The sequence below is a fragment of the Bradyrhizobium sp. I1.14.4 genome (assembly GCF_050435825.1).
Classification (GTDB): Bacteria; Pseudomonadota; Alphaproteobacteria; order Rhizobiales; family Xanthobacteraceae; genus Bradyrhizobium.
The window spans coordinates 1-56126 of record NZ_JBNDLA010000011.1; the positions used below are offsets into that span (position 1 = coordinate 1).

At 64.2% G+C, this 56126-nt stretch carries 53 protein-coding genes and 2 tRNA genes (1 of these 55 running past the window's edge); 21 read left to right on the forward strand and 34 right to left on the reverse strand.

What is annotated here, in order from left to right:
• Positions 1-1146, forward strand: a 1146-nt coding sequence (locus ABIB78_RS22095) for a recombinase family protein (RefSeq protein WP_429028551.1), incomplete at its 5' end; no start/stop codon positions are given.
• Here the strand turns inward: ABIB78_RS22095 and ABIB78_RS22100 are convergent.
• The 3 genes from ABIB78_RS22100 to ABIB78_RS22110 form a co-directional block, all read right to left on the reverse strand.
• Complete coding sequence (locus tag ABIB78_RS22100) at positions 1132-1992, reverse strand: SDR family NAD(P)-dependent oxidoreductase (RefSeq protein WP_429028554.1); 861 nt, start codon at positions 1990-1992, stop codon at positions 1132-1134. The two genes, ABIB78_RS22095 and ABIB78_RS22100, sit on opposite strands and share 15 nt — an antisense overlap.
• Positions 1993-2206: 214 nt before the next feature.
• Complete coding sequence (locus tag ABIB78_RS22105; RefSeq protein WP_429028557.1) at positions 2207-2950, reverse strand: SDR family NAD(P)-dependent oxidoreductase; 744 nt, start codon at positions 2948-2950, stop codon at positions 2207-2209.
• A gap of 43 nt (positions 2951-2993) precedes the next feature.
• Positions 2994-3383 carry a DoxX family protein gene (locus tag ABIB78_RS22110; RefSeq protein ID WP_429028560.1) on the reverse strand — a complete coding sequence of 130 codons (390 nt, stop codon included), beginning with the start codon at positions 3381-3383 and terminating at the stop codon, positions 2994-2996.
• Positions 3384-3534: 151 nt separating this feature from the next.
• Between ABIB78_RS22110 and ABIB78_RS22115 the strand changes: the two genes are divergently transcribed.
• Positions 3535-3915 carry a winged helix-turn-helix transcriptional regulator gene (locus tag ABIB78_RS22115; RefSeq protein ID WP_429028562.1) on the forward strand — a complete coding sequence of 127 codons (381 nt, stop codon included), beginning with the start codon at positions 3535-3537 and terminating at the stop codon, positions 3913-3915.
• A 79-nt stretch (positions 3916-3994) separates the two neighbouring features.
• Positions 3995-4768, forward strand: a complete 774-nt coding sequence (locus ABIB78_RS22120) for an SDR family NAD(P)-dependent oxidoreductase (protein ID WP_429028564.1) — start codon at positions 3995-3997, stop codon at positions 4766-4768.
• A gap of 145 nt (positions 4769-4913) precedes the next feature.
• On the opposite strand, the gene ABIB78_RS22125 is transcribed toward ABIB78_RS22120, so the two are convergent.
• From ABIB78_RS22125 to ABIB78_RS22180, 12 genes are all read right to left on the reverse strand, one after another.
• Positions 4914-4989, reverse strand: a tRNA-Phe gene (locus ABIB78_RS22125).
• 140 nt (positions 4990-5129) lie between these two features.
• A complete protein-coding gene (gene yacG, locus ABIB78_RS22130) occupies positions 5130-5312 on the reverse strand; it encodes a DNA gyrase inhibitor YacG (protein WP_429028566.1) in 183 nt (60 codons plus the stop codon).
• 114 nt (positions 5313-5426) lie between these two features.
• Complete coding sequence (locus ABIB78_RS22135) at positions 5427-6056, reverse strand: Maf-like protein (protein WP_429028569.1); 630 nt, start codon at positions 6054-6056, stop codon at positions 5427-5429.
• 200 nt (positions 6057-6256) lie between these two features.
• A complete protein-coding gene (locus ABIB78_RS22140) occupies positions 6257-6721 on the reverse strand; it encodes a low molecular weight phosphatase family protein (protein WP_429028572.1) in 465 nt (154 codons plus the stop codon).
• A 144-nt stretch (positions 6722-6865) separates the two neighbouring features.
• Entirely contained in the window at positions 6866-7369 is a 504-nt protein-coding gene (locus ABIB78_RS22145; protein WP_429028574.1) for a UPF0262 family protein, read from the reverse strand.
• Positions 7366-8661: a histidinol dehydrogenase gene (gene hisD, locus ABIB78_RS22150; protein ID WP_429028577.1), complete on the reverse strand. Its 1296-nt coding sequence runs from the start codon at positions 8659-8661 to the stop codon at positions 7366-7368. Before hisD ends, ABIB78_RS22145 begins: the two co-directional genes overlap by 4 nt.
• A 101-nt stretch (positions 8662-8762) precedes the next feature.
• Complete coding sequence (locus ABIB78_RS22155; protein WP_429028580.1) at positions 8763-9191, reverse strand: DUF2948 family protein; 429 nt, start codon at positions 9189-9191, stop codon at positions 8763-8765.
• Between the two features lie 152 nt (positions 9192-9343).
• Positions 9344-10168 (reverse strand): alpha/beta fold hydrolase, encoded by an 825-nt coding sequence (locus ABIB78_RS22160; RefSeq protein WP_429028582.1) that lies wholly within the window; start codon positions 10166-10168, stop codon positions 9344-9346.
• 143 nt (positions 10169-10311) lie between these two features.
• The gene (locus ABIB78_RS22165) at positions 10312-10812 is read right to left on the reverse strand and encodes a hypothetical protein (protein WP_429028583.1); all 501 of its coding nucleotides are present in this window, start codon (positions 10810-10812) and stop codon (positions 10312-10314) included.
• A gap of 176 nt (positions 10813-10988) precedes the next feature.
• The gene (locus ABIB78_RS22170) at positions 10989-11297 is read right to left on the reverse strand and encodes a UBP-type zinc finger domain-containing protein (protein WP_429028585.1); all 309 of its coding nucleotides are present in this window, start codon (positions 11295-11297) and stop codon (positions 10989-10991) included.
• 8 nt (positions 11298-11305) lie between these two features.
• Positions 11306-13003, reverse strand: coding sequence for an FAD-dependent oxidoreductase (locus ABIB78_RS22175; RefSeq protein ID WP_429028588.1), 1698 nt, complete (start codon positions 13001-13003; stop codon positions 11306-11308).
• Positions 13004-13044: 41 nt separating this feature from the next.
• Entirely contained in the window at positions 13045-13257 is a 213-nt protein-coding gene (locus ABIB78_RS22180; protein ID WP_429028590.1) for a hypothetical protein, read from the reverse strand.
• 312 nt (positions 13258-13569) lie between these two features.
• On the opposite strand from ABIB78_RS22180, the gene ABIB78_RS22185 reads away from it, so the two are divergent.
• Positions 13570-13644, forward strand: a tRNA-Thr gene (locus ABIB78_RS22185).
• Between the two features lie 54 nt (positions 13645-13698).
• Here ABIB78_RS22185 and ABIB78_RS22190 read toward each other — a convergent pair.
• Positions 13699-13824, reverse strand: a complete 126-nt coding sequence (locus ABIB78_RS22190) for a hypothetical protein (RefSeq protein ID WP_429028593.1) — start codon at positions 13822-13824, stop codon at positions 13699-13701.
• Between the two features lie 100 nt (positions 13825-13924).
• Here ABIB78_RS22190 and ABIB78_RS22195 point away from each other — a divergent pair, with 100 nt between their 5' ends.
• The 8 genes from ABIB78_RS22195 (at position 13925) to ABIB78_RS22230 (ending at position 27428) form a co-directional block, all read left to right on the forward strand.
• Positions 13925-14245 (forward strand): hypothetical protein, encoded by a 321-nt coding sequence (locus tag ABIB78_RS22195; RefSeq protein WP_429028594.1) that lies wholly within the window; start codon positions 13925-13927, stop codon positions 14243-14245.
• Positions 14246-14470: 225 nt separating this feature from the next.
• Positions 14471-15217 carry an outer membrane protein gene (locus tag ABIB78_RS22200; protein ID WP_429028596.1) on the forward strand — a complete coding sequence of 249 codons (747 nt, stop codon included), beginning with the start codon at positions 14471-14473 and terminating at the stop codon, positions 15215-15217.
• 709 nt (positions 15218-15926) lie between these two features.
• Positions 15927-16913: a formylglycine-generating enzyme family protein gene (locus tag ABIB78_RS22205; protein WP_429028598.1), complete on the forward strand. Its 987-nt coding sequence runs from the start codon at positions 15927-15929 to the stop codon at positions 16911-16913.
• The gene (locus ABIB78_RS22210; protein ID WP_429028601.1) at positions 16900-18606 is read left to right on the forward strand and encodes an arylsulfatase; all 1707 of its coding nucleotides are present in this window, start codon (positions 16900-16902) and stop codon (positions 18604-18606) included. The genes ABIB78_RS22205 and ABIB78_RS22210 overlap by 14 nt, the downstream gene beginning before the upstream one ends.
• Positions 18607-19045: 439 nt before the next feature.
• Positions 19046-21190 (forward strand): methyl-accepting chemotaxis protein, encoded by a 2145-nt coding sequence (locus ABIB78_RS22215; protein ID WP_429028603.1) that lies wholly within the window; start codon positions 19046-19048, stop codon positions 21188-21190.
• A gap of 132 nt (positions 21191-21322) precedes the next feature.
• Positions 21323-22387, forward strand: a complete 1065-nt coding sequence (locus ABIB78_RS22220) for an MBL fold metallo-hydrolase (protein WP_429028604.1) — start codon at positions 21323-21325, stop codon at positions 22385-22387.
• A gap of 187 nt (positions 22388-22574) precedes the next feature.
• Positions 22575-23804: a 5-aminolevulinate synthase gene (gene hemA, locus ABIB78_RS22225; RefSeq protein WP_429028606.1), complete on the forward strand. Its 1230-nt coding sequence runs from the start codon at positions 22575-22577 to the stop codon at positions 23802-23804.
• A 114-nt stretch (positions 23805-23918) separates the two neighbouring features.
• On the forward strand, positions 23919-27428 hold the full coding sequence (locus ABIB78_RS22230; RefSeq protein WP_429028608.1) for a PAS domain-containing hybrid sensor histidine kinase/response regulator: 3510 nt from the start codon (positions 23919-23921) through the stop codon (positions 27426-27428).
• A 160-nt stretch (positions 27429-27588) separates the two neighbouring features.
• Here the strand turns inward: ABIB78_RS22230 and ABIB78_RS22235 are convergent, their stop codons facing one another.
• Positions 27589-28767 (reverse strand): lactonase family protein, encoded by a 1179-nt coding sequence (locus ABIB78_RS22235; protein WP_429028610.1) that lies wholly within the window; start codon positions 28765-28767, stop codon positions 27589-27591.
• A 194-nt stretch (positions 28768-28961) separates the two neighbouring features.
• On the reverse strand, positions 28962-29636 hold the full coding sequence (locus tag ABIB78_RS22240) for a response regulator (protein WP_429028612.1): 675 nt from the start codon (positions 29634-29636) through the stop codon (positions 28962-28964).
• 320 nt (positions 29637-29956) lie between these two features.
• Here ABIB78_RS22240 and ABIB78_RS22245 point away from each other — a divergent pair, with 320 nt between their 5' ends.
• A complete protein-coding gene (locus tag ABIB78_RS22245; RefSeq protein WP_429028615.1) occupies positions 29957-31585 on the forward strand; it encodes an MFS transporter in 1629 nt (542 codons plus the stop codon).
• 54 nt (positions 31586-31639) lie between these two features.
• Here the strand turns inward: ABIB78_RS22245 and ABIB78_RS22250 are convergent, their stop codons facing one another.
• From ABIB78_RS22250 to ABIB78_RS22260, 3 genes are all read right to left on the reverse strand, one after another.
• Positions 31640-32113, reverse strand: a complete 474-nt coding sequence (locus tag ABIB78_RS22250; RefSeq protein WP_429028618.1) for a secondary thiamine-phosphate synthase enzyme YjbQ — start codon at positions 32111-32113, stop codon at positions 31640-31642.
• Positions 32114-32181: 68 nt separating this feature from the next.
• Entirely contained in the window at positions 32182-32706 is a 525-nt protein-coding gene (locus ABIB78_RS22255) for a hypothetical protein (protein ID WP_429028621.1), read from the reverse strand.
• A 30-nt stretch (positions 32707-32736) separates the two neighbouring features.
• Positions 32737-33360 (reverse strand): 2-hydroxychromene-2-carboxylate isomerase, encoded by a 624-nt coding sequence (locus tag ABIB78_RS22260; RefSeq protein ID WP_429028623.1) that lies wholly within the window; start codon positions 33358-33360, stop codon positions 32737-32739.
• Between the two features lie 275 nt (positions 33361-33635).
• Between ABIB78_RS22260 and ABIB78_RS22265 the strand changes: the two genes are divergently transcribed.
• The 5 genes from ABIB78_RS22265 to ABIB78_RS22285 all read left to right on the forward strand — a co-directional run bounded on the left by ABIB78_RS22265 (position 33636) and on the right by ABIB78_RS22285 (position 36262).
• Positions 33636-34007, forward strand: coding sequence for an AtpZ/AtpI family protein (locus ABIB78_RS22265; protein ID WP_429028625.1), 372 nt, complete (start codon positions 33636-33638; stop codon positions 34005-34007).
• Positions 34008-34079: 72 nt separating this feature from the next.
• Positions 34080-34829, forward strand: a complete 750-nt coding sequence (locus ABIB78_RS22270) for a F0F1 ATP synthase subunit A (protein WP_429028626.1) — start codon at positions 34080-34082, stop codon at positions 34827-34829.
• Positions 34830-34884: 55 nt separating this feature from the next.
• A complete protein-coding gene (locus ABIB78_RS22275; protein WP_016847054.1) occupies positions 34885-35115 on the forward strand; it encodes a F0F1 ATP synthase subunit C in 231 nt (76 codons plus the stop codon).
• Between the two features lie 91 nt (positions 35116-35206).
• Positions 35207-35773, forward strand: coding sequence for a F0F1 ATP synthase subunit B (locus ABIB78_RS22280; RefSeq protein ID WP_429028629.1), 567 nt, complete (start codon positions 35207-35209; stop codon positions 35771-35773).
• 3 nt (positions 35774-35776) lie between these two features.
• The gene (locus tag ABIB78_RS22285; protein ID WP_429028631.1) at positions 35777-36262 is read left to right on the forward strand and encodes an ATP F0F1 synthase subunit B; all 486 of its coding nucleotides are present in this window, start codon (positions 35777-35779) and stop codon (positions 36260-36262) included.
• 106 nt (positions 36263-36368) lie between these two features.
• Here ABIB78_RS22285 and ABIB78_RS22290 read toward each other — a convergent pair whose 3' ends face one another.
• The 4 genes from ABIB78_RS22290 to thrC form a co-directional block, all read right to left on the reverse strand.
• Positions 36369-37019, reverse strand: a complete 651-nt coding sequence (locus ABIB78_RS22290; protein WP_429028634.1) for a hypothetical protein — start codon at positions 37017-37019, stop codon at positions 36369-36371.
• A 127-nt stretch (positions 37020-37146) separates the two neighbouring features.
• On the reverse strand, positions 37147-37734 hold the full coding sequence (locus tag ABIB78_RS22295) for a GNAT family N-acetyltransferase (RefSeq protein ID WP_429028636.1): 588 nt from the start codon (positions 37732-37734) through the stop codon (positions 37147-37149).
• A gap of 167 nt (positions 37735-37901) precedes the next feature.
• Positions 37902-39191 carry a M16 family metallopeptidase gene (locus tag ABIB78_RS22300; RefSeq protein WP_429028637.1) on the reverse strand — a complete coding sequence of 430 codons (1290 nt, stop codon included), beginning with the start codon at positions 39189-39191 and terminating at the stop codon, positions 37902-37904.
• Positions 39191-40606, reverse strand: coding sequence for a threonine synthase (thrC, locus tag ABIB78_RS22305; protein WP_429028639.1), 1416 nt, complete (start codon positions 40604-40606; stop codon positions 39191-39193). The genes ABIB78_RS22300 and thrC overlap by 1 nt, the downstream gene beginning before the upstream one ends.
• 1017 nt (positions 40607-41623) lie before the next feature.
• On the opposite strand from thrC, the gene ABIB78_RS22310 reads away from it, so the two are divergent.
• Positions 41624-43957 carry a hypothetical protein gene (locus ABIB78_RS22310; RefSeq protein ID WP_429028641.1) on the forward strand — a complete coding sequence of 778 codons (2334 nt, stop codon included), beginning with the start codon at positions 41624-41626 and terminating at the stop codon, positions 43955-43957.
• A gap of 252 nt (positions 43958-44209) precedes the next feature.
• On the opposite strand, the gene ABIB78_RS22315 is transcribed toward ABIB78_RS22310, so the two are convergent.
• Both ABIB78_RS22315 and ABIB78_RS22320 read right to left on the reverse strand, forming a co-directional pair.
• Positions 44210-44836 (reverse strand): glutathione S-transferase family protein, encoded by a 627-nt coding sequence (locus ABIB78_RS22315; RefSeq protein ID WP_429028643.1) that lies wholly within the window; start codon positions 44834-44836, stop codon positions 44210-44212.
• A gap of 186 nt (positions 44837-45022) precedes the next feature.
• Positions 45023-45616, reverse strand: coding sequence for a GNAT family N-acetyltransferase (locus ABIB78_RS22320; RefSeq protein ID WP_429028646.1), 594 nt, complete (start codon positions 45614-45616; stop codon positions 45023-45025).
• A 149-nt stretch (positions 45617-45765) separates the two neighbouring features.
• On the opposite strand from ABIB78_RS22320, the gene ABIB78_RS22325 reads away from it, so the two are divergent.
• The gene (locus tag ABIB78_RS22325) at positions 45766-46047 is read left to right on the forward strand and encodes a hypothetical protein (RefSeq protein WP_429028649.1); all 282 of its coding nucleotides are present in this window, start codon (positions 45766-45768) and stop codon (positions 46045-46047) included.
• A gap of 195 nt (positions 46048-46242) precedes the next feature.
• On the opposite strand, the gene ABIB78_RS22330 is transcribed toward ABIB78_RS22325, so the two are convergent.
• The 5 genes from ABIB78_RS22330 to ABIB78_RS22350 form a co-directional block, all read right to left on the reverse strand.
• A complete protein-coding gene (locus tag ABIB78_RS22330) occupies positions 46243-48687 on the reverse strand; it encodes a penicillin acylase family protein (protein WP_429028650.1) in 2445 nt (814 codons plus the stop codon).
• A gap of 63 nt (positions 48688-48750) precedes the next feature.
• Positions 48751-50253 (reverse strand): glycerol kinase GlpK, encoded by a 1503-nt coding sequence (glpK, locus tag ABIB78_RS22335; protein WP_429028652.1) that lies wholly within the window; start codon positions 50251-50253, stop codon positions 48751-48753.
• Between the two features lie 111 nt (positions 50254-50364).
• Entirely contained in the window at positions 50365-51399 is a 1035-nt protein-coding gene (locus ABIB78_RS22340) for an SGNH/GDSL hydrolase family protein (RefSeq protein ID WP_429028654.1), read from the reverse strand.
• 14 nt (positions 51400-51413) lie between these two features.
• Positions 51414-52178: an SGNH/GDSL hydrolase family protein gene (locus tag ABIB78_RS22345; RefSeq protein WP_429028911.1), complete on the reverse strand. Its 765-nt coding sequence runs from the start codon at positions 52176-52178 to the stop codon at positions 51414-51416.
• A 14-nt stretch (positions 52179-52192) separates the two neighbouring features.
• A complete protein-coding gene (locus tag ABIB78_RS22350; protein ID WP_429028656.1) occupies positions 52193-53470 on the reverse strand; it encodes an OpgC domain-containing protein in 1278 nt (425 codons plus the stop codon).
• 272 nt (positions 53471-53742) lie between these two features.
• Here ABIB78_RS22350 and apaG point away from each other — a divergent pair, with 272 nt between their 5' ends.
• Positions 53743-54141 (forward strand): Co2+/Mg2+ efflux protein ApaG, encoded by a 399-nt coding sequence (apaG, locus tag ABIB78_RS22355; protein ID WP_092123063.1) that lies wholly within the window; start codon positions 53743-53745, stop codon positions 54139-54141.
• A gap of 128 nt (positions 54142-54269) precedes the next feature.
• Here apaG and ABIB78_RS22360 read toward each other — a convergent pair whose 3' ends face one another.
• Both ABIB78_RS22360 and argF read right to left on the reverse strand, forming a co-directional pair.
• Positions 54270-55271, reverse strand: a complete 1002-nt coding sequence (locus tag ABIB78_RS22360; protein ID WP_429028658.1) for an Hsp33 family molecular chaperone — start codon at positions 55269-55271, stop codon at positions 54270-54272.
• 219 nt (positions 55272-55490) lie between these two features.
• Positions 55491-56126, reverse strand: partial view of an ornithine carbamoyltransferase gene (gene argF / locus ABIB78_RS22365; protein ID WP_429028660.1) — the 3' portion only. Its footprint extends 291 nt past the window's final position; only the last 636 of its 927 coding nucleotides appear in the window; its start codon lies off the right edge, out of view; it ends in the stop codon at positions 55491-55493.

Consider the following 56126-nt stretch of genomic DNA (forward strand, 5'->3'; position numbering starts at 1 on the left):
AAAGAAACAGGCCGCTGGGAGCGCTCGACGGTCTGGGCGATGCTGCGCAATCCCGCGTATAAAGGAACGGCCTGCTTTGGCAAGACGCGGATCGCGCCGCGCATGCGTGTGACGCGGCCGTTGCGATTGCGCGGCGGCGTCGCGCCTCGCAACAGCGCCAATCATGAGCTTCCTCGCACAGAGTGGATCGAAATCCCTGTGCCGACCATCATCAGCGAAGAGACCTTTGCATTGGCGAACGAGCTTTTGGAAGCCAACAAGAAGCATGCCCCGCGACGCACGATCACCCCGAGCGCCCTGCAAGGATTGTTGAGCTGCGCCAAATGCGGCTATGGGCTCTATCGCACCTCCACCAGGTCGAGCGCTCGAACCATCCATTACTACCGCTGCTTGGGCTCGGATGGCTGGCGCCGGCTCGGCGGGCCGGTCTGCGACAGTCGCCCGATGCGCCAGGATTTGCTGGACGAGGTGGTATGGAAAGAGATCACGCGTTTACTTGAAGACCGACGCCTCATCGAAGACGAACTTGAGCGCCGGCTCAAGGCGGCGCGCAACGCCGATCCCACACAGCGCCGGGAGGAAACGCTTCGCCGCGATCTTGCGCGCTCCCGGAAAAGCATCGAGCGCCTCCTCACGGCCTATCAGGAGAGCCTTCTCTCACTTGAAGAGCTGCGCAGTCGCATGCCCGATTTGCGCAGCCGCGAACAGGCTTGCCTGTTGGAGCTGCAAGCGATCGAAGACCAATCGAAGGAGCAGGAAGTTTGTCTACGTCTCGCCGAATCCGTGACGAGCTTCCTCGACCGGCTGCGCTCGTCCGTCGGCGCGCTCGATATAATCGAACGCCGACGCGTGCTGCGCCTTCTCGTGAAGGAAGTCCTCGTTGGCGACGACAAGATCGTCATCCGCCACTCCATCCCCCTCCCACCCACCCCTCCGGGTGGAAAGGCGTCCGGCGCCACCGATAGTTCCGTGGCCGCTCCTCCACCGCAAAGTTATCTTTTGCGTTCAGGGAGCCGTGCCGCCGCCTCTGCGTGTCACGAGCCGGACATTCTCGCCGCGTTCAGCGAGCAGGGACGCGACAGCGCTTCCGACAGCACTGGCCCCTACGATGACATTCGTTTTCATGGCCCGCTATTCCAACGATAAGCCGTGTTTGGCCGCAATGTCGCCCGTCAGGGCCCATAGCTTCCTGGCGGCATCAGAGTTCATTGCAAGTGGCTCCGGCTCGAAACGCTTGGGGTTACGCAGGACGACTCCATCCAGGTCGGCCGGCGAAGCCTGGGTCAAAATGCGGACTGCGTTGACTGCGGAAACCTCGGGCGTTGTACCGAACAGCCCCAGCAATTTCATGCTCAAGGGCATGAGCGGATCGGCCATAACCTTGGTCTTGGTGGAACCGACACAGGCCGCCGCGATAGTCACAGGACGGTCGCGCCACAACCGCGCAGCTTCCTGGACATGCAGATGACCAAGGAGGTGGGTACCCAGGATCGACTTGTAGAAGCTCCACTTGCGGCGCTCGAGTTGCAGGTCATCGAGATCGGGCATGAAAGACAACGGGACATTGCCCGAGATGCTAATGATGCGTCCATCGCCCGAGGCGGCGAGCGGTTCGACCAGCGTGCGATTGAGCGCCGCGCGCGCCATGTATTGCAGGGCGAAGGCGAACTCCAGACCGTCAGCCGTCAAGGTCTTGCCCTTGAACGCGGCCATGGCGGTGTGCATCACGCCGTGCAGGACCGGTCGCCAGGCGATGACCCCCTCGGCCGCCGCTTTGACGCCCCTGAGGGTCGATAGGTCGGCACTCAGGAATGCGGCCTCGCCGCCCGCCGCGCGAACGGCCTCGACCGCGACCTCGCCGGCCGTTCGTCCCCTACCGACGATCAGCACGTTCGCGCCCCGGCGCCCCAGCTCCACGGCCGCAGCATGACCAATGCCGGTGGAACCGCCGAAAAACACATAATTGCCACCAGACACCCGTCGCTCATTCATGAGTGATCCTCTTTCGGTAGGAACAAGTTGTTAGATTCCTCAGCCCTTCTCCGCCTGCGGCTTCAAGGTCCCGTTCATCATTTTCGGCGGATACGGCGTCGTGCGGTTCTCGCATTTTTGGGCGAACTCGCTGACGTTGCGAACTTTGCAGAATGCTCCGTCGTACGTTTTGAAGATTACAGGCGCGCCTTGTCATGCTTCCCCCGCTCACCAGTCAGCGCGCGCTGTCGATGATCGAGCCTCCATCCGGAGTGAGGCTGTAGCCCGTAAGAAATTGAGCGTCCTTGCTCGCGAGAAACAGGACCACTGGTGCGATGTCCTCTTCCGGCGATCCAAAGCGAGCGAGCGGGTTGGTCGGCGCGGGCACGTTCACCTCCTTGCCCCATGTTTCCGCTACCGGCAGAACGTTGTTCACGGTGATCTTATCGACGCCCCATTCCCGCGCGGCAGTCCGGGTCAGGGCGCGCACCGCTTCCTTCGCCATGTTGTAAGGACCGTAGCCCGCCAGGCCGATCACTCCGGCCATAGAGCCGAAGTTGATGATCCGGCCCTCTCCGCTGGCTTTGAGGTAGGGGTAGCAGGCCTGCATCGTCCGCAGATAGGCGATCGGGCCCATTTCGAAATTGCGCTGCAACTGCTCCACCGGGAGATCGATGATGGACGAGAACGGCGCGGACGGATCGAACGCATTGTTCACGAGGATGTCGATTCCGCCGAAGGCCGCGACGGTCTTCTCCGTTGCGGCCTTGATCTGATCCGCATTGCTGATGTCTGCGACGAAGCCGATCGCGGTCCCGCCGGCAGCCTCGATGTCTGTGACAACTGTATCCACGTTTGCGGGAGTAAATGACACGACAGCCACCTTCGCGCCTTCAGCCGCGAACAGCTTCGCGGTGGCGCGACCGATGCCGCGACCGGCGCCCGTGACGATGGCGACCTTACCGTTAAGGCGACCCATATTCATCTCCAGTCGTTGGTGAGTTGATTGGTTGCGCAGCGCGTCAGAGCATCGCCGCTTGCACGTAGGGTGACGGGACTTCACGAGCGACGTTCTGCGTTGCGAAGGAAACGGCCAGCAAGACCAGGCCAATGGCCGCCGGCACAGCGCCCTTGAGGCTGCGCGCACCGATGTGCGCCATTCCCGACAGCAGGAGGTGATAGAAGACGCCGGCATAGGCGAGATCGCTGAGCGCCACGTTGAAACGCGACACGATGGCGACTGGGCCGACGATCTTCACCACGATCATGAACGGCACGAGGTAGGCCGGGTAACCGAGGTCGGCGAGTGCCTTCCGGACCCAGTCCCATTTTGTCGCGTACATGTAGGCCGAGGTCAGATACAGCAGGCACAAAAGCGTGGTGCTGACCCAATATATGTAGACCGATGCCATGATCCCTTCCTGAGCGCCGTTGCGGCAGCAACAGCTCATTCGACTTCGCGACTGCTCGGAATGCGTGATTGCGTCTGTGCATCCGCAGTGCACGTCGAAAATGTCGGCTAAGATCTATATTCGCAAGTAGGATGAATAACCTGTTGCTAGTATGGAAAAGCAGACTATGGCCGATAAACAGATCAACATGCATGAAGAGATGCGGCGCGCGTTCGCGCTGCTCTCAGGCAAATGGAAGCTGGAGATCATGTGGCTGCTCAATCAGCGGGTCTACCGCTTCGGGGAGCTGCGAAAGGCGATCCCGGGCGTCACCCAGCACATGCTGACGGCACAGCTCCGCGAGCTCGAAGCGGACGGTCTGGTGTCACGCACCGTGTTCGCGGAGGTGCCGCCCCGCGTCGAATATGAGATCACGTCCAAAGCGCGGGGGCTCGGTCCCACGATGCAGGCACTGACCGCTTGGTGGAAGGAGTACGGAAGGAGCGTTCCGGTAAAGCCGAGCGGCCGCGGGCGCAAAGCCAAGGCCGGCTGAATTCGAAGGCATTGCCTTGCGTCGATCTGGCGTGAGGACGACGATCCTGGAAGCTTCTGGACATCGAGAGGAGGAGCGAATGGCGATTGTTTTTGTTACCGGCAGCACGGACGGACTCGGGCGGGCGGCGGCGGAGTCGCTTCTCGATGACGGACATCGAGTGGTCCTGCACGCCCGATCGGTGGATCGCGTCGCGACCATCGGCAAGCTCTCCTCGCGAGCCGCAGGTATCGTCATCGGCGATCTCCGCAGCGCCGCCGAGACCAGCAGTGTCGCGGGTCAGGTCAACGCGATCGGGCGAATGGAAGCGATCATCCACAACGCCGGCGTCTACACGGAGCGCAGTCGCGGCGCGACGCCCGAGGGCCATGCCTCCACGTTGGCGGTGAACATTCTGGCGCCGTACATCCTGACCGCGCTGATCGAGCGTCCCGGTCGGCTGGTCTACCTCAGCAGCGGCCTGCACCGCGGCGGAGAGGGTTCGCTGCGCGACCTTGACTGGACGAAGCGGACCTGGGATCCGGCAAAGGCCTACGCCGAAAGCAAGCTGCAGGTCGTCGCGCTCGCTCTCGCTCTGGCGCGACGCTGGCCGCAGGTCTTCAGCAATGCCGTCGATCCCGGCTGGGCGCGCACGAGAATGGGCGGCCCGGGTGCGCCAGTCGACCTCGAGACCGGCCAAAGGACCCAGGCCTGGCTCGCCGTCAGCGACGAACCGGCTGCAATGGTCAGCGGACGCTACTGGCACCATCTCCGGCAGGAGCAGCCGGCCAGCGAGGCCCTCGATCTCCAATTCCAGGAGCAGCTCATCGCCAGATTGGAGGAGCTAACGGGCGTCGCGCTTCCTCAGGCTTAGGACCGCGCCCGGTCTTTGCGCGTAGTCGCTGGCTTGAGATGTTGGAGCTGCGGCCAGGAAGCGCAGGTTTTGCAACTTGAGCGCTCTTCGCGTCATCTGGCAACGCATCGTACAAGATCGCGCGCCAGCGTGGAAAAGGTTAGTTTGGTGCCCAGGGGCGGGATCGAACCACCGACACTGCGATTTTCAGTCGCATGCTCTACCAACTGAGCTACCTGGGCAAACTCGCGGGGCCAAAAAGGCCTAAGCGAGCGGGCGGTTTATAGAGAGGTCGGAGCGCTGTGTCCACCCGGCTTCGCCAAAGGCTTCACCGGGCGCAGCCCGCCCGGCAGTCTTTCCCCAACTTGTTGGGAAATCTTGGCTATTCCGGGTCCTCTGCGTCGTCCTCGCGGCCGGGGACGACATAGCGGCCGCTCAGCCAGCGGTTGAGGTCAACGTCGCGGCAGCGCGAGGAACAGAACGGGAGGAAAGCCGGCTGGGCGGGCTTGCCGCAGATCGGGCAGGCGCGCGGAGTGGCTGGGGGTGTTCGAAGTTGGTCAGTCATGGCTGGAGCGGAGTTTACACCGATTGGCAATTGAGAAGGTGGCCGCATGTTCCGCCGCGCCCCCTCTCCCGCTTGCGGAAGAAATGTGGAGTTCCGATGCCGCGCGAACGTGGATCACACCGCGACGGCGTTGAGCCAGCCGTGGCGGATCGGAAAGCCCTCGCCGCCGAGCAAGGTCACGGTCTCGTAGAGCGGCAGGCCGACCACATTGGTGTAGGAGCCGACCATCTTGACCACGAAGGATCCGGCGATGCCCTGCACGGCGTAGCCGCCGGCTTTGCCGCGCCATTCGCCGGAGCCGATATAGGCCTGGATATCGTCGTCGCTGAGCCGCTTGAAGCGCACGCGGGTCTCGACCAGGCGCTGGCGGAACGCCTCGCGCGGTGTCACCACGCAGATCGCGGTGTAGACGCGGTGGTTGCGGCCCGACAGCAGCCGCAGGCACTGCGCCGCCTCATCGACCAGATTGGCCTGGGGCAGGATGCGGCGGCCGACCGCGACCACGGTATCGGCGGCAATGATGAAGGAGCCGCGCAGATCGTCGTCAAGCTGCACCGATTTCAGTGCCGCGTCCGCTTTCGCACGCGCCAGCCGGTTGGCGCAGGCGCGCGGCAGTTCGCCCCGCCGTGGGGTCTCGTCGACATCGGCCGGGCGCAGCGCATCGGGCTCGATGCCGGCCTGGTTGAGCAGGGCCAGCCGCCGCGGCGAACCGGAAGCAAGAACGAATTTGGGACGGCCAAGCATGCGGGCTTTTGAGCTGAATCGGAGGGACGGACGCGGGCGGAACCTATCGGATGGGGCATGGATGCACAACCTTGGAACCGGTCGCGAATCGCGCTCCCTCGTGGTGACAAGGCCCGATAAGCACAGCTGTTTGTCAGTCTGGCGACAAGTCCCGGCGCTGCGATTTCGGAACACGCGGACTCTTCACATCAGCGAGCGCGTCACTCGCTCGTGGCGCCGGCCCTCGCGAAGCGGCGGCGGATGCGCAGCAACAGCCCGTCGCAGACCTCGCGATAGGCGGCGAGCTTCTGCTCGCGCGAACCCTCGGTACCGGTGGGATCGACGGTGGGCCAGTATTCGACATCGGCCGCGACCGTGCGGGTGAGGTCGAGTGCCTTGTGGTGGGCCTCCGGCGACAGCGTGATGATGAGGTCGAAGTTCAGCCCCTCCCAGTCCTCGAGCTCCTCGAAGGTCTGCGGCTTGTGTCCGGAGATGTCCTGGCCGAACTCGGCCATCACGGCGACCGCGAACGAATCGAGCTCGCCCTTCTTCACGCCGGCCGAGCGGACATAGACGCCTTGCGGAAACATCTGCTGCAGCAGGCTTTCGGCCATCGGCGATCGCACGCTGTTCAAGCCGCATGCGAACAGCACGGCCTGCGGGTTGCGCGCGCGCGGCGCTTCCATGCGATCAGGCTTTTTTCGACCGGGGTACGCCCCCGTCGTCTGGCGAGGCGAGGATCGGGATCATGCGCATCTTGCTATTGCGGATGATCTCCGCGCAAGCGCTTGCGTTCGTCGCGAGCGAAAACCGGTACCCACTTTTCGGGATCATGCGCCTTCACCCTTCCAGTGCAGCACAGTGATCAGCGTGAACAGCCGCCGCGCGGTCTCGAAATCGACGCGCACCTTGCCCTTGAGCCGCTCCTGCAGCGTGCGCGAGCCTTCGTCATGGATGCCGCGGCGGCCCATGTCGATCGCCTCGATCTTGTCCGGTGTCGCGGTCCGGATCGCCTGATAATAGCTGTCGCAGATCATGAAGTAGTCCTTCACGACGCGGCGGAACGGCGTCAGCGACAGCAGATGCGCGACCACGGGCGCGCCGTCCTCTTTCCGGATATCGAACATCAGGCGGTTGCCGGTGATCGCGATATGCAGGGTATAGGGCCCGCTCGCGGCGCCCTCGGGCGCGAACAGATTCTGCTCGACCAAATCATAGATTGCGATCGCCCGCTCATGCTCGATGTCGGGCCCGGAACGGCCGATCGATTCCTCGTCGAGCGTCACCGCGACGATGCGATTGTTGGAATCCTCGTCGTCTGGTGGCTTGGTCATGAGAGATTGAGGCGCAATCCGACGGAACGTGAATGGGCATCGAGACCCTCGGCCTGGCCGAGCGTCATCGCGGCGGGCCCGAGCGCACGCAGCTGATCCGGCCCGCACCGCAGGATCGAGGTTCGCTTCATGAAGTCAAGCACCCCAAGGCCGGAGGAGAACCGCGCCGAGCGCGCGGTCGGCAGCACGTGGTTGGAGCCGCCGACATAATCGCCGATCGCCTCCGGGGTATGGGCCCCGAGGAAGATCGCCCCGGCGTTGCGGATCTTTTTCGACAGGCCCTCGGCGTCGGCGGTCATGATCTCCAGATGCTCGGCCGCGATCGCATTGGCGAGCTCGACCGCATCGTCGAGTTTTGTCACCTTGATCACGGCACCAAAATCGTTCCACGAGGTGCGGGCGATCTCGGCGCGCGGCAGCGTCGCCAGCTGCGCCTCGACCGCGCGCTCGACATCGGCGGCGAGCCGCGCACTGTCGGTGATCAGGATCGACTGCGCGCTGACGTCGTGCTCGGCCTGCGCCAAGAGATCGGCCGCGATCCAGTCGGCATTGCCGGCGTCGTCGGCGATCACAAGTACCTCGGAGGGGCCGGCGATCATGTCGATGCCGACCTTGCCGAACACCAGCCGCTTGGCCGCGGCGACATAGGCGTTGCCGGGGCCGACGATCTTGGCGACCGGGGCGATCGTCGCGGTGCCATAGGCCAGCGCCGCCACCGCCTGGGCGCCGCCGACGCGGTAGATTTCCGAGACGCCGCCGAGAGCTGCTGCCGCGAGCACCAACGGGTTGAGCTTGCCGTCGGGCGCCGGCACCACCATCACGACCCGCGGTACGCCGGCGACCTTGGCCGGCACCGCGTTCATCAGCACCGAAGATGGATAGGCCGCGGTGCCGCCGGGCACGTAGAGCCCGACCGCATCGACCGCGCTCCAGCGCCAGCCGAGCTCGACGCCTGCGGCATCGGTGAAGCGCTCGTCCTTCGGCAGCTGGCGGCGGTGAAAGGTCTCGATCCGGTCGCGCGCGAATTTCAGCGCTTCGACGGTCTTGGGGTCGCAGGCGGCAACCGCGGCGTCGATCTCGGCAGCGGTGATGCGCAGGCCGCCGGCGTCGATATCGAGCCGGTCGAACTTCCTGGTCGCCTCGAGCAGCGCCGCGTCGCCGCGGGCTGCCACATCATCGACGATGGCGCGGGTAGCGCGCTCGACGTCAGCCGAGACCTCGCGCTTGGCCGCCAGGAATTCGCGGAAACGCTGGTCGAAATCGGCGCTCTGTCGGTCCAGGCGAACGGGCATGGCGGCTTTCTTAGGAGGAATTTGGGTCCCTGCTCAATGGCGCGGCGGATAATGGCCGTCAACCCTTGCAAAAAGGACAATTCGCCGTGGCGCAAGCAAAACTACCCCGGCGCCATCCCGAAGTCGTCAGCCCCAAGATCGGTCAATTCGCACTCCAGGCACTCGACATCGAGCCGCAACGCCGCACCCTCGCCGAACATCAGCAGCGCGCTGCCGCCCGGTGGGTCAGAGACATGGAATTCGATCCCGAGCAGTTCCAGGGTGGCTTCCGAGGCCTCCAGGTCGATATTGCGCGACTTGCACGCCAGCACCCGGTCGAACCTGAGCGCGGCGATCAGGCGGCGCGAGCAGGTGCCGCCGGACAGGGTCTGCTCCCAGTCGAGCCGGTTCAGGCCGACCACGAGGCGTTTCTCGTCCTGGCGCCAGACGATGTCGGAGGGCTGGACGCGGGCGTCCTGCACATGGGCGGAGATGACCGCGAGGTCATCGGCGTCGAGGGCGATCAGTTTCAGCGGTGCGGGTGGGGACATGGCGGTAGTTATAACGCCTTGGAGGGCGGGAGGTACCCAAGGAAAATCCCCGCCGACTCCGTCCCATTGGGGTCCTTGGGAGGGAACCCTTCCACTGGCGCTTCCCTGAGCAGCGCTGAACCAAAGATACCGCGCAGATCACACGCCACCCGTCAGCCCTTGATGAACGCCAACAGATCGGCGTTGATGGTCTCGGCTTCGGTCGTCGGCATGCCGTGCGGAAAACCCTTGTAGGTCTTCAGCGTGCCGTTCTTCAAAAGCTTGGCCGAGAGCGGGCCGGAATCGGCATAGGGCACGATCTGGTCGTCGTCGCCATGCATCACCAGCACCGGCACGTTGATCTTCTTCAGATCCTCGGTGAAGTCGGTCTGCGAGAACGCGACGATGCCGTCGTAATGCGCCTTGGCGCCGCCCATCATGCCCTGCCGCCACCAGTTCTGGATCACGGCTTCCGACGGTTTTGCGCCGGGCCGGTTGTAGCCGTAGAACGGCCCCGCCGGCAGATCGCGGTAGAACTGCGAACGGTTGGCCGCAAGCTGGGCCTGCAGGCCGTCGAACACCGACTTGGGCAGGCCGCCCGGATTATTCGCCGTCTGCACCATCAAGGGCGGCACCGCGCTGAGGATCGCGGCCTTCGCCACCCGGCTCTCGCCATGGCGGGCGATATAATGCACGACCTCGCCGCCGCCGGTGGAATGGCCGACATGGACGGCGTTCTTCAGGTCGAGATGCGCGGTGACGACCGCGAGGTCGTCGGCATAGTGGTCCATGTCATGGCCGGCGGCGACCTGCGCGGAGCGGCCGTGGCCGCGGCGGTCATGGGCAACGACGCGAAAGCCGTGATTGAGAAAGAACATCATCTGCGCGTCCCAGTCGTCCGACGACAGCGGCCAGCCATGGCTGAACACGATCGGCTGGCCCGAACCCCAATCCTTGTAGAAGATCTCGACGCCGTCTTTGGTGGTGATGGTGGGCATTTGATTGCTCCTTTTGTTGCCGATTTTTTGATCCGGGCACGCCAGGCGTGAACGGCCCTTGCGCGACGGCGCATCCCCAACGCGCCGCCGCACATCATCTTCTATGTTGCGCGTCGCCTCGAATTGAGGTCATCCGTCCCGCATCAGGCGAAATTGATCGGCCTGAACCGGCGCCAGGCACCGATGATCACCAGTGCGAAGAACACCAGCACGATGCCCTGCACCACCGCAAACACGGGGCCGGATGGCGGGTTCGGCGGCACGGCCGGCGCCAGCGCCTGCAGCGCCGGCACCTTGAGGAAGCTCTGGATGACGAGCACGAAGACGTTGAGATAAAGCGAGACCATCGCGGTCACCACGTAGACCGGGCGCCAGGCGCCCTTCAACTGCATCGCATACAGCGCGATGCAGGCGATCGCGAGCAGCACCAGCGAGAGGCCGCCGATGATTTGCGAAGGCAGCAGCTTCTCGGTCAGCAGCGGCGGGATCACGAAGCCGGTGGCGCTGGTCAGGATCGTGAACAGGAGGAAGATCGCGGTCAGCCCAGGCATCGCGCGCGAGCCGAGCAGGCCGAACATCACGATCACGCCAGCGACGATTGCAATCAGGCTGATGATGACGTGCACAAGCACCAATGTCGTCATGTGGCGCACTCCCCGTTGAGAACCCGCAGCACGTTACGATGCATCTCTGAAAATTGCTACACGGTTCGATGGCAGGATGGCCGACATCTCATGAAAATTCACCGATGCCGACGCTTGCCGAAGAATTTCGCACCGATGTCACACGCCGTGGCACGTGCGCCTCGTGAGAAGCTGAATCAATAATAGCGCGGGATCGGCCCGTCATGCGGCGTCTTGCGCTTCGACAGGTCGAACAGCACCTCGTCGACATAGCACCAACCCCAGCCTTCCGGCGGATCGTAGCCTTCGATCACGGGGTGGCCGGTGGCGTGGAAATGTGCGGTCGCATGCCGGTTCGGCGAGTCGTCGCAGCAGCCGACATGGCCGCAGGTCCGGCAGATCCGCAGATGCAGCCAGCGGCTGCCGCTCTTCAGGCACTCCTCGCAGCCGAGCGCGCTCGGCGTGACGTCCTGGATGCCAGCGATGTGCGCGCAGCCTTTTGTCATCGAACCTCCTACAGCGTCGGACTGCTTGCGTCTGCGAGATAGCCGTGCAGCGCGGCGACGACCTGCGCGCCCTCGCCGATCGCGCCGCCGACGCGCTTGACCGATCCGGAGCGGACATCGCCGACCGCGAACACGCCCGGCACCGTGGTCTCGAGCAGCGGCACCGTACGCGCGCCCTCGCCGTTCTGCACGCCGGTCATCACGAAGCCGCCACGGTCGACCTGCACGCCGCAGCCCTCGAGCCAGCCGGTCGCCGGATCGGCGCCGACGAACAGGAAGAGATTGCGAATATCCATGGTGAACTCGTCGGGCGCGAGCCGGCTGCGCCAGCGCACCCGCTCCAGCGTCTCCGCGCCCTCGAGCCCGATCACCTCGGTGTTGAACATCAATTCGATGTTCGGCGTCGCCTCGATGCGCTCGATCAGATAGCGCGACATGCTGGCCCCGAGCCCGCCGCCGCGGATCATCATGTTGACCTTGCGGGCGTGCGCCGACAGGAACACCGCCGCCTGCCCCGCGGAGTTGCCGCCGCCGACCAGCACGACATCCTGCTGGGCACAAAGTCTCGCCTCGATCGGCGAGGCCCAGTACCAGACGCCGCGGCCCTCATAACTCTCGAGATTGTCGATCGCGGGCCGGCGATAGCGCGCGCCACTCGCGACCACGACCGACTTGGCGCGCAGGTTGTGCCCGCATCCGGTGGCGAGCGTGAACGCGCCCGAGGCGTTCGAGCAGTCGAGCGATTTGATGGAGACCGGAATCAGCATCTCGGCGCCGAATTTCTGCGCCTGGTTGAAGGCGCGCCCGGCCAGCGCCTGGCCGGAGATGCCGGTCGGAAAACCCAGATAGTTTTCGATCCGCGCGCTGGCGCCGGCCTGACCGCCGAAGGCGCGGGAATCGAACACCGCGACCGACAGTCCCTCGGACGCCGCATAGACCGCGGTGGCGAGCCCGGCCGGGCCGCTGCCGACCACGGCGACATCGTAGAGCTTTTCATGCGCACTGTTGCCGATCATGCCGAGCGCCATCGCAAGCGCGGTCTCGGACGGATTGCGCAGCACCGTGCCGTTCGGACAGACCACCAGCGGCAGCTCGGCGCGCGTCGGCGAATAGCGCGCCACCAGGTCGGCCGCATCCTTGTCGGCCTCGGGATCAAGGACGTGATGCGGCTGGCCGTTGCGCGCCAGGAAATTTTGCAGCGGCGCCATGTTGCCGACGGATGCCGAGCCGATCAGCACCGGTCCGCCGGCACCGCCCTGGATCAGGCTGACGCGGCGCAGGATCAGTGCGCGCATGATGCGCTCGCCGAGATCGGCCTCGGCGACCAGCAGCGCGCGCAGCCGGTCGGGCGGCAGCAGCAACGTCTCGACGGCACCGTCGGCATGGCCGTCGACCAGCGCGGCGCGGCCTGAGAGCTGGCCGATCTCGGCGAGGAACTGCCCCGGTCCCTGGTCGATGATTGGTGTGACACGGCCGAGACCGTCGCGCTGGGTCATCGACACATTGCCGGACAGCACCACGAACATGCCAGGACCGGGCGTACCGGTCTCGAACAGCGCCTCGCCGTCCTTGTACGAGCGCGGCTCGCCGAAGCGGCGCATCCGCTCGATCTCGTGCCCCGTCAGGGTCGGAAAGGTCTGCTCATGGCGCGGGAACGCGTAGGCGGTGGCGTTCAGCCGATCGATCGTCGTCTCATCTACAGCCATCTCGGCGACCCGCTTCCCTTTGCAACACACATCAACCGGGGTTAACGGCCCGGGTCGTTTCCGCCGGCGTCATCCAGCGAGCCGCCATTTAGCGAACCATGGGCACCTTCGGAAGTCGCCCCATCCTCACGGCCGCGCGCCTGCGATTTCCGCCGCTTCAGGTTTTCGCGCAGCGCCAGCTTGAGACGATCCTGTCGTGAATCCTTCACGCGGGCTCCGGCCTGCCCGCCGCCCTTGTCCCGATCGCCTGTCATTTCAAAACTCTCGAACCGCCCTGCTCGAGGCAAGCATAAACAATGACTGACGCTGGTGCACCCTGCCCGGTCGGCCAGTTGCACTCGATGGCGTGATTCGGCGCTAACTGCAGATAGGCAGCTTTCCGGCGCGATCGGGAACTCAATCGGGCCGAAATCGGCCGGATTGGGTGGAATCGTCGACGCGGAACGTCAATTCCGCCGATTTCGCCGGCAAGAGGGGCGCTGTTTCGCTTGCGCCAGAGGGAGGCCTGTGGCAAGAACCGCCCGCTTGGACGGGCCCTCGGGGCCGATTCAATTTTTCCCGGGCATGCTGCCGTAGCTCAGTGGTAGAGCACTCCATTGGTAATGGAGAGGTCGACAGTTCAATCCTGTCTGGCAGCACCAGGATCTTCGCAAACAAGGCAGTCGTAAGCACGCGGTGCGTCCGCGTACGCTGGATCAATGCGCCAGCAACACGCCCGCTCCGCCGACCGTCAGCACGACGTAGAACGCGAACACGCTGGCGACCCATTTCCAATCGATCTGCCCGTTGTCGGGGCTGAGACTCTCAATGAGGTCTTGCATGATCGTCTCCCTTCTGGGCTCGGATGTATTGTGTATAAACCCAGCCCCGAGCACGTCATGTGACTCACTTCACACTTCCCATTCCCGGAGCGGATCCAGAGTGACCGGCCCAGAACTGAAGAAATTGCGCGAACATCTCGGCGAGACGCTCGGCCGCAAGCTGACGGCGGCAGACATGGCGAAGCTGTGCGGGCTGCCGGGGGCCGGCGGCGCCGAGAAGCTGCGCAGGTGGGAAGTTACCGGCCCGAGCCCGAAGGTCGCAGGCCTGCTGCGCGTGCTGGCGATGGCGAGCGAGCACTATCCGATCCTGGAGAAGTTCGACGTGTTCGATCGCCACGACGTGCCGGTCAAGGATCGCGCCGCGCGCCGCCAGGCGTTCCGCGAGCAGATGCGCGACGACGTGCGCAGGCGACTTGGTTAGCAGACGGCTTGGTTAACGGGGGAAGCGCGCCGCGCGCGGGCCGCGTTAAGCCTTCCGTCATTCCGGCTTAAGCGTTCGTTAGGCACAACAAAACGTTTCGCCGCAAAGGCTGCGACTTAACGCTCCAAGTCGTCTTTCGGTGACAGCATTTTATTCAAATGCGGTCTAACGCATCGCCGTGGATGGCGCACGCTGCGCCTCATGACTTTGTCCGGAGACTGCCCTATGAAGAAGTTCCTGCTCGCAACCGCAGCCATCGCGGCTGCCGTCGCTGCCTTTGGCGCGACCGCCGATGCCGCCGACCTCGGCTCCCGTGGCTATTACCAGAAGGCCCCCGCGCCCGTTTACGCCGCTCCGCTCTACAACTGGACCGGCTTCTATCTCGGCGGCCATCTCGGCGGCGTGTTCTCCGGCAACAACACCTTCAACGGCCTGGCGCTGACCGATTCCAGCGCCCGCTTCATGGGCGGCGTGCAGGGCGGCTATGACTGGCAGTTGTCGCCGATGTGGGTGATCGGCCTCGAAGGTCAGTATTCCTGGGTCGGCAACCACCAGCTCAACGCGATCTTCCCGGGCGGCTATGTCTACAACAACAACCAGCGCGGCATCGCGTCGATCACCGGCCGCGTCGGCTACACCTGGGGCCCGGGCCTGATCTATGTGAAGGGCGGTTATGCCTATTCCGACAACAACGAAACGGTGACATTGGGCGGCGCGCCGGTCGGCTTCACGCTCAGCGACAACCACAGCAACGGCTGGACCATCGGCGGCGGCGCCGAATACATGTTCGCGCCGAACTGGTCGGCCAAGGTCGAGTACCAATACTACGACTTCGGCGACAGCCGCTTCACCGCACCTAGCGCGCTGGTGCCGGTCGGCAGCTTCCACAATGACGAGCACACGGTGAAGGCCGGCCTCAACTACCGCTTCAATCTCGGCAACCTCGGCGGCCCCGCTTACGGCCGCTACTGAGATTACGCACCACAACCAATTGTGGAAAGGCCGGCTCACGCCGGCCTTTTTGTCCCGATAGCGCGCATCGATTCAACAGAGCAGTCTAAGACAACGCCGGCGAGCTGCCGATCGCCATCCGATCAAACGCACTGCTGACGTCAGGCTGAGCCAACGTGGGCTTGCAATCGGTGAAAACCTAGCCAGCGGATTTCGAAGCTTCGAATTGCCGAAAACGGCGTCACAAATTCTATGTGCAATCGCAGATAGCAGGCCATAGACGGTGCTGAAAATCCGTGACAGTTTGGCCACAAGCAGAATTATTAGCTCAAAGACATTTTTGTCATTCTCGTGAAGGCGATCTCAGCCGTTAGCGCACCGGGCGTTTCACAAACCGCTTCGGCTTCTGAACAATTTCTGGTTGACGGTCCAAGCGGAACCGACGAAGCTACCTGAACGATAGTCGATAAGAGGTGCTGGCCGATACCTTCGTCGCGCGGATCAATGACGCGGCGTGCAAGATGCAGGGGTCTGGCAATGCAATCGGCAATGACGATCCTCGTTTGTCGAGGGGGCTGCGCACCGACGACCGTCAACGGCGCGACAGGCGCCGGATCAGCCCACCTATGCCTCCGAAGGATTCGAGACCGTACCGCCGGCTCTCGCGCAACGTCGCGATGTCGATCCGCCGGCGAAAGCGTCTTACCTGATCTCAGGAAGGAGCAGCTCTATGAGTGAGGTGGACGCTGCACTGGCGCGGCCAGGAGAGCCCGCACCTCATCCGGACATGATCTGGATTCCCGGCGGGACGTTTCGCATGGGGTCCGACAAGCATTATCCGGAGGAGGGTCCCGCTCATCGCGTCGCAATCGAGGGCTTCTGGATCGATCGAACGCCGGTCAGCAATTACGAATTTCGGAAGTTCGTCAATGCCACCGGTTACGTCACGTTTGCCGAGATCGCGCCCGACCCCAAGGATTACCCGGGCGCGCTGCCGCATATGCTTAAGGCCGGCTCGCTGGTGTTCACGCCGCCCAGGCATGCGGTCGACACCAGTGACTGGAGCCAGTGGTGGATGTTCAAGTTTGGCGCCGACTGGCGCCGGCCTTACGGACCGCGCTCGTCAATCAGCGGCCTAGGCGACCACCCGGTGGTGCATGTCAGTTATCGTGACGCGCAGGCCTACGCCAAATGGGCAGGGAAAGAACTGCCGAGTGAAGCGGAGTGGGAGCGGGCCGCCCGTGGCGGATTGGACGGCGCCGAGTTCGCGTGGGGTTCGGAATTCACGCCTGAGGGCCGGCAGATGGCCAACACCTGGCAAGGTATCTTCCCGCACGAGAACCTCGCGCTCGACGGCTACGAGCGGACCTCGCCGGTGACCGCCTTCCCTCCTAACAATTACGGCGTCTACGACATGATCGGCAACGTCTGGGAATGGACATCCGATTGGTACGCGCCCAAGCACGAAGCCGACGCGCCAAAGGCGTGCTGCATTCCGGAAAATCCACGCGGCGGGCGCGAGGAGGAGAGCTACGACCCCTGCCAGCCGCGAATCAGGATTCCCCGCAAGGTCATCAAAGGCGGCTCGCATTTGTGCGCGCCGAATTACTGCCGGCGCTACCGCCCGGCCGCGCGCCATGCCGAGGCGGTGGATACCTCGACCAGTCATCTCGGCTTCAGATGCGTAACAAGAGGATCACGTCATGACCAAGGATAAGTTTCCAGGAACGTCCGAAACCAGCACAGAGCCAGTCGGCGAAGGATTGAAGCGCCGCGAACTCTTGTTGAGTGCCAGTTCCCTCGTCGCGGCTTCAGCACTCTCTGCTGCCGGGCTAACAAGCCCCGCGCAAGCGCAGCAAACGGCAGCGCCTGCGCCCACGGGGCAACGGCCCAATATCGTTGTCATCATGGGTGACGACATCGGCATGTGGAATATCGGCGCCTATCACCGCGGCTTGATGGCCGGCCGGACTCCGAATCTCGATAAGCTCGCCGCTGAAGGCATGATGTTCACCGACTACTACGCCGAAGCGAGTTGCACGGCGGGGCGCGCCAACTTCATCACCGGCGAGTTGCCGATTCGAACCGGCATGACCACGGTCGGTCAGGCTGGTGCACCCACAGGCATACCGGCACAGGCAGCAACGATTGCTACCGCACTCAAAGGAATGGGCTACGCCACCGGCCAGTTCGGAAAGAACCACCTTGGTGACAAGAACGAATTTTTGCCGACGGTGCACGGCTTCGACGAATTCTTCGGCTATCTCTATCACCTCGACGCGATGGAGGATCCAGCACATCCCGGCTATCCGCAGGAGTTGCTGAACACCGTCGGTCCGCGCAACATGCTCCATTGTTATGCGACCGATGTCGACGATCCTACCGTGGATCCACGCTGGGGCAAGGTTGGCAAGCAGAGGATCGAGGACGCCGGAACGCTTTATCCCAAGCGGATGGAAACCGTCGACGACGAAATCCGCGACCTCGCCTTGAAGTTCGTCGAGAAGGCCAAGGCGGACAACAAGCCGTTCTTTCTGTGGCTCAATCCGACACGCATGCACATCGTCACGCATCTGTCGCCGAAGTACGAAGGGCTGCGCAACTCCAAGAACGGCTGGACCATCCACGAGGCCGGCATGGCGCAACTCGATGACGATGTCGGCATGGTGATGCAGAAACTCAAGGACATGGGCGTCGACGACAACACCATCGTGGTGTTCACGACTGATAACGGCACCGAGGTCTTCACCTGGCCGGACGGTGGACAGACGCCGTTCGCGCAGAGCAAGGGCACGGTCCTGGAAGGCGGTTTCCGTGTGCCCTGCATGATCCGTTGGCCCGGCAAGGTGCCGGCGGGCAAGGTCGAGAACGGTATCATCTCCGGGCTGGACTGGTTCCCGACCTTCCTCGCGGCGGCCGGTAACCCGAACATCGCTGAGGAGCTGAAGAAGGGCAAACAGATCGGCGACACCACCTATAAGTGCCACCTGGACGGCTATAACCAGATGGACATGATCACCGGCAAGGGCCCGTCGAACCGACACGAAATCTTTTACTTCGGCGAAAGCGAGCTCGGTGCCGTGCGCATCGACGACTTCAAGTATCGCTTCATCGATCAGCCGGGAGGCTGGCTTGGTGAGAAAACCAAGCCTGACGTGCCCTATCTGATCAACCTTCGCCTGGATCCCTTCGAGCGCACCGGCTGGCCAAATAGCGGGACCAAGGAGGGTGCCCAGCAATACTTCGACTGGTTCAAATACGAATTCTGGCGCTTTGTGTTTGTCCAGCAGCAGGTGGAAAAACTGGCCATGACGGCGATCGAGTTTCCGCCGATGCAAAGGGGCGCGAGCTTCAATCTCGATGCCGTGAAAGCGAAAATCGCAGCAGCCCAGGCAGCCATCGCCAAGTAGGTACGCTTGAGGGTCATGGCGGGCGTGCCGCGTTCCTGCGCGCCCGCTGGGCAACGGAAGGGAAAGGTCACGAAACCGATCGCACGATTTCCCCTGATCAATCGCCGCATGCTGCTCGCCTCGCTGGCGAGGCTTCCGTTGCTCTCTACCTCGCTTCGCCCACCTCGCGACCCGCTGCCGTCCTGCTGGCCGGCGGCGCGGTTCGCCTGATGTCCACCATACCGGCGCGGGCGCGAACACGCCTACGACCGCCAGTCGCATTTCGGAAAACCGGACGTGGCGCTGGATACCGCGGCAGTGAAGGGCGCGGCAGCCCTGAAAAATCCCGCAGATCGCGGCAATTTTCCCGATTTTGTTAACCCGCCGCACCGATACTCCCACGCCGGGGAAACATCCAAGAGTAGTGGCCAAGGGTAGTGGGCCAGGGGGCACAGGGGCAATGGCGTTTCGGTTCAAGCTCGGCAAACCAAATCTCAAGCGTATCCGCCTGCCGCAGATGGGGGTCAGGGGCAGCCTGTTCGCGGCATTCGCCGTGATCGCTGGCATGGCGCTCGTGATCAGCGCAGGCGCCGGCATCGTGCTGCATCAGCTCGGCGGCACCATGAGCGATCTCAGCGGCCGCGACATTCCGCGGCTTGCCGCGAGCCTGCAGCTCGCCGCGCAGAGCGCCTCGCTCGCCGCCCAGGGTCCGGGCCTGCTCGCCGTGCAGAGCGAGGACGCGCTGAACGACCGCACCAAGAAGGTGCAGGAGGTCGCGCAGGCGACCAACGCCAAGCTTGGCGAGATCATCGAGCTCGGCGCCGACAAATCCGTCGTCAGCGCGCTGCAGGAGAACGTCAAGAACACCGACGAGGCCACCAAGAGCCTGATCTCGGCAGCGCACGAGCGGCTCGACGTCGGCGCATTGCGCGACAAGCAGTACAATGCGCTGCGCAAGGCACAGGCGGCCTTCGTCTCCGCCGCGAGTCCCGCGATGCTCGACGCGCAAACCCGGCTCAACGCCATCCTCGCCGCCGCCGAAGTCTCCGCGGACGACGCCACCGAGGCGGCCCGCACGGTCGGCCAGATCAGCAACGTGCTCGCCGCCGGCAATCTGATGGCGGCCGACATGACCGCGGCGCTGTCGGCCAATTCCAGCGAGACGCTCGATGCGATCGAGGCGGAGTTCAAGAAAGGCCGCGACCGCGTCAAGTCCAACCTCGACGACCTGCCGAACAATCCGGCGATCGTTGCCGTGCGCGACACCGCGCAGACGCTGCTCGTGCTCGGCGAAGGCAAGACCGGCGTGTTCAAGGTCCGCCAGAAGGAGCTCGACTCGATCGACTACGGCCAGACCATTCTGGAAGAGACCCGCAAGCTCAATGTCGGGCTCGGCATCAGCGTCCAGCAGCTGGTCGACGCCGTGCAGAAGGAGACCGACACCTCGACCTTCCAGGCGCGGCAGCAGATTTCGCTCGCGACCACGGTGATGATCGGCCTCGGTGCGCTGACGCTGGTCGGCTCGTTCCTGTTCGTCTGGCTCTACGTCGGCCGCAACATCCTGCGTCGCATCCGCGGCCTGCAGCGCTCGATGCAGCTGTTGTCCGATGGCGACCTCGACACCGAGATCCCGCAGAGCCGCCAGCGCGACGAGATCGCGGTGATGGCCGATGCGCTGCAGGTATTCCGCGAGAGCATGATCGAGAGCCGCGAGCTCACCGAAAACCAGAACAAGGACCGCACCGCCAAGGCGGAGCGCGCCTCGCGCATGGAGACGCAGATCGCAACGTTCGAATCGACGGTGCGCACCGCGCTCGGCAGCCTGCAGACCGCGGCGAACTCGATGCAGTCGACCGCGCAGAGCATGTCGGCGACCGCCGACCAGTCCAGCGCGCTGGTCAGTGCCGTCGCCTCGGCGGCCGAGGAGACTTCGGCGAACGTGCAGACGGTGTCGGCCGGCACCGAGGAGCTGTCGTCGTCGATCCAGGAGATCGGCCGCCAGGTCGTCACCTCGGCGGAGATCGCCCGCAAGGCGGTCGAGGAAGCCAGCGCCACCGACACCACCATGCAGGGGCTTGCCGACAAGGCCGCGCGGATCAGCGTCGTGGTCGACCTGATCCAGACCATCGCCTCGCAGACCAATCTGCTGGCGCTCAACGCCACCATCGAGGCCGCGCGCGCCGGCGAGGCCGGCCGCGGCTTTGCCGTCGTCGCCTCCGAGGTGAAGAACCTGGCGAGCCAGACCGCCAAGGCGACCGAGGAAATCCGCCAGCAGATCGTCAGCATGCAGGAGGTGACGACAACGGCTGTCTCCGCGATCCGCAACATCTCGAGCACGATCGGCGAGATCAACGACGTCACCACCGCGATCGCCGCCGCGGTCGAGGAGCAGGGCGCGGCGACCCGCGAGATCGCCCGCAACATCCAGCATGCGGCAGGCGGCACCGGCGAGGTGTCGAGCAACATCGTCGGCGTCTCCACCGCCTCGGCCGAGGCCGGCGCCGCCGCCGGCGAGGTGCTCAGTGCCTCCGATGCGCTGCGCCGCGAGGCCGACGTGCTGCGCTCGGAGATCGACGGCTTCCTGTCGAACATCCGCGCGGCGTAACAACGCCTCTGTGCTCTCCGTAGCCTGGCTTGATCCGGGCTACGGAATTCGGGTGCCATTCCGTCCCTTTCTCCGGACGACTATCTGATTTTTCGGCTGGCGCGGCGGCCCGGGTCCCGCTAATCCGGTAGCATGCATACGAAAACCGACAGCCTTCCCTCCTCGGCGGAGGCATTGCGATACCCCTGGGAGAACCATCCCGGCCACGACCAAATTGTGGAGGTGGCCCCCGGTGTGCTGTGGGCGCGGCTGAAGCTGCCGTTCCGCCTCAACCATGTGAACGTCTATCTGCTCGCCGATGGCGACGGCTGGACCATGGTGGATGCCGGCTTCGGCAATGAGGAATCGATCGCGGCCTGGACCACGCTGTTCGACGGACCGCTGAAGCACGTCAAGGTCACGCGGCTGATCGTGACGCATTCGCATCCCGACCATGTCGGTCTCGCCGGCTGGGTCACCGAGCGCTTCGACTGCCCGCTGTTCATGTCGCAGGTGGAATATCTGCAGTCGGTCTATCACCAGAACCGCGGCACCGAGGAGCGGCGCAACGCGCAGCGGCTGTTCTTTCGCCGCCACGGCATGGACGAGGACCTGACCGAGAAGCTGCTCGGCCGCGGCCAGGACTATCTGAAGCGCGTGTCGGTGCTGCCGCCGTCCTATCATCGCCTCACCCATGGCGACGAGGTCGTGATCGGCACGCGGCGCTTCAAGGTGATCACCGGCGGCGGACACGCGCTCGACCAGGTGATGCTGTATTGCGCGGCCGACAAGCTGTTCCTGTCCGCCGACCAGGTGCTGAGCAAGATCTCGCCCAATGTCAGCGTCTGGGCGGTCGAACCCGAGCAGAATTCGCTCGGCGAGTATCTCGCGTCGCTGGCGAGCCTGACCACCACCCTGCCCTATGACGTGATGGTGCTGCCCGGCCATGGCGTGCCGTTCTACGGGCTGAAGACCCGGATCAAGCAGCTCGCCGATCACCATGAGGAGCGCTGCCGGCTGATCGCCGAGGCCTGCCGTGAGGTGCCGCAGACCTCCAAGGAACTGGTGCCGGTGGTGTTCCACAAGCACGTGCTGGATGAGCACCAGATGGGTTTCGCCGCCGGCGAGCTGGTCGCCCATGTCAACTACATGCTGGTCGAGGGCCGCCTGACGGCCGAGATGCACGACGACGGCATGCTGCGCTTCAAGACGACCTGAGCGCCGGGCCGGGCGGCAAGGCATCGCCCGCCGGTTTGACCGAAATCCCGCCGGAAGGCGCGGACCTAGGGCAATTTGCCCAACTGCGGCGCATGCCCGGATGTGGGCCAATGCATGGACATTAGAGCTGGAAAAGCTCTAAGAAGAGGCAGGTTTTCCGGTCAGGTTCCGCTTTCTGGGTTCGCCGATGAATTACAGCCAGTTTTTCCAAACCGCCCTCAACCGCCTGCATGACGAGCGGCGCTACCGGGTGTTCGCCGACCTCGAGCGGATCGCGGGACGCTTTCCGCACGCGACCTGGCACTCGCCGAAAGGCAGCCGCAACGTCGTGATCTGGTGCTCCAACGACTACCTCGGCATGGGCCAGCACCCCAAGGTGGTTGGCGCCATGGTCGAGACCGCGACCCGGGTCGGCACCGGCGCCGGCGGCACCCGCAACATCGCGGGCACCCATCATCCGCTGGTGCAGCTCGAGGCTGAACTCGCCGACCTCCACGGCAAGGAAGCCTCGTTGCTGTTCACCTCGGGCTATGTCTCGAACCAGACCGGCATCTCGACGCTCGCCAAGCTCGTTCCGAACTGCCTGATCCTGTCGGACGCGCTGAACCACAATTCGATGATCGAAGGCGTGCGCCAGGCCGGCTGCGACCGCCAGATCTTCCGCCACAACGACGTCGCGCATCTCGAGGAGCTCTTGATCGCCGCCGGTCCGGACCGGCCGAAGCTGATCGTCTGCGAGAGCCTCTATTCGATGGACGGCGACGTCGCGCCGCTCGCCAGGATCTGCGATCTCGCCGAGAAATACGGCGCCATGACCTATGTCGACGAGGTGCACGCGGTCGGCATGTACGGCCCACGCGGCGGCGGCATTGCCGAGCGCGATGGCGTGATGCACCGCATCGATATCGTCGAGGGCACGCTGGCCAAGGCGTTCGGCTGCCTCGGCGGCTACATCGCCGGCCGCGCCGAAGTCGTCGACGCCGTGCGCTCCTATGCGCCGGGCTTCATCTTCACCACCGCGCTGCCGCCGGCGATCTGCTCGGCCGCGACGGCTGCGATCCGCCATCTCAAGACCTCGAACTGGGAGCGCGAGCGCCACCAGGACCGCGCCGCCCGCACCAAGGCGATCCTGACCGCCGCCGGCCTGCCGGTGATGTCGAGCGACACCCATATCGTGCCGCTGTTCGTCGGCGACCCCGAGAAGTGCAAGCGCGCCTCCGACCTGCTGCTCGAGGACCACGGCATCTACATCCAGCCGATCAACTATCCGACCGTCGCCAAGGGCAGCGAGCGGCTGCGCATCACGCCCTCGCCCTACCACGACGACGGCCTGATCGACGCGCTGGCCGAGGCCCTGCTCCAGGTCTGGGACCGGCTCGGCCTGCCCCTGCGCCGGAAGCCACTGGCCGCCGAGTAACCCTATCCCGTCCCGACCTCGAATTTGGGCCGGCCGTGCATCGCGCGGCCGGCCCTTTGCGTTATAATCCTGACACCCGGCCCTCTCGGCGGCCGGGACAGGAGATGAGCAGCGATGCTGCACGATTGGGGCGTGATCGCCACGGCGTTCGCCTACATCGGATTGTTGTTCTTCATTGCCAGCCGCGGCGACCGGATGTCGCCGGGCGAGCGCGGTCGTGCGAGCCAGTGGATCTATCCGCTGTCGCTAGCGATCTACTGCACCTCCTGGACCTTCTTCGGCTCGGTCGGCTTCGCCACCCGCACCAGCATCGACTTCCTGGCGATCTATGTCGGCCCGATCGTGATGATCGGGCTGTGCACGCCGCTGCTCCGCCGGGTGATCGCGCTCGCCAAGTCGCAGAACATCACCTCGATCGCCGACTTCATCGCCGCCCGCTACGGCAAGAGCCAGGCGGTTGCAGCCACGGTGGCGCTGATCGCGATCATCGGCTCGGTGCCGTACATCGCGCTGCAGCTGAAGGCGATGGCCTCATCGCTGGAGACCATCCTGAGCGAGGACCCGGCGTTCTCGAAAATCCCTGTTATCGGCGACATCGCACTGATGGTGACGCTGGCGATGGCAGTATTCGCGGTGCTGTTCGGCACCCGCCATACGGACGCGACCGAGCACCAGCACGGCCTGATCCTGGCGATCGCCGCCGAATCCATCGTCAAGCTGGTCGCCTTCATCGCCGCCGGCGCCTTCGTCACCTTCTGGATGTTCTCCCCGGTCGAACTCTATGAGCGCGCCCTGAAGACGCCGGAAGCGGTGCGCGCGATCGAATATGTGCCGTCGATCGGCAATTTTCTGATCATGACGCTGCTGTCGTTCTGCGCGATCATGCTGCTGCCGCGCCAGTTCCATGTCAGCGTGGTGGAGAATTCGACCGGCGCCGAGGTCAGCCGGGCGCGCTGGCTGTTCCCGCTCTACCTTGTCCTGATCAACGTGTTCGTGATTCCGATCGCGATCGCGGGCCTCGTCGTCTTCCCGTTCGGCGCTGTCGACGCCGACATGTTCGTGCTGGCGCTGCCGATCGAGGGCAATTCGCAATTGCTCAGCCTCGCCGTCTTCGTCGGCGGGCTGTCGGCGGCGACCGCGATGGTGATCGTCGAATGCGTCGCGCTCTCGATCATGGTCTCCAACGACATCGTGCTGCCGCTGGTGCTGCCGCGCAGCGACGACATCAGCGCCGGCCAGAAGGACTTTGGCGACTTCCTCTTGAAGGCGCGCCGCTTCTCGATCTTCGCTATCATGGTGCTGGCGTATTTCTATTATCGCGCGCTCGGCAACACCCAGCTTGTCGCGATCGGCCTGTTGTCCTTTGCGGCGATCACCCAGCTCGCGCCGGCCTTCTTCGGCGGCCTGTTCTGGCGCCGTGCCACCGCGCGCGGCGCCATGGCGGGCATGCTGGTCGGCTTCGCGATGTGGCTCTACACGCTGTTCATCCCGAGCTTCCTCGAAACCTCGACCGCCGGCCTGGTGCTGCTGCAGCACGGGCCGTTCGGGATCGAGGCGCTGCGGCCGCAGGCGCTGTTCGGCGCCGACCTGCCGCCGCTGCTGCACGGCGTGCTGTGGAGCCTTGCGCTCAACATCCTCAGCTATGTCCTATTCTCGCTCGCGCGCGCGCCGTCCGCGATCGAGTTGCTGCAGGCCGACGTGTTCGTGCCCAACGCGCTGGCGCCGATCGCGCCGAGCTTCCGGCGCTGGCGCACCACGGTGACGGTGCAGGATATCGAGAGCACGGTGACGCAGTATCTCGGCCCCAACCGCACCCGCGAGGCCTTCGCCTCGTTCGCCGTCGACCGCAACATCGTGCTGCTGGCGTCGGCGCCGGCCGATTTCGAGCTGCTGCAGCACGCCGAGCGGTTGATCGCTTCGTCGATCGGGGCGGCGTCCTCGCGCCTCGTGATGTCGCTGCTGTTGCAGCGGCGGACGGTGTCGGCCAAGGCCGCGCTGAAGCTGCTCGACGACTCCCACGCCGCCCTGCATTTCAACCGCGAGATCCTGCAGACCGCGCTCAATCACGTCCGCCAGGGCATCGCGGTGTTCGACGCCGATTTGCAGCTGATCTGCTCCAACCGCCAATTCTCCGAACTGCTGGGGCTGCCGCCGCATCTGGTGCAACTCGGCATCCCCTTGCCCGAGATCCTCGAATTCATGGGCGCGATCAGTCCGCCGGCGTCCGGCGACGGCGACAACCTGCTGCAGGCGCGCCTGCGCGCCTACACCACCGAGGGCGAGCCCTATCTGGAACGCTTCACCGACCGCCACCTGGTGATCGAGGTCCGCGCCAACCGCATGCCGGGCGGCGGGCTTGTCATCACGTTCTCCGACGTCACGCCGAGCTTCGAGGCTGCGGAGGCGTTGGAGCGCGCCAATGCGACGCTGGAAAAGCGGGTGCGCGACCGCACCGAGGAACTGACGCAGCTGAATTCGGAGCTCGCACTCGCCAAGGGCATCGCGGAAGACGCCAACGCCTCCAAGACGCGTTTCCTGGCAGCTGCCAGCCACGACATCCTGCAGCCGCTCAATGCCGCGCGCCTCTATGTCACGAGCCTGGTCGAGCGCCAGAACGGCGGCGAGGATTCCCGCCTGGTCGAGAACATCGACGATTCGCTCGAGGCGATCGAGGACATCCTGGGCGCGCTGCTCGACATCTCCAGGCTCGATGCCGGCGCCATGACGCCGGCGATCACGAGCTTCCGGATGGCCGACCTGATGCGCTCGCTGGAGATCGAGTTCATGCCGATCGCCCGCGACAAGGGCCTCGATCTGCGCTTCGTGGCCTGCTCGCTGCCGGTCGAATCCGACCGCTCATTGCTGCGCCGGCTGCTGCAGAACTTCATCTCCAACGCGATCAAGTATACGCCGCGCGGCCGCGTGTTGATCGGCTGCCGCCGCCGCGGCGACACCCTCCAGATCAGCATCTTCGATACCGGCGTCGGCATTCCCGTGCAGAAGCGCGGCGAGATCTTCAAGGAGTTCCATCGCCTCGAGCAGGGCGCCCGGATCGCCCGCGGCCTCGGTCTCGGCCTCTCGATCGTCGAGCGGCTGGCGCGCGTGCTCAACCACCGTATCGCGATCTCGGCCAATGTGAGCGGCGGCTCGGCATTCTCGGTCACCGTGCCGGTCGCAACCGCCGTCAACCATACTGCGGCGGTCACCAGCGCCACGCCGCTGTCGAAGACGCCGATGAGCGGCTCACTGATCGTCTGCATCGAGAACGATCCGGCCATTCTCGACGGCATGAAGACGCTGCTGACCGCGTGGGACGCCGAGGTGATCGCGGTGCTCGACGCCGACGGCGCGATCAGCGCGATCGAGACCGCCGGCGGCCGCGTCACCGGCGTGCTGGTCGACTATCATCTCGACCGCGGCAACGGCGTCGCCGCGATCCGCGAGATTCGCCGCCGCTTCGGTGACGGTATTCCGGCGATCCTGATCACCGCCGACCGCAGCCCGGCGGTGCGCGCCGCGGCGCGCGAGGAAAATATCGCGGTCCTGAACAAGCCGGTCAAACCCGCCTCGCTGCGTGCGCTGCTCGGACAATGGCGCACCCAGCAGATGGTGGCGGCGGAGTAAGCGCAGCGGCGCAATCCGGGGGAGCATCTCGCTCTAAGGCGAATTGGCGAAGACGCTGCGCTCCCTCCCGCAACCAAGCAGGAGAGGTGAAGCGAGCCTGCGGACGGGCCGACTCAACCAAAAATCACGTGCTCCAGCGCAAGATTCATCAAGCGTCGGTTCAGTTCGGTCCCATTCTGGCCGACGCCGGGTGCCCTGGCACCTGAAAGCGCTTGCCTGTGTCGGTCACGCTGGTTCCGTCGACCTTGAGGATCGAGAAGTCTTGGCTGAGGTAGTTCCCGACCAGGATATATTTTCCGTCAGGCGTGAAGACCGCAGCCTCAGGCAGTCCACCGACTTCGATATCTCCGGTCTTGGTCACTTTCTTGCCGTCGATCTTCAGGACCGAGATGCTGCCGTTCTTCTCATGAAAGAACGCATTCTTCATGTTCGAGCCACGCAGGATCACTGAGACTGCGAGATCCCCCTTCGGGCTGACGGCAAGCCCCTCCGGCCCATCGCCGACCACCACGCGATCGATGATGCGCGGCGGCTTCGCTTCGAGATCGATGACGCTGGTCGTGTCGACGCTGCCGTCCGACGCGCCTGCGTTGCCATTGTCCGACGTCAACGCGATCTTGCTGTTCGGGGTCACTGCGACGTTGTAAGGCCATTGGCCGGCCAGCAGGTCTATCTTGGTGTAGGTGACTTTGTCGCCGGCGATATCGAGCACCGATATCTTGTGCGCGGGAAAACGCGCGACCAGCGCATGCTTGCCGTCTGGCGCGAACGCGACATGCGCGACACTGTCAGGCATCGATATCGTGTCGGTGATCTTGACGTCAGTGCCGTTGACCGAAAGTACGCTGATCGAATTGTCCCCGCGATTGGCAACCAACGCCATCTTGCCATCGGGACTGAAGCTCAAGCCTGATGGCTGCTTTCCGCCGGTGATGGTCGCTGCCAGCTTGGGCGGGGTGGCCTTGAGATCGATTACATAGACTTTGTTATCCGGCACCTGCTTGAGGGCGTCGCCTTCCTTCACAACGTCGACCGAATCCGCGACCAGCGCCACTGTCCCGGTCGGATCGATAGCGACGTTGACCGGGGGGCCGACCACCGAGTTCTTCAATGGGAGAGAAGCCGCAATCTTCGGGTTCTCGGGATCGGCGAGATCGACGATCAGCACTTGATCCTTGCCGGGGGCTGACAGCACCGGCTTGCCGTCGTCATCCCACAACAGCTTCTCGTCGAGGCCGACGATCATCAGCGGCTTGGCCTGAGCACAATTGAAAGAGCCGGCACCGAGAAGGATTGCCGCAGCCAGAGACAATCCGGCGACGCGAGTTGCAGAGATCATGGCGTTCTCCCCAAAAGCACACGGCCTCTCACGAGCCCATGCCGGTCAGGATACTCGGTTTTCGACCGATGCGCACTTTGAGTGGAGAACTGGATGGCTTCGCGGAAGCCTGCCATCAGACGCGCATTCGCGCCAGCCGTTGGCTGGCAATGCCCTGCCTCGAGCCCGGCATTCACAGCCGGAGTTGCTCGGGACTACGTCGACGGCGTGCCCTGGCGCCACTGGCCGCCGGCGATCTTGGCGGCGGCGATCACGGCCTGGGTACGGCTTTCGACACCGAGCTTCTGCAGGATGGCCGAGACATGGGCCTTAATGGTCGCTTCGGAGACGCCAAGTTCGTAGGCGATCTGCTTGTTGAGCAACCCCTCGGACAGCATCATCAGCACCCGCACCTGCTGCGGGGTCAGCGTCACCAGACGGTCGCGCAGCCGGGTCGTGTCCGGATCGCTGGCAACCGACAGATCGGTATCAGGCGGAACCCAGACGTCGCCCTCCATCACCTTCATGATGGCATCCCGCAGCGTCTCGACGCCGAAACGCTTGGGGATGAAACCGGACGCGCCGAAGTCGAGCGAGCGGCGGATGGTTCCGACATCGTCACTGGCGGAGACGATGACCACCGGGATCGCCGGGTATTGCGCCCGCAGATAGATCAGGCCGGAGAAACCGCTGATCCCCGGCATGCTCAGGTCAAGCAGGATCAGGTCGACCTCGGAGTCCCGTTCCAACAGCGCGGTCAGATCCTCGAACGATCCGGCTTCGCTGATCGTGGCCGAACTCACGACGCTCGACACCGCCTGGCGCAACGCATCGCGGAACAGCGGATGGTCGTCGGCGATGACAAGGTGAGTATTGGCAGCAGCAGTCATCTCAGTCCCACTAGCGGATCTCGGCAAATCCGCGCCGTTCGGTTGTGGCCCGCGCGGCAGTATCACGCAAGGGCTCGAAAATACCAGATGCCAACGCAGTTAACCCGCCAAGTTTGTGCGCTGCAACAGACGGCGCAGAGCAGCTCCGTCCGTTCATGCGCCTGACGTTAGGCTGACGTCGTGCAAAAGCCAAAAGTCTTATTGGGAGCGGTTTCACTGCGATGTTACCTTTCGATTAGGTCCCCATGGATTGATCCGGCGAAAATCCGGCGCATGGGACGCTGGGAAGCATGAACGCTTTTGGGGAGCAAACGATGACAATGGCTGCGACAGCTGGCGGCGGAGCCCGCACCGGCGGGATGACGGGGGAAGAGCGAAAGGTCATTTTCGCTTCCTCGCTCGGTACCGTGTTCGAGTGGTACGACTTCTACATCTACGGAACACTCGGCGCGTTCCTGGCAAAGTACTTTTTCTCCAACGTGCCGCCGAATGTCGGCTTCGTCTTCGCGTTGCTCGCCTTTGCGGCGGGCTTCGCGGTACGTCCATTCGGCGCGCTGATTTTCGGCCGCCTTGGTGACATGATCGGCCGCAAATACACCTTCCTGGTCACGATGACCCTGATGGGCATCGGGACTTTCTTCATTGGTTTGCTTCCGGGCTATGCCACCTGGGGTATCGCTGCTCCGATCGTGCTGATCGGGTTGCGCCTGATCCAGGGTCTTGCCCTCGGCGGCGAGTATGGCGGCGCGGCTACTTACGTCGCGGAGCACGCGCCCCAGAACAAGCGCGGCTACTACACGTCGTGGATCCAGACCACTGCGACGCTCGGCCTTTTCATGGCGCTGCTGCTCATTCTGGGCATCCGGACCTGGATGGGCGAAGCCGCGTTCGGCGACTGGGGCTGGCGCATTCCGTTCCTGCTGTCAGGCATTCTGCTGATCGTCTCGATCTGGATTCGCTTGAGCTTGAACGAGTCGCCGGTCTTCCAGCGCATGAAGGAAGAGGGCAAGACCTCGAAGCGGCCGTTGAGCGAATCGTTTGCAGAGTGGTCCAACGCCAAGATCGCGATCTTCGCCTTGTTCGGCGCAACCGCCGGTGAGGCCGTGGTCTGGTACGGCGGACAGTTCTACGCGCTGTTCTTCCTGACCCAGACCATCAAGGTGCCCGCTGTCACGGCGCAGATCATGATCGTGGTCGCGCTGGCATTGGGCACACCGGGCTTCGTCCTGTTCGGCTGGCTTTCTGACAGGATCGGCCGCAAGCCGATCATCCTGGCCGGCTTCCTGCTGGCGGCCCTGACCTACTTCCCAATCTTCAAGGGCATCACCCACTTCGCCAATCCGAAGCTCGAGACGGCGTTGGCGTCGTCACCAGTGACTGTCCTCGCCGACCCGGCCGAGTGCTCGTTCCAGTTCAAGGCGACCGGCACCGAGAAATTCACCACCAGCTGCGACGTCGCCAAGTCGGCGCTCGTCAACCTGTCGGTGAACTACACCAACGAAGCTGCGCCGGCCGGCACCAAGGCCAAAGTCAAGATCGGCAACCAGACGCTGTCGGCCGACAGCCCCGATTTCGCCAAGGCGTTGCCGGCGGCGATCAAGGAGCACGGCTATCCGGCTTCCGCCGATCCGAACGAGATCAACACGGTCATGACGACGGTGCTGCTGTGGATCCTGGTGATCTACGTCACCCTGGTCTATGCCCCGATTGCGGCATGGCTGGTTGAACTGTTCCCGAGCCGCATCCGCTACAGCAGCATGTCGCTGCCCTACCACATCGGTAACGGCTGGTTCGGCGGCTTCCTGCCGGCGACCGCGTTCGCAATCGCGGCCGCGACCGGAGATATCTATTCCGGCCTGTGGTACCCGGTCGGCATCGCCCTCATGAGTCTCGTGGTCGGCTTCCTGTTCCTGCCGGAAACCAAGGACGTCGACATCACCAAGACCTGACCGGTCGACATCGCGATCAAAATGCATCGGCCGCGGAGCGATCCGCGGCCGATGTCATTTGGTGGTACCGATGAATTGCAACACGATCTCGCGCCGGTGTGGACGGGCGCGATGCTCGATCAGATAGATGGCCTGCCAGGTGCCGAGCGCCATCTCGCCGTCGAGCAGAGGGATCTGCAGCGAGGTCGCCGTCAGCATGGTTTTAATATGCGCCGGCATGTCGTCGGGACCTTCGGTGTCGTGACGCCAGCCGCCGTCTTCCGGCGCGGCGCGATCAAGTGCCGTCATCAGGTCGACCAGCACCGTCGGATCGGCATTCTCCTGGATCGTCAGCGAGGCCGAGGTGTGACGGATGAACAGCGTCACCGCGCCCTCGCCGGCACGCACCTCGCGCAGGAATTTTGCGACTTCGCGCGTGATGTCGGTAAAACCGGCGCCGGACGTTTCGACCATCAATCTCGACGACACGACGCTGGCTGCCGCGATGGATGATGGCGCCGAGCGCGACATTGTTCTCGCCGAATTCATCTGGAGCCTCTCAACACGCCGCCTCGATGCAAACTGAGCCGCGCCGCCATTGGCTCAAATTCTTGGCCTCAAATCTTGCCGCCATTGACGTCGCGCTGCACGCGGTTGGCCATCTCGATCAGCCGCCGCCAGGCCCGCTCCAGAAACGACATCATGCGATCCATGTCGCGGTCGCTCGGCAGCGGAATCTCGATCTTGCGCCCGCCCTCGGCGGTCTTGGGATCCGGTGTCTTGGGCTCCGGCTTCTTCAGCTGATCCGATTTCGGCAGTGCCTCGTCGGTCTTGGCTGACGGTGCATGCGCGGCGAGTTCGCCCTTCAGTCTGTCATTGTCGGCCTGCAGGCGCCCGATCTCGGCATCCAGCGCCGCGCGCTCGTCGGGCACCATGTAACAGGCCCAGCCGGCGCTGGAATTGGTGCAGGTCGACACCGCGCCGGTGCGGGTGTCGAGCCGCAGGAAGCCGTCGCCGGCCGGAGACAATGCGTAGCGGCCATTCTCGGTGTCGGGCGCTGCTTGCGCCATCGCCGCGCCGCCTGAGATCAGGACGGCAGCAATTGCGATCGACAATTTCGAGGATGACATCGCGATGGGCATGGCTTGCTCCGCCTCAACCTGATTCCTGCCCTAGACCTCAGAGCTATAGGGCTTGCGGCCTGACTTCAACGCATCGTCGAGCAATTCGATCCGGTCCTGACCCCAGAAGACCTCGCCATCCAGCACGTATCCGGGCGAACCGAACACGTCGGCGTCCAACGCGTCCTGGCGGTTCTGTTCATAGGCCGCGCTGATCGCATCAGAGCCCGAGCGCTCCACCAGCTGCCGACCGGGCAATCCGGCATCGTCGGCGAGCTTCACCAGCGTCGCGGGATCGGCAAGGTTGAGCTGCTGCTCCCACACCGCGGGATAGGCCCGTTGCAGGAAGGGCTCGGGGTCGAGACCCGTCTCGAGCGCAGCGATTACGACGCCGTCGGCGAGGCGCCCATTGAACGGCCAATTGGCCGGCTGCAGATGAAAATTCAGCCCACGCTTGTCGCGCCAACGCTGCAACTCGATCAGCCGGTAGCGCTGCCGCACCGGATGGCGCTTGGCAAGCGGCAGTCCGCCGGTTTCCGAGAACAGATCGACGAGCAGCACGGGCCGGTAATTTACCTCGAGATCGTAAGTGCTTATGAGTCGAACGAAGGGCTTGTGGCCGATGTAGGCCCAGGGTGATTGCAGCGAGAAGTAGTAGTCGATCTGGCGCGGCATGCGGAACCTTGACTGCGTGAGAGGATGGGGCTTTCGGTGATCCCAGCAGAGCGGGAGACGCCACGCAACATCGCTTCACAGCATGCAAGCTGTTGCACTGCGATCACTGCGTCACTCTGACCTTGAACATCTCCAAATAAAACCAGCAGAATCAAAGCAATAACTGGTTACGACGCAATCTTGACTTGATTAGACGCGGTAAGTATGGTCCGCGCGGCTTTTGACGGGGACGGGCGCAATTTCCATCATCCGCGGCATCGGTTAGTGTTTGCAGCATGGCTGAAAACACCAACGACGGCGCAAATGGAAGTCGCGATCAATCGCCTCCCGACGAAGCTGCGCTTTCCGCAAGGCTCGGAAGTCTTGATCATCGGTTGTCAGAAATTCGCGACAGCCGCAGGAGCAAGACTGATCAATCCGGTACCGAAGGAGAGGACAGTGCGGCCAGAGCTTCGGCGATGGCGCTCGGTTTTCGTCTTTCCTCGGAGCTGATCGCGGGCGTTGCCGTCGGAGCGGCGATTGGCTGGGGGTTCGACCGTTTGCTGTCGACGTCGCCATTCGGCTTCATCGTGTTAACGCTGCTCGGCTTTGTCGCCGGCGTGGTCAACGTGGTGAGGTCCGCGGGCGTGGCCTCGGGCAAGCGCTGAGCGCTGGCGGGAAGTCACGACATTTGAAATTCGATTACCGGCACGATGGCCGGTGGACCAAGAGCCGCGCGGATGAAAATCGACCCGATCCACCAGTTCAATATCGAGCCCCTGTTCACGCTCGGCCACATCGGCAATCATACGATCGCCTTCACCAATTCATCGCTCTACATGTTCATCGCGGTGCTGCTGATCGCGCTGCTGATGCTGGCGAGCGGCCGTGAGCTGGTTCCGGGGCGTCTGCAGTCGGTCGCCGAAATCTCCTACGAATTCGTCGCCACCACGATTCGCAGCACGGCCGGCTCGGAAGGCATGAAGTTCTTCCCGCTGATCTTCTCGATCTTCATGTTCCTCTGCGTCTCGAACCTCGTGGGTGTCGTCCCCTACACCTTCACGATCTCGAGCCATCTGATCGTCACCGCAGCCCTTGCGCTGCTGGTGTTCTTCACCGTCCTGATCTACGGCCTCTACAAGAACGGTCTGAAATTCTTCAAGATCTTCGTCCCATCCGGCGTTCCGATCTACATCCTGCCGCTGGTCATGTTCATCGAGGTCCTGTCGTTCTTCCTGCGGCCGGTCTCGCACAGCGTTCGTCTGTTTGCCAACATGCTGGCCGGCCACATCGCGCTCAAGGTGTTCGCGGGCTTCGTCGCAATGCTCGGCTTCTCGCTGGGCGCGCTCGGCTGGGTCGGCGGCGTGCTGCCGCTTGCGCTCACGATTGCGCTTTACGCGCTCGAACTGCTGGTCGCATTCCTGCAGGCCTACGTGTTCGCGATCCTGACCTGCATCTACCTCAACGACGCCATTCATCCGGGACACTAAGCGGTCCGGGGAATCTCCACCCACCAATCTGTCTATCTTTCTCAAGGAGCTACAAATGGAACCGGCAGCAGCAAAACTTATCGGCGCGGGCATCGCGTGCATCGGCATGGGCGGTGCGGGCGTCGGCGTGGGCATCATCTTCGGCAACTACCTCGCTGCTGCGGTGCGCAACCCCTCGGCCGCGCAGGGCCAGTTCGGCAACCTGATCTTCGGCTTCGCCGTGACCGAAGCGCTCGGCATCTTCTCGCTGCTGATCGCGCTGCTCCTGCTGTTCGTTCCGCTCTGAGCGGCAACCCGGTTCCGCTTTGGCGGCAACCCTTCGCGCCGCCCAAAGGTCGTCCCAAGGGCGGCGCGCATGACAGCAACAGGAGAACACCATGGCTGAGAGTCATGGCGCGGCAAAAGGCCAGACAGCCGGCGCCCACACCGAGGCCGATGGCGGACATCACGGCGGAACCTTTCCGCCGTTCGATTCCTCCAATTTCGCCTCGCAGTTGGTGTCCCTGGCGATTGCATTTGTCGCGCTCTATCTGATCGTGTCGCGTATTGCCCTGCCGCGCGTCGGCGGGACGATCGATGCACGCCAGAACAAGATCGAGGGCGATCTGGCCGAGGCGCAGAAGCTGAAGGACGAGTCCGACGCGGCGCTCAAGGCCTATGAAACCGAACTCGCGAATGCGCGCACCAACGCGCAGGCGATCGGCAACGAGACCCGCGAGAAGCTGAACGCGGCCTCGGAAGCCGAGCGCAAGGCGCTGGAAGAAAAGCTGGCGGCCAAGCTCGCCGACGCCGAGAAGCAGATCGCAACGACCCGGACCAACGCCATGAGCAACGTCCGCGGTATTGCGGCGGATGCGGCCGGCGCCATCGTCCAGCAACTCGCCGGCGTCACGCCGGACGCCAATGCGGTCAACAGCGCCGTCGACGCGTCGCTGAAGGGATAGACGATGTTTTACGAACCGGAAACCTGGGTTGCGATCGCCTTCGTCATTCTGCTGGTCGTGTTCGGCTATCTCGGCGTCCATCGCACCCTGCTGACGGCGCTCGACCATCGTGCGGAGCGCATCAAGGCCGAGCTCGATGACGCCCGCCGTCTGAAGGACGAGGCCAATAAGCTGCTCGGCGAGTACAAGGCGCGCCGTGCCAGCGCGGAGCGCGAGGCCGAGGACATCATCTCGAGCGCCAAGGCCGAAGCCGAGCGGATCGCGGCCGAGGCCAAGACCAAAATGGAAGATTTTGTCGCCCGGCGGACCAAGACCGCCGAGAGCAAGATCGCCCAGGCCGAGGCCCAGGCCGTGGCCGATGTCCGCGCCGCCGCGGCCAACGCCGCCGTGACCGCCGCCTCGACCATCCTGTCGCAGTCGGTCAAGGGTTCGATTGCCGACGACCTCGTCGGCAAGGGCATCGCCGAAGTCCGCTCCAAGCTGAACTGACGCGTTCTCACTTCCTTCCAGAAAAGGCCGGCGCGAGATGATCGCGCCGGCCTTCTTCTTTTTCCAGCTACTGGCTTATTCCGGCGACCCGTCGACGGCGGCCGCGCTACTTCTTCTTGTGCGGCGCCCGGGGCTTGGGCTCCGGCTTCAGGGCCTGCGGGTCGAAGCCGATATAGAAGACGTAGTCGTCGTTATCCGCGGGCGTCGGCGTCGGATAGACGACATCCTCGGCGACCAGGCTGAACGGCACGCTGCCGCTCTCGTCCATCTGCACCGTGGTCGTGTAAGCCTTGGTCATAATCGTCCTCTCGCCGACGCCGCCCTTCACCACCGCAACGCGCAGCGGCACCTGAATGGTCGGGGGCGCGCCCGAGGGACCGACGATGATCCGCCCCTGGATCCCGATCTTGGCCGTGATCTCGCCGCCATTCAGATTGCATTGCCGCGCCGTGCGCGTGATCGAGGCCAGGAACTTGACGTCGTTCCCGACCGCCTCCTTGCCGGTCGTCGCCACCGAATAGGTCGAGGCCCCGGCGCGGATCTGCACCGGCGGGCAGGTCAGCTCGGCATCGGCGTCGTTGAGCTGCTGCGGCGCTGCCGGCGTCGCCGGTTTGGCCGAATCGGACGAACCGCCGCCGAACAGGCTCTTGAAGCGGTCGCTGAGCGACTGCGCCGAGCTGATTGACGGCAGCAAGGTGGCACCGAGACCGATCGATACCGCCGCCGCGAGCGCGAACCTGATCACCCTGTCACCCATCGATGTCCTCAAATCTCCAAATCCGGTTCCCAGTTTCGCGGGCGTTATAGCAAGGCAATGGCGGCGAACCCAAGGCATCTTCAAAAGGCATGGAATGCGGCCCGCCATCAGCCAAAAGGCTCAAGATTCAGCCGCGGAAATCCTCGTGCAGCAGGCCGAACAGCAGGTGGTCCTGCCAGATCCCGTTGATGCAGAGATAGCGCCGCGCCAGCCCCTCGCGGGTGAAGCCGCATTTCTCCAGCACCCGGATCGACGAGGTATTGGAGGGAATGCAGGCGGCCTCGATGCGGTGCAGGTTGAGCTCGCCGAACAACGAGGGCAGCAGCACCCGCAGTGCCGTGGTCATGTAGCCGCGATGGGCGTGCGGCAGGCCGACCCAATAGCCGATCGTGCCGGCCTGCACGATGCCGCGGCGGACGTTGGCGAGCGTGATTCCACCGATCATCACTCCGTCCGACTCGCGGAAGATAATGAACGGATAGGAGCGGTCGGCGGCGATATCCTCGGTGTAGCGGCGCAACCTGCGGCGGAAGCCCGCGCGGGTCAGGTCGTCGGAGGGCCAGATCGGCTCCCATGGCGTGAGATAGGCGCGGCTGAATTCGCGCAGTTGCGCCCATTGCGGGAAATCCGACATTTGCGGCGCCCGCAACAACAGCCCGTGACCGCGCGGCATCAATGCAGCCGGTCCACTGGATGGCAAACGAAACAGGGCCATGGCCCAACACTCCCCGCCTGTTGCCCCCTCGCCCCGCTCTTGCGGGGAGAGGGTTGGGGTGAGGGGCTCCGTCCGCGAGCGAGCCTATTGTCGGGACCCGTACCCCTCACCCGGATTGCTGCGCAATCCGACCTCTCCCCGCAGGCGGGGAGAGGTAAACTGAACTCCTAATGCAGCAGCGTCTTTGCCTTCGACTTCGTCAATCCTTCCGCAAAAGACACCGCCGTGTCCAGACCCCTTCCGCTGCCGAGGGCAACAACAGCGGGCCGGCTGCGCGACAGCAGGGCGCGGGCCGCGTCGCGGCTCGATTCGACGCTGACTGCGTCGATCCGCGCCACCAGCTCGTCCACGGTCTGCGGCCGGCCATAGGCTAGCACATGGCGCGCCAGCTGTTCGGCCCGGGATGAACAGCTTTCCAGCGCCATCAACAGGCCGGCCTTCATCTGCGCCTTGGCGCGGGCGACCTCGGCCTCGGTCAGGGTTTCGACCGCGTCATTGATGACGTCGACGATGACTTCCATCATTTCCGGCGCGTCGGCGGGATCGGTCCCAGTGTAGAGGCCGAAGAAGCCGGTGTCGGTGTAGGGCGCGTGGAAAGTGTAGATCGAGTAGCACAGCCCGCGCTTCTCGCGCACCTCCTGGAACAGCCGCGACGACATTCCGCCGCCGAGCGTGTTGGTGAAGACCTGCAGCGAGAACAGCGACAGGTCGGTCTGCGGCACGCCTTCCAGCGCCAGCGTCAGATGCGCCTGCTCGAGATCGCGATGCACCACGCGCGAGCCGCCTTTGCCGAACATCGCCGCTTGCGGCTTCGGCGCCGGCGTGGCGTCGAAACTCGAAAATTTCCGCGCGACGTCCTCGACGACGCGCTTGTGATCGACTGCGCCGGCAGCCGCAACAACCATGTCCGGCGCGCGGTAATGCGTCGAGAGATAGCTGCGCAGCATGTCGCGATTGAAGGCCTTTAGCGTCTTCGCGGTGCCGAGCAGCGAGCGGCCCATCGGCTGCTCCGGATAGCAGAGCTCGTTGAGATGCTCGAACACGACGTCGTCAGGCGTATCCTGCGCCGCGCCGATCTCCTGAACGATGACGCTCTTCTCGCGCTCGAGCTCGTCCGGCACGAAGGACGGGTTGGCGAGGATGTCGGACAGCACATCGAGCGCCAGCGGCACGTCCGCCTTCATCACCCGCGCATAATAGGCCGTGGTCTCGGTCGAGGTCCCGGCATTGAGGTCGCCGCCGACCGCCTCGATCTCCTCGACGATCTCGCGCGAGGAACGCCGCGCGGTGCCCTTGAACGCCATGTGTTCGAGCAGATGCGAGATGCCGTGCTCGTTCGGCTTCTCGTCGCGCCCGCCGACGCCGGCCCAGACCCCAAGCGCCGCGGTCTCCAAATGCGCCATGGTGTCGGTGACGACAGTCAGGCCGCTTGGCAGCTTGGTGATTTCAACGCTCATCAGGCAACTCCCTGCTTGGCGGCACGGCTGACCGACAGCACGAAGCGCTCGACCTCGGCAGAATCATTCTTCATGACCGTCATGTGTTCGGATTTCGTCATCAGCCCGCCGAGCCAGGCGGGCAGCTGCGGACGCACCCCGCAGGCAGCCTCGACCGCGTCGGGGAATTTGGCCGCATGCGCGGTCGACAGCACGATGTTCGGGATCTTCGAGTCCGAGGTGTCGCGGTCGGCGACCGCGAGCGCCACCGCGGTGTGGGGATCGACCAGATCGCCGGCCTCGCGCCAGGCGGCGCGGATCGCGGCTGCGGTCTCGGTTTCGTCGGCGCGGCCGGCCTCGAAATCGCGGCGCACGGCGGCCAGCGTCGCATCGGGCAGCACGAAGCGGCCGGACTGCTTCAACGAGGCCATCAAGCGGCGAACCTGCGCGGCGTCGCGGCCGCTGGCCTCGAACAACAGCCGCTCGAAGTTGGAAGACACCTGGATATCCATCGACGGCGACGCCGTGGCGTGCACTTCGCGCACTTCGTAGATGCCGGTCTTCAGCGTGCGCGGCAGGATGTCGTTGACGTTGGCGGCGATGCGCAGCCACCGGATCGGCAGCCCCATGCGCTTGGCGACATAGCCGGCGAAGATATCGCCGAAGTTTCCGGTCGGGACCGTGAAATCAACGGTCCGCTGGGGCGAGCCGAGCGCGACTGCCGAAGTGAAGTAGTAGACCACCTGCGCGACGATGCGCGCCCAGTTGATCGAATTGACCCCGGACAGCGCCACCTGGTCGCGGAAGCGATGGTTGTTGAACATCTCCTTCACCAGCGCCTGGCAATCGTCGAACGTGCCTTCGATCGCAAGCGCGTGGACGTTGGCGGCGCCCGTCGTCGTCATCATACGGCGCTGCACCTCGGAGATGCGCCCGTTCGGGAACAGCACGACGAGGTCGACATTGTCGAGATTGGCAAACGCTTCGACCGCGGCGCCGCCGGTATCGCCCGACGTTGCGACCACGATGGTGGTGCGCTGCGCGCGCTTGGCCAGCACATGATCCATCAGCCGCGAGATCAGCTGCATCGCGACGTCCTTGAACGCCAGCGTCGGCCCATGGAACAACTCGAGCAGGAACTGGTTCGGCCCGGCCTGGTCGAGCGGCACCACCGCAGGATGGCGGAACGTGGCATAGGCCTCGTTCGCCATGCGGCCGAGTTCGGCGTCGGAAATCTCGCCGGCGGCAAACGGCCGGATGATCTCGACCGCGACCTCCCAATAGGGGCGGCCGAAAAAGGCGGCGATGGTCTCCGGCGAAAGCTGCGGCCAGATCTCGGGCACGTAGAGCCCGCCGTCACGGGCAAGCCCGGTCAGCATCACATCGCAGAAGCCAAGCGCCGGGGCCTCACCCCGGGTCGAAATATACCGCGTCAAACCGCCCTCCAAAGGCCTCGATCCGAGCCTTAAGCCTTTGATATCATGGAATTATCTAGTTCGTTGCATGCGACCCGAACAATTCACCATAGAAGATCGGACCGGCAATGGGTAGCCCGAAGCGCGCGCCTTGGGGCGTGTGGAGTGGCGTGTGGCCCAACACCCATCGCCGTCATTGCGCGCGAAGCGAGACCAAGCTCTGGGTGTCGTCACCCGCGCATGCGGGTGATCCAGTATTCCAGAGGCAGCGGTGCTTGAGCCGAGAGGCCGCAGCTTACTGGATCGCCCGCATGCGCGGGCGATGACAGGTGTGAGTGAGGACGCAGCTCTGTATTCTCGCGACATGAATTGTCCGAGCTTTGCTCTTCGTTCCGCCCTCTCTCTCGCAGAGGGCGCAGGGAAAGCCGGGTGCCGATCGCACCCATGGGCCCCGAGCAAAAGGTAGAAAGCTCGGGGGTAGGACCACAGGTGTAACCGGAGCAATCCGGCTTTCCCTGCGCGATGGGTTACGGCTTACTTCGTGCTCTCCCCGGCGAGACTGGGCTTGTTTGTCACCGCCTTCGCAAAACGCTTGCGCGTTTCACGTGAGGACACCTGCCACTAGGGCGTCAGGACCACACGACTTCACCGTCCGCTTCGCGTGCTCTCGTCAGTCGCACACTCAGCGTCCACCGCATCTCACACCGCGTTCGTGACGATCGCGAAGCGCCCCTCGATCGGGTGAGACGGGCAGACCATACACCGAGTTGCACTTCTGATAAAGCGAAATATTTTTGCTGCGGGGGCTTGACCCGTTTTGCTGAGTTGCCCGTCGGGTTGTTTTGTCGCACCGCCACCACTTCGCTGGCGCGCGTCAGCCGACCCCCTGAACAACGTAAGTCGATCTTGCCTAGAGCTGCGATCAAACACCCGCCTATTCTACCTACAGTGAAGCAGTTCACTTAGGTCTTCTCCAACGGGTGATACAAAGCTCGCCTTGGCAATCGGCTAGGCGCGTTTGACGCGGGAGACCAAGACATGTCCCAAGACACGGCTGATCCAAAAGTTATCCCAACCAACGGCGAAGCAAAAATCGCCAGTGATCCTCCGGCACAGCCCGTCGGGATGAACCTGTCGGCGCGGATTTGGGCATTCTGGACGTGGATTCGTTCGCATAAACTGGAGGCTCTCGGCACAGCCGGGCTGATGATCGCCTTGGCTTTCGTCGTCGTGGCAGGCCTCATCTGGACTGACCAGGGGAAGGACCTGCTTCAGGCCGCCGACGTCTGGTATCGCGGTCTCGCGCTGTTTTCGGGGCTGACGGTCTCGCTGGTCACACTTGAAGGTCTTATCATTCTGCTCATCAGAAAAGACGGCGAGCCCTTCGATATCGAGACGCTTGTCAGCATCGGAGGACTCTCAGCGCTGGTCATGGGTATTGTTGCCACGCTTCACAACAACATCGGCGTCGGGATTCTGGTGTTCGGACTCGGCTGGGTTGTCGGCGTCTTCATTCCGGCCATGTTCAGCGGTTTTCTGAACTATTCCAGTCGCTTTGCTGCGAACGGCGTCGGCGCCATTGCTGCGGTCATTCTGTTCCTTCTCGCACTTGCCCCCAATACGATCGGCGACACGATAGGCTCCGCGCTTGCGCTTACTCTTGCGATTCTCGCCTGGGTGTTCGTCATTTTTGCACTCGCCGCAGCCGGCTATATGAGCGGAAGATCAGGCCGCGGAACGTGGCTCCTCGTTCTTGTCGCCAGCAGCATGTGGGCTGTGAAGAGCCTGGTTGTACTGGCCGTTATTACCGCTCGAGGTTATCCGATCCTCGACTACGTCCGGCATGAGGAAAATGGACCGAAGGCTGAGGTGCCGTCGCTGGAGGCCGCTTACGCGAACTGGAGGAAGGCAGCCGGCATTGATGACCAGCAAGCATCCGGCAGCACAGACTCGAAAGCAGCGGATGGTGTCAGCCGGCAGGCAGTTCGCAGCACTGGCCCGCAGGCATCCAGCACAAACCCCGTGGCAGCCGGCAAGACCAAGCCAATCCTGGTATTAGTCGGTGCGGCGGGAGGAGGAATTCGCGCAAGTTTCTGGACCTCACTCATCATGATGCGCCTTGCCGACAATGTACCGAAGTTCAGGCAGGAGCTGTTTGCGTCGAGCGGAGTTTCAGGGGGGTCACTCGGCCTCGGCGTCAGCTACGGCCTGCTTGCGGCGCAAGATGCAACCTGCGCGGCCGACGGCAAGAAGGAGTCGTGCGTACGGATATTTCATGATGGGGATTTTTTGTCCGGCGTTGTCGGTGCGACGGTTGCGGGTCTTCCTGCAAACGCTTTGTTCCCCCGCTCTCCACTGTTTCCCAGCTTCCCACGGCGTGACGATGCACTTGAAACCAGTTGGGAGAACCGCTGGGAGTCGACCGTGGGCTCAAGCTCCGCATCCGCGCATGCCCTTGCCAAGCCGATCGGTGCTCTTTGGGGGCGCGACGAAGCGCACCCCCTCCTTGTGCTGAATGCCACAACAGCGAGTAGCGGCGACCGGGCTGTTTCGGCGGACGTCAAAACGAAGGACTGGATCAACCTGCGAACGACATGCCATGTTAATATCACGGAGGAGATGAACCCCTTCCTCAGCGCATCCATCGGCGCAAGCGCGCGCTTTCCGTTTGTATCGGATCTGGGGTGGGTCAACGTCTCGAACTCACCCGGCTGTAAGGAGCGGGAGGCCGTCGCCGATGGAGGGTTCTACGACAATTACGGCGCTGCAACGCTCAAGGACCTCATATTGGGCCTGCAGACAAAGGGGCACGCGGACTTTGACAAAGTTCACCTTGTCGTAGTCCAGATCACGAGCGACCCGCTGCGTGAGATGGGTTGTCTGTTTAGAAAACTTGACGAGGACGGAACGGATTCTGCGGATGACTTCTGCAAACCAGGGCCAACGAAGCCAACCTGGTGGAGCGGGTTCGTTGATGGACCCGCAAATCTGTTTCAAAGCAAATCCGGTGACACCAAGCCCATGCAACCGTCGGCAACCGTCGAGCAGATTATCTCCACCTTCTCGTTCCTGATGCAGAATGCAGCATTCGGCGGAAACGGTCCAGGCGTTGTGGATATCGCCTTACAGGCGCGGGCCGCAACCGGCATCGATGTCGCAAAAGAGCTACGCGATTTGACCTGCCGACTGCATGGGTCGTACTATCACCTTGGCATGACCGACGCAGAAGATATTCCGCTTGGCTGGGCGCTCTCGCAAACATCGCAGGACAGGCTTACCGCAATTCTCAATGACAAGACCGGGTATCGCAACAAGCGGCTAAACCGCCTCATCAGAGAGCTCAACGACGGAACCCCGGGGGGTCAGTGCTGACCCCCCGGACATGGCAGTGCCCGGCTTCAGCGGACAGAACTGTCAGCACAAAGCGCACTGCCAGCCGGATGCGCCGGTATGTGCCTGTTCACAATGCGCGGCATCGCGAACGCAATGTTCAGCGCCATGGCGCAAGAGCCATGGTGCAAGACTCGCGTCCGCCATCCCCTGCGTACCGGCGAGCCGGGCCGCCTCGCTCACGCTCAAATCCGCAGACGCTTCTTCGCCGTCGCCTCAACGCGGCACCCGTCGCTAACCGCTCGGCGGCGCCAGCGGCTGCACGATCTCCAAAAACGGCGGCAGCGCCTCGCAGCGCGCGGCGTGGGCCTGCAGCGCCGGATAGCGCGCATCGAACAGATGCGGATGCGCTTCGCCGGTGAAGCGCAGCGCGCAGGCCACCGCGATGTCGGCATGGCCGATGCGATCGCCCAACCAATACGGCGACGACACCGCCGCCCGCTCCTGCTCCAGCACCGCAAGCACGCCCGAAATCTGCGCCTCACAACGCTCGACCCAGAGTTTCAACTGCTCCTTGCGCAGCACCCGCTCGTAGACAAGGCTCACCGCCTTGTCGGCAAGCCCGGTCGCCAGCGCCGTGATGCGCAGATGCCTGCGTCGCTCTGGCCCGGAGCGCGCAATCATTGCCTGGTCCGGCCCGACCAGTTCGTCGAGATAATCCAGGATGGTGCCGCTCTCGATCAGCGCCTCGCCGTCATCGAGCACCAGCGTCGGCACCCGCCGCACTGGATTGTAGGCCGCAACCCTCTCCGCATCGCCGAAGGTCGACCAGGGTTTGTGCTCATAGGGCAGCCCATAGAGCCGCAGCGCGATCGCGGTGCGGCGGACGAAGGGCGAGTCGTACTGGCCGATCAGGAACATGATTGCATACTCGTCATTGCCGAGCGGAAGCGCGTAGCGCGTCTCTCATCTGAACAACCCGGCAATCCATCGCTCCAAGAACTTCTTCGAAGCAAATGACGACGGAACAAGCGGGTTGCGCTTTGGACCATCCTAGATGGCTTGCGCTGCGTTGCAACCGGATCATGATCCGGTCTGCGTAGCGAGCTATGCAATCACAGGCACATGCCTCGCCGCATCGCGCGGCAATTTACCGTCGAGCCTTGGATCGTCGGCCACCTCGATCTGCCGCTTGAACGGACGAAACCCCGAGCGCTGGTAGAACGCGATCGCCGAGGGATGATCGAAGGTGCAGGTGTGCACCCAGACCCGGACGACGTCGCGCGACCACGCGATCTCGAGCGCGCGGTTCATCAGGAAGCGCGCGGCGCCGGTGCCGATGAATTTTGCGGTGACGCCGAAATAAAGCAGCTGGCATTCGCCGGGCACGCTGAAATCGAGTTCGAGCAGGCCTTCATCCCGGCCGTCGACGACCAGCCCGTAGAGCTCGACGCCGGGCGCGTGAATCCGCCCGGCGAGATCGGCGTCATCGAGCCCGGTGCGGGTGAACCACAGCCACTCCTCGCCGACGCGGCAGTAGAGACCGCGGTACCAGTCGAGCGCGGGCGGATCGACCTTGCGCAGGCGCCACGCGCCGGGCGGATCGTCGCGCCGCGGCGGACGCGCGGTCATTTCCAGATGGGTGACGACAGCGGCGATCTTGCCGCGGGGGATGTCGGAGTAACCGTCGGGCAGCAGCATCGCGCGACCTTTTTTCTGCGTTGCCGGCGGGAGATATCCGCATGTCGCGGCAGATGCAATGCAACGCCGCGTAACAATGTTACCGATTTGTCAGCGGGTGTTTTGCCGAATCAGCGGCTCCATGTGGAGAGGCCACCGGAGCAGAGACCGTGTCGCGCCATCACACGCTGCCGCCGATCATCTACACGCCGCCACCACCGAAGCCGAAGCCTGTGCGGCGCCGGCGCGGCATCGGCTACGCGCATGGTGCGGGTGCGGCTGACGAGGCCGCCGACATCGAGGATGGTGCAGCGGTGCGCAGCGCTCCGGTGCTTCCGCAACACGCACGTCCTGTCGAGACCGTCGAGCGGCGCACGCCGTCGCCGAACGGCAGGCTCAGCGACGACACGCTGCGCGCGATGTTGGAGGTGCAGGAGAAGCAGACGAAATAGCACGTGCGCGCTTGCCACACACTCGATGTCGTCCCTGCGAAAGCAGGGACCCATAACCACCCTCGTCTGTTGTTGCAGAGGCTGTGGCCCCAGCGTTGTTACACAACTCGCATTTGTGGTTATGGGTCCCGGGTCGCGCTTCGCTTGCCCGGGACGACAGGAGAGTTTGTGGCGCAGCCTTGAAGCATACTCCCCTCACCGCGGCGTCAGCGTGATCGCCTCGGCGGTTGCGGCTTCCACCGCGCCACGGCTGTAGAGCAGCGGCACATACTGACCGGTGGCCCAGAGCGGCGCGAGGTCGCGGTAGTGGCCGCTGAAGGGATCGCCGGATTGGCCGGGCGTGTTGATGGTGCGGCTCGCATCCCAATTGCCGACATCGAGCACCATGCGGAACGAGGCGCCGGAGATCAGGTGATAGTCGGAGCGGCGATAGGTGGCGGCGCGCGGCACGTTGGCGGCGCCGCCGAAGGCGAGCGGGCCGACCTGCATCTGCGCCGCGGTCGCCTTGTCGGCGAGCGGCATCAGCGCGTGCTCGAACTGCGCGACATGCAGGCGGCCCCAGCGCCAGGTCGACGCATCGCTCCCGAGCTTGCCGATGACGTCGGTGACGGCGTCGCCGAGGCTGTCGCGCAGCACGCGGTCGCGTTCGCCGGCGGGATCGCTGCCCAGCGCCGCGTCGGGCTTTTCGAGATAGCCGACGATGGCGGAAATGCTGGAAGCCTCCGGCGCGATCATGTCTGCCGCCTTCGGCGCCGTGGTCTTGAGCAGCACCGGGCCGAGATGGTTTGCTATCCAGACCTCGTAGACCGCCGCGGCCGCGCTGTCCGCCGCGTCGCGTGCGTCCCACGCCTTAAGCAGATCGAGGCCCTTCTTGACATTGGCATCGTCGGACGTGAGCGGTTTCAGCAGCGCGACGAGGCGGCGCGCCAGCATGCCGGTGTCGTCGTTCTGCAGCGCCATCGCGTCCGCCAGCGTTACCCTGCCGTTGGCCTGCAGCACCTCAACGATGCGTTGCCAGCGCGCGCTGTCGGCCCATTCGAAGCCGACCCTGCGCTCGTTGACCGGATAGTCCGCCGGCAGGTTCATCTGGTTGGCGGTCGCGATGAATCCCTGCTTCGGCTGATACAGTTTCGGCAGCTCGTCGAGCGACAGGAAACCCTGCCACTCGTAGCGGCCGTCGCCGGGCACCGGCATCAGCCCATCGAAGCTGGTCCGGCGCGGCGTCTTGCCGGCAGCGACCCAGCCGATATTGCCTGACGTGTCGGCATAGACCTGGTTCTCCGACGGCGCGCCCCAGCGCCGCATCGCGCCGAGGAAGCCGTTCCAGCTCTTCGCGGTCATGTAGTCGGAGGAGCCGAAATAGGCCGAGGTGCCCGGCTCGAACCAGATCGAGCGCACGGCGAACGCATGCTTCTTGTCGGCGTCGACGAAGATCACCGGGCCATGGCGGGTGAACTTCAGCTCGAGGTCGCGGTCGGCCTCGCCCTTCACGGCTTCCTTTTCGTGCACGATGCGCATGTCCTCCCAGCCCGCGCCGTAGCGATACTGGTTCGGATTGTCCGGGTTGAGCTCGTAGACGTAGAGGTCTTCCTGGTCGACGTTGAAGATGGTCAGCCCGAACGCGATGGTGTCGTTGTGGCCGATCGAGATGCCCGGCAGCGCCGGCTCGCCGGCGCCGATCACGGAGATGCCGGGTGCGTTGAGGCCGACGATGTAGCGCAGCGATGGCACCGAGTGCTCGCGATGCGGATCGTTGGCGAGGATCGGCCGTCCGGTCGCGGTGCGCGATGCCGCGATCACCCAGTTGTTCGAGCCGATGGTGTCGCGCTGCTGATCGGCCTCGGCCAGGAACGTGTCGGGATCATGCGCCAGCGCCGCCTTCTGATGCTTCGGGGCTGCGAACTTGACCGGACGCGTGGCAAGGTCGTAGGCCGCGAGCACGCCCTTCGGCACGCTGCACGGATCGAGCCCATCGGGAATCTTCGTGGTCCACGCCGGCTCCAGCTTGACGCGGAAGCGATCGGCATCGAGGCCGGCGGCGCAGGCGACCATCGCGCGCTTCACCTCGGAGGCAACGTTGCGCGTCAGGCCGTGGCTGCGGACGCGCACGACATCCTCCGCCGACCACAAATCCGGCATCGTGCCCGCGATCCTGAACTCGATCGGCAGCGCCCGCTTGCCCGCTCTGACGTCGGCGACATAGGCGTTGACGCCGGCCACGAACGCGTCCGCATAGGACTTCGCTTTCGGACCATAGGCGGCCCATTCCGCATTCATGTCGCCGCGATAGAGGAACAGACGCAGCGCCTTGTCCTGCTCGGCATAGGCCGGGCCAAAGTCCTTCGCCAGCAGGCCGAGCCCGCGCTTGCGCCAGAGATCGATCTGCCAGAGCCGGTCGCGCGCGGCGTTGAAGCCCTGCAGGAAGAACAGGTCATGCTCGTTGCCGGCATAGATATGCGGGATGCCCCAGACGTCGACCAGGATCTGGCCCGGCGCCTTCAGCCCCGCGACGTCGGTCTTGACCTCACGCGCCGCGACGAGCGCGCTCGCCTTGTCGCGCGCGGTGGCGGGAACGGCGAGCATCATGGCGCAGAGCGCGGCAGTGAGTAGTTTCGCGACGCGGTTGAGATCCGTGTTCATATTGTTCTCCGATGGTTGTTATTTTTGGTGCGAGACTTGAGCCGGAATTCTTCGCCCGGGGCGCTACTCCCCCTCGTCGCTCGCCAGCACGCCCTTCACCGCGCGCGACCAGCCGGCGAGCTTGCGCTCGCGCGTCGCCTCGCTCATCGCCGGCCTGAAGCGGTGCTCGAGCCGCCAATTGTCGGCGAACTTGGCGGGCTCCGGATAGACGCCGGCGTCGAGGCCGGCGAGATAGGCGGCGCCGAGCGCCGTGGTCTCCTGGATCATGGGACGGTCGACCGGCGCGTTGAGCAGGTCGGCGAGCCGCTGCATGGTCCAGTCCGACGCGGTCATGCCGCCGTCGACACGCAGCACGGTGTTGGCGGCGTTTGCCTCCGGCCAGTCGGTGCGCATCGCGGCCCACAGATCGAAGGTCTGGTAGCAGACGCTCTCCAAGGTCGCATGCGCGAGCTCGGCCGGACCGGTGTTGCGGGTCAGGCCGAACAGCGCGCCGCGCACGCGCGGATTCCAGTAGGGCGCGCCCAAGCCGACGAAGGCCGGCACCAGGTAGACGCTCTGCATCGAGTCGGATTTGTCGGCAAGAGGTCCGGTTTCGGCAGCGTGCTTGATGATGCCGAGCCCGTCGCGCAGCCACTGCACCGCGCTGCCGGCGACGAAGATCGAGCCTTCGAGCGCGTAGGTGCGCTGGCCATTGAGCTGATAGGCGATCGTCGTGAGCAGCTTGTTCTTCGACACGACCGGCGTGGTGCCGGTGTTGAGCAGTGCGAAGCAGCCGGTACCGTAGGTCGACTTCATCATGCCGGGCTCGAAGCAGGCCTGGCCGATGGTCGCGGCTTGCTGGTCGCCGGCTATCCCTGAGATCGCGATCGGGCCGCCGAACAGGTCCGCCGTGCTCTCACCGAACCGGGCGGAGGAATCCTTCACCTCGGGAAGCATCGAGCGCGGCACGCCCAGCAGCTTGATGAGGTCGTCGTCCCAGGCGCCGGTGTGGATGTTGAACAGCAGGGTGCGCGAGGCGTTGGTGGCGTCCGTGGCGTGCACCCGGCCGCCGGTGAGCCGCCACAGCAAATAGCAGTCGACGGTACCGAACAGCAGCTCGCCGCGCTCGGCGCGTTCGCGCGCGCCCGGCACGTGATCGAGGATCCAGGCAACCTTGGTGCCGGAGAAATAGGGATCGATGATCAGGCCGGTCTTGGCCGAGATCGCCGGCTCATGGCCCTCGCCCTTCAATCGGGCGCAGATGTCGGCGGTGCGCCGGTCCTGCCAGACGATGGCGCGGTGCACGGCCTGTCCGGTGGCGCGGTCCCACACCACGGTGGTCTCGCGCTGGTTGGTGATGCCGATCGCGGCGATGTCCCGCGCCTTGAGGCCGGCCTTCTCCAGCGCCTCGCGGCACACCATCACGGTCGAGGTCCAGATGTCCTCCGGCTCGTGCTCGACCCAGCCGGAGGCCGGGAAATGTTGCGGAAATTCCTGCTGCGCGACCGCGGCGATGGAGATGTCGCCGCGAAACACCATGGCGCGCGACGATGTGGTGCCCTGATCGATGGCCAGCACAAAAGACATGAGCGTTTCCCTTAAGGCTTCATCCCGAGGGGGATCGGTTCGGCGCCAAGGGAGCGGATTACCGCGGCGAGGTCAAGATTGTCGGCGCATGTGGTGCCGGCAGAAGGCCAATCACATCGGCCGGTAGGTCCGCACGTCCGAGGGGACGTTGACGCCGATCTTGATTGCCCCGACCGAGCGGATGATGTCGTCGCCGAGCAGCTGGGCGAAGCAGGCATAGCCCCAGTCGTTCATGTGCAGGCCGTCGGCAGTGACGAAATCGTCGATCGGAATCGCCTGTTTCTCGTGCCAGTCGCGCATCACCTCGAAGCGCGGGAAGATGCCGACATGGCGCAGCGCGGCGATGCGGCCGAGCAGCTTCACCATGCCGCGCGCGCTTTCGGGACGCTCGGTGACGCGCGGCGAATATTGCGGATCGACCAGCACGATGTCGGCGCCGGAGGCCTGAAGGCGCGCCACGCCGTCCTCGACCTGCTTCGCGGTCTCGGCGGGATCGAGGTTGCGCAGCAGCGCATTGGTGCCGACCTGCCAGATCACCATGTCGGGATGCACGTCGATCACTTCCGACTGCAGCCGCTTCATCATCTCGGGCGCATCCTCGCCGCCCTTGCCGCGGTTGAGCACGGTGATGTCGGCGGAGGGATACTGCCGCCGCAACTGTCCGGCGAGCCGGTTGGGATAGGTGAATTCCGGCGCCGACGAACCATAGCCCTGGGTCGAGGACGAGCCGAACGCGATGATGACGACCGGCTTGCCGGCGGCGAGCTTGGCCGCGACATGCGGCAGCGAGCCGGTCGAGTTCGGCACGCCCTTGGGCTGATGACAGGGCACGCGGTGGAAGATGTCGCTCGCCGAGCGCGCGACCTGCTTTACCGTGTCGAGCGCCTTCGCGGCGACGCCCGGCTGCTGCTGATTGGCCGCATCGGCTTCGATCGCGGCGGGCTTGCCAGCATCAGGCTTGGCGGCCTCGGACTTGACCTCGGACTTGGCCTCAGCCTTGGCACCAGGCGAGAGCGCCGCATGCTGGTCGGCCTGCCCGGTCTGCGCGCGCAACGGCGCGACCGAGAGCGGCGCCAGCAGCGCGAGCGCCGCAATGGCGCACAGGCTCCGCCCTGCTGCGAGGCGAAAAGGGACGGCAAAACGCATCAACTCTGCTTCCTCTAATTCTGCTGCACCGGGCCCAGATGGGCCGCATCGATCACGAATTTCGCCAGTGCGCGGCCGAGACAGGCATGAACCTTCTTGGCCAGATCGACACCATGCGAGGTGCTGAACAGGTCAAAATATCCGGCGTCGCTCCATTGCTTCATGATCGCGAACCGGTCGAACAGCGGAACGTCGTGCTGCTGCGCCACCACCTTCATATTGTCGAGATATGGCGGTGCAGAGATCATCGTCTCCGTACGCGGGCTGTATTGCAGATTGACCAGCACCACGTCGGCCCCGGCGCCCCGCAACGCAACAACGCCGTCGTTGATGGCGGTACGGAAATCGTCAGGATCAACTGCTCGCATAGCATCGACCGTTCCGGTCTGCCAGATAACCAAAGTAGGCTTTTTTGCTTCAACAAGCTTAACAAGAGTTCCCGCGGTTTCCTCGGCGGTGTACTTTCCCTGTAATTCTACGGATAGATCGATTGTCGCCGATGGAAACGCCTCCTTCAGCGCCGCTTGCAGCGTGGCCGGATAGGCGCTCGCCTCGTTGCCGGTGATGGTCGAGGAGCGGCTGCCCACCACCAGCACGTTGAGCGGGTGGTTGCCCTTCACCGCATCCGTAACCTTCGGCAGCGAGCTCTCGGTTGCCAGCAGATAGGCGGGCACGTCGCAGGGCGGCGCCGGTGCCGGATCGGCGGTGTCGCCGGCGCGCGCGGGCGCCGCCGTCAAAACAGCCGCCAGGCAGGCGGCCAGCAGCGTCAGGCTCAGCATCGTCCGCGCGGACTTCATGCTCCCCCTCCTGCCAGATCGGCGTTGCCGCCGGCGCCCTTACGCGAGGCGCCTTTGTCGGCGGAGTGTTTGTACCACGAAATTATCCACGCCATGCCGCACATGATGAGGATACCGCAGACGCTGATCAAGGCGTGCAGTGCGGCACCGCCCGATACTTCGGCAAGCACGAAGTGACCGGCAAAGGCGAGGAAGACCCCGAGGCAGAATATCTCAAGCGAATGCTGGCCACACAGGATCAAAGGTCGCAGCCAGGGCGATTTCAGCCCCGGCCAATCCTTCGGCAGGAAGCGCACGGTGAGCGCGGCAAGCGCCAGGAAATGCGCGAACCGCAACACGTCAAGGTCGGTCTTGTTGATCGGATACATCCACTGCTCGACGACCTTCGGCATGATATGGCCGAGCTGCGGCACGTACCAGGTCAGCGTCACGAAGAACGCGGCGACGAGATAGACGATGCAGATCCACATCGTGATGTTGGACGACAGGATGCGCGACATCCGCCGCGCGCCGCCGAGCGCGCACCAGGCGCCGAACACGAACAGCAATTGCCAGGCAAACGGATTGAACGCCCAGAAGCCGTTCGGATAGGCTGTGAGGTAGAGATCGAACTGCCAGGTCAGCGCGTAGAGCAAGACCGACAGGCCGAGCGTGACGTCGGGCTTCCATTTCATCAGCCACAGGATCAGCGGCAGGAACAGCATCAAGACAATATAGAGCGGCAGTACGTCCATGTTGACGGGACGGAAGCGCAGCAGCAGCGCCTGGACGATGGTGACGTCGGGCTGCTTGAGGAAGTCCATGATCCCCATCTCTTCGGAGTAGAGCGGGTTCTCGAACGAGGTCGCGACATAGGAGATCTCGGCGAGGAAGATCGTGAACAGGAAAACGTGCGCGACATAGATCTGCCAGACCCGGCGCAGGATGCGCGCGGTCGCGATCACGAAGCCGCCCTCCAGCATCGCGCGGCCATAGACGAAGGCTGCCGTGTAGCCGGAGATGAAGATGAAGATCTCGGTGGCGTCGGAGAATCCGTAGTTGCGGATCGTCAGCCAGGTCAGAAGATTGGTCGGCAGATGATCGATGAAGATCAGCCACAGCGCGAGCCCGCGGAACAGGTCGAGCCTGAGCTCGCGCTCACCGGTCGCCGGCAGCGTGATCGCGGGCGCAGCCGCCGCAAGCTTCGCCTGGGCCTCGCTCTTGGCCTCGGTTTTGGCCTCGGTTTTGGCGTCAGCCACCGGTGAACCGGCTATGGGATCGGCAATCGAGCTCATCAAACACCGTGTCGGCCGCGGACGCCCCGCGTGCCGTGCTGAAAAGATAATATCTGTCCACGACTTGCCGACAAAGCGCAGAGTGCGGCGACATGCGGCCGCGCTTTAGAGCGGAACTATGTTGAAAGCGCGATGAACAGACCGCCCCGGGGGGCGGCTTTTCACGGCCTGGCAGGCGATTGGTTCCGGCGGTTCAATTGGCTATGATGGCGCATGTTTGAGCATGATCCGGTCGAAACGGATCACGCGCCAAGACCATCGGATTGAGCCGTATGTACCGCGCCGTCACCCGCCAGATCGAAGTCACCGTCGAGCCGAACTTCATGCCGGAGCGTTCGTCGATCGACCGGCGCGAATATTTCTGGTCCTACAAGATCGTGATCGTCAATTCGGGCCCGGAAACGGTGCAGCTGCGCACGCGGCACTGGATCATCACCGACGCCACCGGCCGCCGCCAGGAGGTGCGTGGCGAGGGCGTGGTCGGCGAGCAACCGGTGCTCGCGCCCGGCGAGCGCTTCGAATACACCAGCGGCGTGCCGCTGCCGACCGCCTCCGGCTTCATGACCGGCAGCTACCAGATGGTCACCGAAGCAGGCGAGCGCTTCGACATCGACGTGCCGACATTCTCGCTGGATAGCCCGAGCCCGGACGGGAAAAGAGTGTTGAATTAGCGGTGTCATGCCCCGCGCATGCGGGGCATCCAGTACACCGCGGCCTGTCCGTATCCACAAACGTCTCTGGAATACTGGATCACCCGCGTTCGCGGGTGAAGACGAGTATTGCCCGTGGCGAGAAGCGCCTACTCGACGCCCGCCTCCTGCGGCGTGAACTCATACACCGACGAGCAGAACTCGCAGGTCACGACGACCTTGCCGTCCTTGACCATCTCGGCGCGGTCGTTCGGCGCAAAGCTCTTCAGCATCGACGACACCGCATCGCGCGAGCAGGAACACTGCGCGCGCAGTGTTTGCGGGTTGAAGACGCGCACGCCGCGTTCGTGGAACAGGCGATATAACAGCCGCTCGCTGGAGAGGTCGGGATCGATCAGCTCGACATCCTCGACGGTCGAGATCAGCGACTGTCCCTCGACCCAGGCATCGTCATCCGGCACGGAGTGCGTGATGGTGCCTTCCGGCGCGTCGCCGGGATGCAGATCGGCCTGCTTGGCGCGCTCGGGGGCCTTGGGCAGGAATTGCAGCAGGATGCCGCCGGCGCGCCAATGCAGCTTGCCGCCTTCGCCGCCGCGCATCTCCTCGCCGACCGCAAGCCGCACCCGCGTCGGAATCTGCTCCGAGCGCAGGAAATATTCGTGGGCCGCCTCTTCCAGGCCGCCGCCGTCGAGCGCGACCAGCCCCTGGTAGCGGCTGGTGTTCGAGCCCTGATCGATCGTCATCGCAAGGTGGCCCTTGCCGAGCAGCTCACCCGAGGTCTGCCCCTCGTTGAGACGCGCCACGTCATAGCGCGCATAGGCACGCAGCCGGTCGGGCGCCTGAAAATCAACGATCAGCAGCGAGACCGGACCTTCGGTCCGGGTCTGCAGGATGAAACGGCCCTCGAACTTGACAGACGAGCCGAGCAGCGTGGTGAGCACGATGGCCTCACCGAGCAGCTTGCCGACCGCCGGCGGATAATCGTGCTTGTGCAGGATCTCGTCGAGCGCGGGGCCGAGCCGGGTCAGCCGGCCGCGCAAGTCCAGCGCGCCGACCTCGAAGGCCAGCACGGCATCGTCGACAGGAACCGCCGACGGCGCGCGAATGGGCGTCTCGGCCTGGATTTTGATGTCGGGGGATTGTGAAACCATGGCGCTCTATCTGGGGTCTCGGACCATGAAATAAAGGGGTTCACTCAAACGCGAATTCGTCGTCCCTGCCTTGTGCGCAATTGCGCACTGGAGCAGAGACCCATAACCACCACTGTCAGTCGATGTAGCCGGCTGTGGCCGCAGCCCTCACAACAATTGACGGCGGTGGTTTTGGGTCCCGGGTCGCGCTACGCTTGCCCGGGACGACAGCGTTGGTGCTTACGCGACCGCGTCGAAACACCACGCCAGAATGCCCTTCTGCGCATGCAGGCGATTTTCCGCCTCGTCGAACACCACGGATTGCGGCCCGTCGATCACCTCGTCGGTGACCTCCTCGCCGCGATGCGCGGGCAGGCAGTGCATGAAGAGTGCGTCCGGCTTGGCAAGCGACATCAGCTTGGCATTGACCTGATAGGGCCGCAGCACATTGTGGCGGTGCTCGCCCTCCTTGTCACCCATCGACACCCAGGTGTCGGTGACGACGCAATCGGCGCCGCGCACGGCCGCTTCCGGGTCGGTGCCGAGCATGATCGAAGCGCCGGTCGCCTTGATCCAGTCGCGTATCGGCTTCTTCGGCGAGAGCTCGGGAGGCGTCGCGATGTTGAGGTTGAACTTGAAGCGCTCGGCGGCGTGGGCCCAGGAAGCCAGCACGTTGTTGTCGTCGCCGGTCCAGGCCACCGTCTTACCCTCGATCGAGCCGCGATTCTCCTCATAGGTCATGAGGTCGGCCATCACCTGGCAGGGATGCGAACGCCGGGTCAGGCCATTGATGACGGGCACGGTGGCGTGGGCTGCGAGCTCGAGCAGCGCGTCATGATTGAGGATGCGGATCATGATCGCATCGACATAGCGCGA

Bases quoted from the DNA above. Each gene is read 5' to 3' on its own strand.
- ABIB78_RS22100 (WP_429028554.1), bottom strand. From the start codon at position 1,992: ATGAATGAGCGACGGGTGTCTGGTGGCAATTATGTGTTTTTCGGCGGT.
- ABIB78_RS22105 (WP_429028557.1), bottom strand. From the start codon at position 2,950: ATGGGTCGCCTTAACGGTAAGGTCGCCATCGTCACGGGCGCCGGTCGC.
- ABIB78_RS22110 (WP_429028560.1), bottom strand. From the start codon at position 3,383: ATGGCATCGGTCTACATATATTGGGTCAGCACCACGCTTTTGTGCCTG.
- ABIB78_RS22115 (WP_429028562.1), top strand. From the start codon at position 3,535: ATGGAAAAGCAGACTATGGCCGATAAACAGATCAACATGCATGAAGAG.
- ABIB78_RS22120 (WP_429028564.1), top strand. From the start codon at position 3,995: ATGGCGATTGTTTTTGTTACCGGCAGCACGGACGGACTCGGGCGGGCG.
- yacG (WP_429028566.1), bottom strand. From the start codon at position 5,312: ATGACTGACCAACTTCGAACACCCCCAGCCACTCCGCGCGCCTGCCCG.
- ABIB78_RS22135 (WP_429028569.1), bottom strand. From the start codon at position 6,056: ATGCTTGGCCGTCCCAAATTCGTTCTTGCTTCCGGTTCGCCGCGGCGG.
- ABIB78_RS22140 (WP_429028572.1), bottom strand. From the start codon at position 6,721: ATGGAAGCGCCGCGCGCGCGCAACCCGCAGGCCGTGCTGTTCGCATGC.
- ABIB78_RS22145 (WP_429028574.1), bottom strand. From the start codon at position 7,369: ATGACCAAGCCACCAGACGACGAGGATTCCAACAATCGCATCGTCGCG.
- hisD (WP_429028577.1), bottom strand. From the start codon at position 8,661: ATGCCCGTTCGCCTGGACCGACAGAGCGCCGATTTCGACCAGCGTTTC.
- ABIB78_RS22155 (WP_429028580.1), bottom strand. From the start codon at position 9,191: ATGTCCCCACCCGCACCGCTGAAACTGATCGCCCTCGACGCCGATGAC.
- ABIB78_RS22160 (WP_429028582.1), bottom strand. From the start codon at position 10,168: ATGCCCACCATCACCACCAAAGACGGCGTCGAGATCTTCTACAAGGAT.
- ABIB78_RS22165 (WP_429028583.1), bottom strand. From the start codon at position 10,812: ATGACGACATTGGTGCTTGTGCACGTCATCATCAGCCTGATTGCAATC.
- ABIB78_RS22170 (WP_429028585.1), bottom strand. From the start codon at position 11,297: ATGACAAAAGGCTGCGCGCACATCGCTGGCATCCAGGACGTCACGCCG.
- ABIB78_RS22175 (WP_429028588.1), bottom strand. From the start codon at position 13,003: ATGGCTGTAGATGAGACGACGATCGATCGGCTGAACGCCACCGCCTAC.
- ABIB78_RS22180 (WP_429028590.1), bottom strand. From the start codon at position 13,257: ATGACAGGCGATCGGGACAAGGGCGGCGGGCAGGCCGGAGCCCGCGTG.
- ABIB78_RS22190 (WP_429028593.1), bottom strand. From the start codon at position 13,824: ATGCAAGACCTCATTGAGAGTCTCAGCCCCGACAACGGGCAGATCGAT.
- ABIB78_RS22200 (WP_429028596.1), top strand. From the start codon at position 14,471: ATGAAGAAGTTCCTGCTCGCAACCGCAGCCATCGCGGCTGCCGTCGCT.
- ABIB78_RS22205 (WP_429028598.1), top strand. From the start codon at position 15,927: ATGAGTGAGGTGGACGCTGCACTGGCGCGGCCAGGAGAGCCCGCACCT.
- ABIB78_RS22210 (WP_429028601.1), top strand. From the start codon at position 16,900: ATGACCAAGGATAAGTTTCCAGGAACGTCCGAAACCAGCACAGAGCCA.
- ABIB78_RS22215 (WP_429028603.1), top strand. From the start codon at position 19,046: ATGGCGTTTCGGTTCAAGCTCGGCAAACCAAATCTCAAGCGTATCCGC.
- ABIB78_RS22220 (WP_429028604.1), top strand. From the start codon at position 21,323: ATGCATACGAAAACCGACAGCCTTCCCTCCTCGGCGGAGGCATTGCGA.
- hemA (WP_429028606.1), top strand. From the start codon at position 22,575: ATGAATTACAGCCAGTTTTTCCAAACCGCCCTCAACCGCCTGCATGAC.
- ABIB78_RS22230 (WP_429028608.1), top strand. From the start codon at position 23,919: ATGCTGCACGATTGGGGCGTGATCGCCACGGCGTTCGCCTACATCGGA.
- ABIB78_RS22235 (WP_429028610.1), bottom strand. From the start codon at position 28,767: ATGATCTCTGCAACTCGCGTCGCCGGATTGTCTCTGGCTGCGGCAATC.
- ABIB78_RS22240 (WP_429028612.1), bottom strand. From the start codon at position 29,636: ATGACTGCTGCTGCCAATACTCACCTTGTCATCGCCGACGACCATCCG.
- ABIB78_RS22245 (WP_429028615.1), top strand. From the start codon at position 29,957: ATGGCTGCGACAGCTGGCGGCGGAGCCCGCACCGGCGGGATGACGGGG.
- ABIB78_RS22250 (WP_429028618.1), bottom strand. From the start codon at position 32,113: ATGAATTCGGCGAGAACAATGTCGCGCTCGGCGCCATCATCCATCGCG.
- ABIB78_RS22255 (WP_429028621.1), bottom strand. From the start codon at position 32,706: ATGCCCATCGCGATGTCATCCTCGAAATTGTCGATCGCAATTGCTGCC.
- ABIB78_RS22260 (WP_429028623.1), bottom strand. From the start codon at position 33,360: ATGCCGCGCCAGATCGACTACTACTTCTCGCTGCAATCACCCTGGGCC.
- ABIB78_RS22265 (WP_429028625.1), top strand. From the start codon at position 33,636: ATGGCTGAAAACACCAACGACGGCGCAAATGGAAGTCGCGATCAATCG.
- ABIB78_RS22270 (WP_429028626.1), top strand. From the start codon at position 34,080: ATGAAAATCGACCCGATCCACCAGTTCAATATCGAGCCCCTGTTCACG.
- ABIB78_RS22275 (WP_016847054.1), top strand. From the start codon at position 34,885: ATGGAACCGGCAGCAGCAAAACTTATCGGCGCGGGCATCGCGTGCATC.
- ABIB78_RS22280 (WP_429028629.1), top strand. From the start codon at position 35,207: ATGGCTGAGAGTCATGGCGCGGCAAAAGGCCAGACAGCCGGCGCCCAC.
- ABIB78_RS22285 (WP_429028631.1), top strand. From the start codon at position 35,777: ATGTTTTACGAACCGGAAACCTGGGTTGCGATCGCCTTCGTCATTCTG.
- ABIB78_RS22290 (WP_429028634.1), bottom strand. From the start codon at position 37,019: ATGGGTGACAGGGTGATCAGGTTCGCGCTCGCGGCGGCGGTATCGATC.
- ABIB78_RS22295 (WP_429028636.1), bottom strand. From the start codon at position 37,734: ATGGCCCTGTTTCGTTTGCCATCCAGTGGACCGGCTGCATTGATGCCG.
- ABIB78_RS22300 (WP_429028637.1), bottom strand. From the start codon at position 39,191: ATGAGCGTTGAAATCACCAAGCTGCCAAGCGGCCTGACTGTCGTCACC.
- ABIB78_RS22310 (WP_429028641.1), top strand. From the start codon at position 41,624: ATGTCCCAAGACACGGCTGATCCAAAAGTTATCCCAACCAACGGCGAA.
- ABIB78_RS22315 (WP_429028643.1), bottom strand. From the start codon at position 44,836: ATGTTCCTGATCGGCCAGTACGACTCGCCCTTCGTCCGCCGCACCGCG.
- ABIB78_RS22320 (WP_429028646.1), bottom strand. From the start codon at position 45,616: ATGCTGCTGCCCGACGGTTACTCCGACATCCCCCGCGGCAAGATCGCC.
- ABIB78_RS22330 (WP_429028650.1), bottom strand. From the start codon at position 48,687: ATGAACACGGATCTCAACCGCGTCGCGAAACTACTCACTGCCGCGCTC.
- glpK (WP_429028652.1), bottom strand. From the start codon at position 50,253: ATGTCTTTTGTGCTGGCCATCGATCAGGGCACCACATCGTCGCGCGCC.
- ABIB78_RS22340 (WP_429028654.1), bottom strand. From the start codon at position 51,399: ATGCGTTTTGCCGTCCCTTTTCGCCTCGCAGCAGGGCGGAGCCTGTGC.
- ABIB78_RS22345 (WP_429028911.1), bottom strand. From the start codon at position 52,178: ATGCTGAGCCTGACGCTGCTGGCCGCCTGCCTGGCGGCTGTTTTGACG.
- ABIB78_RS22350 (WP_429028656.1), bottom strand. From the start codon at position 53,470: ATGAGCTCGATTGCCGATCCCATAGCCGGTTCACCGGTGGCTGACGCC.
- apaG (WP_092123063.1), top strand. From the start codon at position 53,743: ATGTACCGCGCCGTCACCCGCCAGATCGAAGTCACCGTCGAGCCGAAC.
- ABIB78_RS22360 (WP_429028658.1), bottom strand. From the start codon at position 55,271: ATGGTTTCACAATCCCCCGACATCAAAATCCAGGCCGAGACGCCCATT.